This window comes from Lysinibacillus sp. NPDC097279, assembly GCF_044761745.1.
GTDB lineage: Bacteria > Bacillota > Bacilli > Bacillales_A > Planococcaceae > Lysinibacillus.
Map to the genome: position 1 here is coordinate 163,326 of NZ_JBIWDA010000001.1, position 57,671 is coordinate 220,996.

Here is a 57,671-nt window from a genome sequence, read left to right on the forward strand (position 1 = left end):
TGCGGGAACAGCACAAGTAGTAAGACGCAACAAAGCGCGCGACAGCGAGGGTTGCGGCTAACACTGTGCCCGCAGAAAGCGTCCGTACGCAACGGAATTCAATGGCTGTATGTTGATTTTGTCTACAGTTTTCGTCTACTTTATGAAATTATTTTGAATCTTTTTAAAAGCTATACCGTATACAATAGTACTAAGCAAAAGGGAGGAACAGACATGAGTGTGAAAAGGACACTAATGATGGTAGGACTTGGGATATTCGGCATTGTAGCACTTATCGCAGTATTTACTTCATGGTACACAGTCGATGAATCGGAGCAGGCAGTTGTGATAACATTTGGCCGTGCAGATGAAACGGTCACAAATCCAGGCTTACATTTTAAATTACCTTGGCCAGTACAATCAGTGGAGATTTTATCGAGAGAAACATTCAGCTTACAGTTTGGCTATAAGCAAAATAAAGAAGGCGAATTGGAAGCCTTTGATGCAGAAACAAAAATGATTACAGGTGATGAATATATTGTTTTAACAGATCTTGTTGTTCAATGGAAAATTACAGATCCTCGTAAGTACTTATTTAATGCACAAAATCCAGAAGAAATATTACATAGCGCTACATCAAGCGCGATTCGCTCTATAATTGGTAGTTCGACAATTGATGCTGCGCTAACAGATGGAAAAGCAGATATTGAAGCAAAAACAAGAGAATTACTTGTTTCCCTTATTGAAAAATATGATATTGGTATTGGTGTATTAGGTGTCAAATTGCAGGATGTAGAATTACCAAATGCAGAAGTACGAGCAGCATTTACAGCTGTAACAGACGCACGTGAGACAAAAAATACAAAAACGAATGAAGCTCAAAAATACAAAAACCAACGAATTAGTGAAGCGAATGGTGAAAAAGACGCTATTATTTCAAAAGCCAACGGTGCAAAAACAGCACGTATCGAACAAGCTTATGGTGATGTAGCTGTTTTTAATAAAATGTATGAGCAATACAAAGGGAATCAACAAATTACACGCGAACGCTTAATTTTAGAAACACTTGAAAATGTGTTACCGAAGGCACAAATTTATATTATGAATGATGATGGTAGTACAATGAAGTATTTACCACTACAAGCGCTACAACCAACTACACAACAAGCAACAACAGAGCAACAATCAACCGAGCAACAAGCACCAACAGAGAAAAAAGAAGGGAGCGGTAATTAATGGACCAGAAAAATAAAGATCTTGAAAAATTTCTAAGTTTTTTATCGGGGAAATCAAAAAATACTGCTTCTAGTGATGGAGACAAGGTAATTAAGATGTCAAAAAAGGGCCCATTAAATCCTAAAAAGTACATTTCTCTTGTTGTCACATTAACGATTGTTTTTGCTGTTGCGGTTATTCTCTTTGCTAATGTATATATTGTAAAAGAATCTGAGTATGCAGTCGTTCGACAGTTTGGAGAAGTTGTAAAGTTTGAACGTGATCCAGGCATAAAAATGAAGGTACCCTTTATTCAAAGTGTGACAACACTTCCAAAAAATCAATTGACGTATAATATTTCAGAGGAAGAAATTAATACAAAGGATAAAAAACGTATTATAATTGATAACTATGCAGTGTGGCGCATTACAGATCCAAAAGCGCTCATCTCCAATGCTGGAACGCTTACAAAGGCGGAATCGCGGATGGAGGAGTTTATTTATTCGGTAATTCGAACAGAGCTTGGTCAACTAAGATACGATGAAATCATTAATGATGAAAACTCTTCACGAGGTAGCTTAAATGACCGTGTCACAGAACGGGTCAATGAACTATTACTAAACGATAAGTACGGAATTGAAGTTGTAGATGTGCGCATTCGTCGTACGGACTTGCCAGCAGAAAATGAGCAGTCTGTATTTACGCGCATGGTTTCTGAACGTCAATCTACTGCACAGCTATATTTATCGGAAGGTGATGCGGATAAACGCCGTATTGAAGCACAAACAGATAGAGAAGTACAAGAGATGCTCGCAACAGCGAATAAAGAAGCGGCATTGATTCAAGCGGAAGGAGAAGCGGAAGCAGCGAAAATTTACAATAGTTCATTTTCAAAGGACCCTGAATTTTACTCACTTTACCGTACATTAGAATCCTATAAGAAAACAGTAGGTGAAGACACGGTCATTATTTTACCTTCCACTTCACCATATGCAAAAATATTATCAGGCTATATAGAATAATTTTGTCATCCTTGCAGGGATTAATATAACTGAATAAAAGAGAAAAAGTGTTAGGTTGAATACAGTCAATCTAACATTTTTTTCTGTAGACGTAGTGGTGGTTTACGGTAGTCGTTCGCCAAGGGCTCACTGTGAGCCACCACCATTGCGAATCCTACAGAAATTACCGCCCCCTCTACAACAACTAGTACCATCCTCTAATTTTTGTAAATTACATAAGAGAAAGAAGAACAAATTTTTTATTCTTGTACATGACGCAAAGGAGCAGTGGTTGTTACAAAACTGTGGCATAAAACAATGAAAATAATCCTAACAAATAATTGGTTGTGTCCTAGATTGCTATTTTCTGATAAAATAATGATGTTTAGGAATGATAAAAGGGGGTAATAGCTTTGAAATTAAATATTAGCACTTGGCTCCAAAATTTAGGAATTGCTTGTAGTATTGCATCGCTTTTTACACTTTTCTTCCGTATATCTGATTTTGCATGGGTGACGAAAAGTGTTTATTATATACCGTTATTTTTTGTAGTTTTGTTTTTATTAGGATTAGTCATTGCAGACGATGTGCGAAAAGCTTTTAAAAAAATATTTTGGTACGAGAAACGCCAAGAGAAACGCGCAATTTGGCAAGTTGGAATTGGCTTTATTTTCTTTTTAGCACAAATCGGTGTGGTTATGGTATTTAGTACAGAGCTAACACATATAAAACTAGGTGGAATGCCTATATTTTTCGTCTTTGCTTTTATGAATGCCTTCATTATGACGGTTATTTATGAGGAACTCTTCAATCGAAAAGAAAGAACTAAAAACGTAAGTCAATAAAGCAGGTGAGTCGATTGCAATATGCAATTGACTTTTTTTATGGATTTGGCAGAAAATACACATGAATTTTTTAACGGATAGACGTCCTATGATTGGTAAAAAGTTTACTTTCCCGATAAAGTAGAGGAAAGAGCATTTTCAAACATACGTTTTCGTTTTACAATTAAAAGAACGACGACTTCAGGAGGAAATTAAAATGACTAAGGAAAAATTACTATTACTGGACGGTAATAGTTTAGCTTACCGTGCGTTTTTTGCGTTGCCATTACTAACGAATGATAGCGGTATTCATACGAATGCAGTGTATGGCTTTACAACGATGTTGCAAAGGATTTTGGAGGAAGAGCAACCAACGAAGATGCTCGTTGCTTTTGATGCAGGTAAAACGACGTTCCGTCACGATACGTTTACAGAATATAAAGGGGGACGTCAAAAAACGCCACCAGAACTATCAGAGCAGTTTCCTTATATTCGTAAACTAATCGATGCTTATGGGATTAAACGTTATGAACTTGAAATGTACGAAGCCGACGATATTATAGGTACATTAGCGAAAGAAGCAGCCGAACAGGATATGGAAGTAATTATCGTGTCAGGAGATCGCGATCTTACACAGCTCGCAACAGAGAAGGTAACAGTGTACATTACGAAAAAAGGTATTACTGAAATAGAAAAAAATACGCCTGCCTTTATCGAAGAAAAGTACGGCTTAACGCCTCTTCAAATAATAGATATGAAGGGCCTCATGGGGGATGCTTCAGATAATATTCCTGGAGTACCTGGTGTTGGGGAAAAAACAGCAGTTAAATTGCTAAAAGAGCATGGTTCAGTTGAGGCATTATATGAAGCAATGGACACGTTAAAAGCTTCAAAGATGAAAGAAAAGCTTGTTGCAAATGAAGAACAGGCACTTATGAGTAAAAAGCTTGCTACAATTTTCACAGAGGCACCAATCGAAATTACTTTTAATGATCTTGCCTATAGTGGGCCAAATGAAGAAGAACTAATTAGTGTATGGCAGGAATTGGGCTTTAGATCACTACTTGAAAAAAGTGATTTTTCTGTGGAAGAAGAACAACGTGCGCCATTTGCCTATGACATTGTGCAAGATGTACAGCAAGAGCATTTAAAGGATGTTATGGCAATTCACTTAGAGTTAGAGGACGAGCATTATCATACATGTCAGCAGTTAGGTATTGCATTAACTGATGGTACAGATACATTTTATGTGCCGTTCGATGCTGCCTCTAAATCAGACGTGTTGCGTCGCTGGCTAGAGGATGAAACGAAAACTAAATATATTTCAGATACAAAGGCTGCTCAGGCGGCTTTAAAACGTGCGGGTATTCGTTTAGCAGGAGTCGAGTTTGATTTATTGCTAGCTTCTTATATCAATAACCCTGCACTTAGCGGTGATGATGTAGCTACATTAGCAAAAGACCTTGGTTATCGTGAAGTGCAAGCAAATGAGACAGTCTATGGCAAAGGAGCAAAGCGTGCCATACCAGCTATCGATGCATTAGCAGAACATGCTAGCCGAAAAGTATTTGCTGTGTGGACATTACAACCTAAACTAGAGGCACTGCTAAAGGAAAACGAACAGTTTGATTTGTATAAAAATCTAGAACTACCGTTAGCTTCGATTTTAAGTGTGATGGAAAGTGAAGGCATCACAGTGAACCGTGCTACACTTGAAACAATGGGGCAAGAGTTGAGTAATAAGCTAGTCGTGATTGAGCAGGAAATTTATGCGGAGGCAGGAGAAGCGTTTAACATTAATTCACCAAAGCAGTTAGGCGTTATTCTTTTCGATAAGCTTGGTTTACCTGTTATTAAAAAAACGAAAACAGGCTATTCCACAGCGGCAGATGTGTTGGAAAAATTAAAGCCTGAACATGCCATAATCGAGCATATTTTACTTTATCGTCAGCTTGGTAAGTTACAATCTACTTACATTGAAGGTTTGCTAAAAGAAATTCATGAAAAGGACAGCAAAGTGCATACACGCTTCCAGCAAGCACTAACATCAACAGGTCGTCTAAGTTCTACAGACCCTAATTTACAAAATATACCAATTCGTTTAGAGGAAGGGCGTAAAATTCGTCAAGCATTTGTGCCATCACAAGAAGATTGGATTTTATTCTCTGCCGACTACTCTCAAATCGAACTGCGTGTGTTAGCACATATGTCAGAGGATAAAAACTTAGTCGAAGCTTTCCGCGAAGGTATGGATGTTCATACACGTACAGCAATGGACGTTTTCCATGTGACTGCAGAAGAAGTGGATAGCAATATGCGTAGGGCTGCTAAAGCTGTTAACTTTGGAATTGTTTATGGTATTAGTGATTATGGTTTATCACAAAATTTAGATATTACACGGAAGGAAGCAGCTATTTTTATTGAGAAATATTTTGCCAGCTTCCCAGGTGTTAAAAAATATATGGATGAAATTGTGCAAGATGCGAAATTTAATGGTTTTGTTACAACGTTATTGAATCGACGTCGTTATTTACCAGATATTACGAGTTCCAATTTCAATCTACGTAGCTTTGCAGAACGTACAGCGATGAATACGCCGATTCAAGGAAGTGCTGCAGATATTATTAAAAAAGCAATGATCGATATGGATGCTCGTTTGAAAAAGGAAAACATGCAAGCGAAGCTTCTTCTACAGGTGCACGATGAATTAATTTTTGAAGCACCTAGGGAGGAAATTGCATTACTAGAAAAAATCGTACCAGAAGTTATGGAAAATGCCATTGAACTGAGCGTTCCATTAAAAGTGGACTTCGACTTTGGGGCAACATGGTACGATGCAAAGTAAGGAGGGGTTAAAATGCCTGAATTACCAGAGGTAGAAGGAGTCGTACAGGCATTAAAGCCGGAAATTGAAGGCCGCACTATAAAGCAGGTCCAACTTTCAGAAGTTATTCGCTTTTCCTATGATGAAGGAAAGCAATGTATAGTGAAGCAAGCAGAGCCAGATGCATTTGAGATGGCATTATCCCAAATGCAAATTACGAAGATTGAACGTCGTGCAAAATATATATTTTTTCATTTGATGAAAGAGCAGTTGTCTTATGTTTTGGTCAGTCATTTAGGTATGACAGGTGCATGGTTTATTGTGGACACGCCTGAAGATATCAATGAGGAGAAATTTAAAAAGCATATACATGCGACTTTTCAAATGGCAGACGGCGGTTATTTAATATACTCAGATATTCGTCGTTTTGGTGAGCTACGTTTTTTAACGAAAATAGAAGACCATGCACCATTAACAAAAATGGCGCCTGAACCTTTTGATGAAGCAGCATGCGATTATTTTATAGCGAAATCACTGCTGCCGAAATACGAGAAAAAAGCAGTTAAAGAAGTAATTATGGATGGGCAAGTAATCTCGGGCTGTGGCAATATTTATGCCACAGAGGCGCTGTTTGCACAAAAAATCCACCCTGCTCGCAAAATGAACCGAATAAGTGAAAAGAGGAAACGAGCTCTTTTTGCTGCGATTGTAGATGTTTTGCGTCAAAGCATTGAAGCGGGAGGTTCGACAATTTCAGATTATCGAAATATTAATGGTGAAGCAGGTAGCATGCAAAACCGTTTACAAATGTATGGGAAGAAGATATGCCCGGAGTGTGGGACAGGGACGAGTCAAATGACAATTGGTGGACGTACATCAGTATTTTGTCCAAATTGTCAACATTAAAGGGGAACTAATTATGATTATCGGATTAACAGGAAGTATTGCGAGTGGCAAAAGTACAGTCGCAAAAATGATGACAGCACTAGGTTTACCAATAGTCGATGCAGATGTTGTCGCACGTGATGTAGTTAAACCAGGTACAGAAACGTTAGCACTCATTGTACAAAACTTTGGAGAAGATATATTGCTTGATGATGGCAATCTAAATCGTCCGAAGCTTGGTGATATTATTTTCCATGAGCCTGCGAAACGAAAAATTTTAAATGATATTATGCATCCTGCTATTCGTCAGGAAATGCTAACTCAACGTGATGCATATTTGGAAGCTGGACAAAAACATGTTGTCATGGATATTCCATTACTTTTTGAAAGCAAATTGCAGCATTTTGTTGAGCGCATCCTTGTTGTTTCAGTTAGTGAAGAGGTACAGCTTAGACGTTTAATGGAGCGCAATCAATTATCAAAAGAAGATGCACTAGCACGCATGCATTCACAGTTACCAATGTCTGTGAAAGAGAAAAGTGCTCATGCTGTCATTTACAACAACGAAAATATACAGCAAACTGAAGAGCAGTTAATTAAGATTCTTACGCATTGGGACGTACTTTAGAAAAGTGCGGAGATAATAGTACTGTCAAAGACATCAAGAAGTTTTACTCTTGATGTCTCTTGTTATTTTTTAGTCTTTTTATTCAACTACCCAATTAAACATCCTATTTGATCAAATCCCCTTTATAAAGATGTTTTTCATATCTGAATAATCCTTTTTCTAAGTTAGTAAAACACGATTACGTTGTTTAGTTGATTGGAGCAGAGGGCAGGCGACTCCTGCGGGAACGCATAAAACGTAAGACGCAACAGATCCGCGCGTAGCGAGGGTTGCGGCTTACGGTGTGCCCGCGGAAAGCGTCTGCACAGAGCGGGAATCAACGGCAGTAGCCAAATGCATTCTTTGCGCAGTGATAATTGCTGCGCATTTTTTTGTTTTTATGCGAAATAATAATGATGAAATACTGTATTTTTTCATTTTTTAAAAGGTTCTATTTTTCAGAAAATAAGAACTTTTTTATTATGGATATATAATGTTCATCTTTTTTAAAATTGTGTTATACTAATTAGCATAAAGTATATAATGAATATGAGTATGCACTCACAGGAGGATTTTATAATGACAGTCTCAGTTGCTATTAACGGTTTCGGACGTATTGGACGTATGGTTTTCCGCCAAGCGATCGTACAGGAAAGTTTAAATATTGTTGCAATTAACGCAAGCTACCCAGCAGAAACGTTAGCACATTTGATAAAGTATGACACAAATCACGGAACATTCGAAGGTACGATTGAACCAGCGGGCGATGCATTAATTGTAAATGGTAAACGTGTCCAAATTATTAGCGAACGTGATCCACTAAAATTACCATGGGCTACAATGGGCGTAGATATTGTAATTGAAGCAACTGGTAAATTCAATGATCGTGAGAAAGCAGCTATGCATCTTGAAGCAGGCGCAAAAAAAGTTATTTTAACAGCACCTGGTAAAAACGAGGACGTTACAATTGTTTTAGGTGTAAACGATGAAAAGCTTGATGTTGAAAAACATGACGTAATTTCAAATGCATCTTGTACAACAAACTGCTTAGCACCAGTTGCTAAAGTATTGAATGATACATTTGGTATCGAAAGCGGTTTAATGACAACAGTTCACGCATATACAAATGACCAAAAAAACTTAGATAATCCACATAAAGATTTACGTCGTGCACGCGGTTGTGCACAATCTATTATTCCAACTTCAACAGGTGCTGCCAAAGCATTAAAATTAGTGTTGCCGGAATTGGAAGGTAAAATCCATGGTATGGCACTTCGTGTTCCAACACCAAATGTATCGTTAGTAGACCTTGTTGTAGATTTAAATACAGATGTTACAGTAGACTCTGTCAATGCTGCATTTGTGAAAGCTGCAACTGAAGGGCCTATGAAAGGCATTTTAAACTTCTCAATCGAGCCACTTGTATCTTCTGATTACAACACAACAACATACTCATCAACAGTTGATGGCCTTTCTACAATGGTGATGGGTGACCGTAAAGTAAAAGTACTTGCTTGGTACGACAACGAGTGGGGCTATTCTGCACGTGTAGTTGACTTAGTGAAAAAAGTTGCAAAAGCATTAGAAACAGTTAGCGCTTAATAAATGTTTAGCACATTGAAATCGTAATGGTTTCAATGTGCTTTTTTTATAATTGTGTGAGTGACAGGCACTGTGCTTTGAAAAGTCAGAATTGTGTGAGTGACAGGCACTGTTTGCTGAAAAGATAATTAGGGAAAATGTACACTGTTCTAGGTCTGTAATCATCTGCCATACTACAGTTGGATAATGCGCTTTTCTTACTTGTAGGAAATTTGTTATAATATAAATATCAAATTGTTGTGGAATCAGGAGAGTAAAAATATGAGATGTCCTTCTTGCCAATTTAACGGAACACGTGTAGTGGATTCGAGGCCAGTAGATGATAATAAAGAAATACGAAGACGTCGTGAATGTGAGTCGTGTGGCTTTCGTTTTACAACGTTTGAAAAAATTGAAGAGACACCGTTAGTCGTTGTGAAAAAAGAAGGCTCGCGGGAAGAGTTTAGCCGCGAGAAGGTTTTGCGCGGTCTTATTCGTGCTTGTGAGAAACGTCCTGTCGCTCTAGATGTATTAGAGGCACTTGTAATGTCAATTGAAAAAGACCTGCGACGTATTGGAAATGCTGAAGTACGATCAGAGGATGTAGGAGAAATGGTGATGGACCGTCTAGCAAAAATTGATGAAGTTGCCTATGTTCGTTTTGCGTCAGTTTATCGTCAGTTTAAAGATATCAATGTTTTTATCGAGGAAATAAAAGAAATTATTCAACGTCAAACAGAGCAAAAATCATAGGAAAAACAGAGAGGGTGAATGACGTTGATTCATTTGTATAAAGAATTGCAACCAGCAGATACTTTTGACATTCGTCTACCTCATGCGCTTTCCACAATGGAACGTCAATTAGTAACATTATTTTATCAACCATTGACTGGTGCTGAACCAATTAGTCTATATTTAACGTTATGGGCAGAAGCAGAGCAAATGCCAAGACAGCAAATGAATCATTATTATTTAATGAATGTACTCGGGCTGCCAATAGGCAAAGTGTTCGAAGCGCGTATTGCCCTTGAAGCAATCGGTTTATTGCGAACTTGGAAAAAAGAAGAGGTAGAACAGCGGTGTTTTGTGTATGAGCTAATGCGCCCTCTTGATGCGGATAGTTTTATGAAAGATCCACTATTGTCTATGTTTTTATTTAGTAAAATTGGGGAACAGGCGTATCGAAAGCTGCGTCAACGTTTTATTCAACCTATCAGAGGTACAGAATTTAAAGATGTATCACGTGCCTTTATGGATGTTTTTAAACCAGTCAACACTAATATACCTACTGAGCTGCAAGGTGGGATAGACAGCCAAGAAATTTCGCAAAAGGTTTATCCGTTTTATTTTGAGCAATTTGATTTTGAGCTGTTACAGGCAGGTTTATCGGACCAATTAGTGCCAGCCAATTTACTAACGCTTGAAGTGCGCGAAACAATTGCAAAACTAGCATTCTTATACCATTTAACTGCGTTGGATATGCAAAAAGTTGTGATTTTAGCACTTGATGATGATTTAGGTATTTCATTAGAGCGTTTGCGAAAAGCAGCAGCTGATTTTTATAAACTTACAGTCTCTAAAGAACCACCAAAGCTTGCAAAAGTATATGCTTCCCCAGCAGTAGAGGATGAGGCTGTTCAAAAAACAAAGGATCAGGAGTTACAACATTATTTGGAGTCAACACCGCCAGTCCAAGTATTACGGGATATTAATAATGGGAAAGAGCCATTACAAACATCTGTTCAGCTAGCTGAGAGCTTAATTGTTCAGCATGGAATGCCAGTAGGTGTAGTCAATGCGCTACTTGAGTATGTCATGCTCTCAACAGATATGAAGCTACCAAAGAAGTATGTAGAAACGATTGCCGATCATTGGGTACGGAAAAATATTAAGACGGCGAAGGAAGCAATGGAACTTGCACGCCAAGAACATGATAAATATACAACGTGGAAAAATAAGCCGCAGACACCGACTAAGAACAACCAATATGCGAAAGGTCGAGTAGACAAGCGTAAGGAAAAGGTGCCTGAGTGGTTTTATAAACGTAATGAGCAACCAGAGGAAAGTGCATCTTCTTCAAGCACTATGGATTTTGAAAAAGAGCGTCAAAAAATATTAGCAATGCTAGGGAAAAGCGATAAGTAAGGTAGGTGAATGGCAATCGAACCAATTAACAAGCCATTAAAAAGAGCAATTAATGTACCATCATTTCAAGAGCGATATGATGCGATGCGTAGAGAAATTTTAGAACACCCTAGAGTACAAGCTTTTTTAGCAGAGCATGCAGAAGAGCTTAGCTACGATGCAGTCGAACGCAATTTACCTAAGCTTCATGAATTTATTAGCCAATCTACTGTTTGCTGTGGCTGCGATAATACAGCTCACTGTACGAACTATTTAAAAGGGTTTATTCCAACATTACGTGTCGTACGCAATACAGTAGAAATTGATTACGTACGCTGTGAACAAAAGGTACGTGAGGAAGAACGTCGTGATGTTGCTAATATGATTGCTAGTATGCACATGCCAAAAGATGTGCTACAAGCTACAATCCAAGATTTAATGATTGATGATGAATCTCGTGTGCTCATTGCACAGAGAGCAGCACATTTTGTTAAGAAAACGGAGGAAACTGGGCAGCTTCCAACGAAAGGTTTTTATTTATATGGAAAGTTCGGTGTAGGAAAATCGTTTGTGCTTGGAGCACTTGCTAACGAATTAGCTTCCAAGAAGATTCGTTCAGTAGTCGTTTTCGTACCTGAATTTTTACGTGAAATGAAGAATGCTATCGGTGATAATACGTTAAATGACAAAATAGATTATGTGAAAAAGGCGCCAGTGTTGATGCTCGATGATTTAGGGGCGGAAACGATGTCGGCTTGGACGCGCGATGAAATTTTAGGAACTATTTTCCATTATCGAATGGCAGAGCAATTGCCGACGTTTATTACATCTAATTTTAATTATGATGAATTAGAACATCATTTAGCGCAATCCCAAAAAGGCGATATTGAGGTTGTAAAAGCTGGACGTATTATGGAACGAATTAAAGCTTTAACAGAGCCAATTGAAATGCGTGGCAAAAATCGACGTTTGTAACATTGGCAGTTGCATTTTACGACAATCGAGCGTATACTGTCACATATACTATATATGTCAATGCAATGATGAGGACATGAAATTTGTGTAACAGCTTTTAGAGAGGGAAGTCATCGGCTGTAAGCTTCCTAGTTTGGGCACATATTTTACTACCTACTGAGCAGCGAAAGGGAATATCTTTCGCCGGTCCCTAGCCCGTTAGCTAGCCTTGAGCTTCGTCTGACTATTTTGTCGGAAGGAAGAAGGGTGGAACCACGAGCATACGCTTCGTCCCTTTTGTGAGGGACGGGGCTTTTTTGTTTTTTCAGGTTTTATTGCTCAAGTTGAAACAAATATTACGTCCACTGATTCATCGTGCATCATACAAACAACCAAATTTAAGGAGTGTAAAAAAATGTCAGAAATGATTAAGTTAACGTTCCCTGATGGCGCTGTAAAGGAATTTGCAAAAGGTACATCTACGGATGATGTCGCATTATCTATTAGCCCAGGACTTCGTAAAAAAGCATATGCAGGTAAAGTGAATGGGGAATTAGTAGATTTAAAAACTCCAATTGAAGAAGATGCAACAATTTCGATTATTACGCAAGATGATGAGGAAGCATTAGAAATCCTTCGTCACTCAACTGCCCATTTGACAGCACAAGCGATTAAACGTTTATTCCCAGAAGTGAAGCTTGGCATTGGTCCAGTTATTGAAGGTGGCTTCTACTATGATATTGATGCGCCAACACCAATTACTGCTGAGGATTTACCTGCAATCGAGAAAGAAATGAAAAAAATTATCGCTGAAAACCTAGAGGTAGAGCGTAAAAATGTAAGCCGTGCAGAAGCACAAGCAATTTACGAAGAAATTGGCGATGAATATAAATTAGAATTACTTGAAGCGATTCCAGCCGATGAGCAAGTGTCTATTTACTACCAAGGTGAATTTTTCGACCTTTGCCGCGGTATTCACGTACCGTCAACAGGTAAACTACGTGAGTTCAAATTACTTTCATTAGCAGGTGCTTATTGGAGAGGAAACTCTGATAATAAAATGCTACAACGTATTTATGGTACTGCTTTCTTCAAAAAAGAAGAATTAAAGCATCACCTACAAATGTTAGAAGAAGCAAAAGAACGCGATCACCGCAAAATCGGTAAAGAACTAGAGTTATTCACAACTTCTCAAAAAGTAGGGCAAGGTTTACCGCTTTGGTTACCAAATGGGGCAACAATCCGTCGTGTGATTGAACGCTATATTGTTGATAAAGAATTATCTCTTGGTTATAAACATGTATACACACCAGTACTTGGTTCAAAAGAGCTTTATCAAACTTCTGGTCACTGGGATCATTACCAAGATTCAATTTTCCCACCGATGGAAATGGACAATGAAACATTAATTATGCGTCCGATGAACTGTCCACACCATATGATGGTTTACAAAAATAGCATGCATTCATACCGTAACTTACCTTTACGTATTGCCGAGCTTGGTACAATGCACCGTTATGAAATGTCAGGTGCGGTTTCAGGATTACAACGTGTACGTGGGATGACTTTAAATGATGCACATATTTTTGTACGTCCAGATCAAATTAAAGCAGAGTTCCAAAAAGTTGTACAATTAATTTTAGAAGTATACAAAGACTTTGATTTAAAAGATTACTCATTCCGTCTGTCTTACCGTGATCCAGCAGATACAGAAAAATACTTCGATGACGATGCAATGTGGGAAAAAGCACAAAGCATGTTAAAAGAAGCGATGGATGAGCTTGGCTTAGACTACTTCGAAGCGGAAGGTGAGGCTGCGTTCTATGGTCCGAAACTTGACGTACAAGTAAAAACAGCGATTGGTAAAGAAGAAACATTATCAACTGTACAGTTAGACTTCTTATTACCAGAACGCTTTGACTTAACATACGTAGGCGAAGATGGTAAACCACACCGTCCAGTCGTAATTCACCGTGGTGTTGTGTCAACAATGGAACGTTTCGTAGCATTCTTAATTGAGGAATATAAAGGTGCATTCCCTACATGGTTAGCGCCAGTACAAGTAGAGGTTATTCCTGTATCGAACGAAGCACACTTCGACTATGCAAAACAAATCGAAGAACAGCTGACAGCAGCAGGTTTACGAGTTGAAATGGATGACCGTGAAGAAAAACTTGGTTACAAAATCCGAGAAGCACAAATGAAAAAGATCCCATACATGCTTGTTATTGGGGATAAAGAAGTTGAGGCAAACGGTGTGAACGTGCGTCGTTATGGCTCAAAAGATTCTGAAACAATTTCTTTCGAGGACTTCCTAGCGAATATTAAAGCTGAGGTTGCACGTTTTTAATAGTACAAATGATTAGATAAACTTCGTTCGTTGTGCTATATTTGGAATAAAGTTTCGATGGATTGCACATATTAATGATGAGATTGTAAAAAACCTATTTGACAATCTAATTTGTACATGCTAATATGATTAAGGTTAATGAATACAAAGTTTGTGGTTGAAGTAGAGGCTGCCCGCTTCTCACCTGATACAACGCTTAGGCTGTGAACAGGTATGACACGTTGAATTGTTTTGCGTACACTTACGCATGCACATATAGCGGGCGGACATCTTCAAAAATGTCCGTCCTTTTTTTATGGACATGACAAGAGGATGTACCGTTCAACCGGGCAAGGCTTTGCCCAAACCATGTATTCGCGACAACTACTTGGAGGTGGATTACTATTAGCAAAGACATGTATGTAAACGAAGGCATTCGCGCACGTGAACTTCGATTAATCGATCACAATGGTGACCAGCTTGGTGTAAAGACACGTAACGAAGCGCTAGAAATCGCCACTCGTGTAAACTTGGATCTTGTCCTTGTGGCCCCTCAAGCCAAGCCGCCAGTCGCTCGTATCATGGACTATGGTAAATTTAAGTTTGAACAGCAAAAGAAAGACCGCGAAATTCGTAAAAATCAAAAAGTTATCGTGATGAAAGAGGTTCGTTTGAGCCCAACAATCGATGAACATGATTTCCAAACGAAGCTACGTAATGCGATTAAATTCCTTGAAAAAGGTGATAAAGTTAAATGTAGCCTACGTTTCAAAGGTCGTGCGATTACACACAAAGACATTGGTCAACGTGTATTAGATCGATTTGCTGAAGCTTGTGCTGAAGTATCTACGGTTGAACAAAAACCGAAGATGGAAGGCCGAAGCATGTTCTTAGTTCTTCAACCAAAGAACGAGAAATAATATTAGACGAACAGTTTAGGAGGAATTCGACATGCCAAAAATGAAAACTCACCGTGGAGCTGCGAAACGTTTCAAAAAAACGGGTTCAGGTAAATTAAAATATGACCGTGCTTATGGAAGCCACTTATTCGCAAACAAGTCTACGAAACAAAAACGTCACCTACGTAAAGGTAAAGTTGTATCATCTGGTGACTTCAAACGCATCAAATCATTACTTGTTTACATGAAATGATAGACAACACAAAATAAACTAATATTCATTTTTTAATGAAAAGCAGGAGGTAATTCATATGCCACGCGTAAAAGGCGGAACAGTGACGCGCAAACGTCGTAAAAAAGTATTGAAATTAGCTAAAGGTTACTATGGTTCTAAACATACATTATATAAAGTTGCTAACCAAGCAGTAATGAAATCAGGTCAATATGCATACCGTGACCGTCGTCAGAAAAAACGTGATTTCCGTAAACTATGGATCACTCGTATCAACGCAGCTGCTCGCATGAACGGTCTTTCATACAGCCGTTTAATGCACGGTTTAAAAGTTGCTGGTATCGAAGTTAACCGTAAAATGTTAGCTGACTTAGCTGTAACAGATGCTTCAGCATTCACACAATTAGCAGAAGCTGCTAAAAAAGCAGTAGCTAAATAAAAAAGAGCGACTATGTCGCTCTTTTTTATTTCTGCCCCGAAAGCAAAGCGACAGGGGCAAAAAAGGTTTCTGCCCCGAAAGCAAAGCGACAGGGGCAAAATAAGATTTCTGCCCCGAAAGCAAAGCGACAGGGGCAAAAAAAGGTTTCTACCCCGAAAGCGAAGCGACAGGGGCAAAAAAGGTTTCTGCCTTGAAAGCGAAGCGACAGGGGCAAAAAAGGTTTCTGCCTTGAAAGCGAAGCGACAGGGGAAAAAAAGGTTTCTGCCTCGAAAGCGTAAGCGACAGGGGCAAAAAAAGGTTTCTGCTCCAAAAGCGTAAGCGACAGGGGCAAATAAATTAGTGTATAGTTAAGACTGGTGAGGTTCTTTCATCAGTCTTTTTACATAGGAGGTTGTTTTAATGGCTCAAGCATTACTTGCCTATATGGCAATTGTTTCAATCGTATTGCTCGTCATGATGGGTATGGATAAATCACGCGCTAAAAAGCATGAATGGCGCATTGCGGAGCGTACATTATTTACACTTGCTATTGCAGGTGGTGCAGTCGGTGGTGTGTTAGGTATGTATTTATTCCGTCATAAAACACGCCATAACAGTTTTGCGTTTGGCTTCCCACTGATTGCGGCTATTCAAATTTTTATTATTGTGCAATTATGGGGCAGCTCTCTATAGAGAAGCTTTCCACATTAAAAACGATAGCACACTGGAAATCGCCGATAAACCCTTTGAAATCGCTGGTAGTATCAGAAAAGTCGCCGATAGATCTCAGAAAGCGTGCGTTCTCGTAAAAATCATAAATTGTGTGAGTGACTGGCACAGCTAAGGGGTATTTTTTTGCGCAAAAAACACATCCTTCATGTGGAGGATGTGTTACGCATAAGCTGTTCAATGGGTTGCTTCCAGTTGATTTTCGCGTTAGGGTAGTTAAATAAAATTTCTTGCTGGAGATATTCGAAGTCACTCCTTGTAAACCCTTGTAAAGTTGCGGCATCGCGAGCGCCAACAAAAATAGTAACAACCTCAAATGCATCTTCTGTTGTACCTAAGTATTTTTCACCTTCAAAAAGCGCACCTTTAAAAGAAATAAAGAAATTCTTTCGAACATTTTTTACGTCATCATAAAAGTAATATTGGCCTTTTTCATAGGCTTCATCGAGTTTTCGTTTAGGATCGGTTATATATCGAATCGCTTTATAGAATACATAGATTATAAGCGCTATCACAGCAAGTCGAATAAGTAACGGTAACATTTTTAAAATTCCCCCTTGAAGAAAGGTTATTCCTACCTATACGATTAGGAGAGACATTTAGTTTCACTTTTTAAAAAATATTTTTTAGAAATTTAGGAGAAAAAAATGAATTTACAACAATTATTTACGATGCAAAAAGAACTAGATGCATTTATTGAAACTACACAAAAAATTGAACGAGATGTTTTTAAAGAAAAAGGCCTCGCCTTAATGGTAGAACTAGCGGAACTTGCTAATGAGACGCGTTGTTTTAAATTTTGGAGTACGAAAGGGCCGTCAGAGCGTACTGTGATTTTAGAGGAGTATGTCGATTCGATTCATTTTATTTTATCTCTAGGATTATTAAAAGGGTACACGTCTATTGAAAAATGGCCTGTCGTTGAGGAAAAACGCGATTTAACAGAAACCTTTTTAATGACACAGGACTATATATTGACGTTTATTAGTCATCCAACAGAGGATAGATATTTAGCGATTTGGCAATGCTATGGGTTACTTGCGTACAACCTTGGTTTTACATTTGAGGACGTTGTGTCAGCATACATTGAAAAAAATGAAGAAAATTATAATCGCCAACGTAATGGCTATTAATTTACTAGACTAAAGAGTAAAAAAAACACCAATTTTCAGACAAATTCACTAGGAATATTTCGGTAAACGAAGTATAATAGATGAGATACAAAATGTAGGAGGCAAAAGGATGACACAACTAGATTCAACTTTGCAAATGTTTAAAGATTTAACAGACGCGAATGGGATTGCAGGTAATGAGCGTGCTCCACGTGAGGTCATGAAAAAATACATCGCACCATACGCAGATACTGTAGAAACAGATCATTTAGGTAGCGTTATTGCTAAAAAAGTGGGCGATGAAAACGGCCCTAAAATTATGGTTGCTGGCCATTTAGACGAAGTAGGCTTTATGGTAACACAAATCGATGAAAAAGGATTCATCAAATTCCAAACAGTTGGTGGCTGGTGGAGCCAAGTAATGCTTGCACAGCGTGTAACAATTACAACTCGTAAAGGTGAAGAAATTATTGGGGTAATTGGTTCTAAACCACCTCACATTTTACCAGCAGATGTGCGTAACAAAGTGGTAGACATTAAAGACATGTTTATCGATGTTGGTGCTGCTTCAAAAGAAGAAGTACTTGAGTGGGGAGTATGTCCTGGTGACATGGTAACACCTTATTTCGAGTTCAATGTAATGAAAAATGACAAATACTTATTAGCAAAAGCATGGGATAACCGAATTGGTTGTGCAATTGCAATTGATGTCATGAAGGCATTAAAAGATGAAAAACATCCGAATATCCTATATTCTGTTGGGAACGTACAAGAAGAAGTAGGTCTTCGTGGTGCGAAAACAGCAACACATAAAATTCAACCAGATATCGGTTTTGCAGTTGATGTAGGTGTGGCTGGAGATACTCCAGGGGTAACACCGAAAGAGTCAACTAGTAAAATGGGTGCAGGTCCACAAATCGTTGTATATGATGCTTCAATGGTATCACACCGTGGTTTACGTGAATTTGTTTTAGATGTGGCGGATGAAAACAATATCCCATATCAATTTGAAGCAATGGCTGGTGGCGGTACAGACGCTGGCTCAATCCATGTAACGGCAAATGGTGTGCCTGCTTTATCAATCGGTATTGCAACACGCTATATCCACTCACACGCTGGTATTTTACACCGTGATGACTACGATAACGCTGTGAAGCTAATGGTCGAGGTCATTAAAAAATTAGACCGTGATGCAGTAAACAAAATTACATTTGATTAAATGTAACAATAAATATAAAATACCTTCTAACAATTTGTTAGAAGGTATTTTTTTATAATGATTAGTATTACTAGCGGTGAAAAATGCAAAGGAATTTAAATTAACAATAATATTTTGGTGAAATTCAATGTTTTTTTATTGTAAAACGATAAAATATCGATTACAATCAAATTGAAAATAAACCAATGAGGTGTTTTTATGAAAATAGCTACAACTTTGTTTTTAAAAATTGCGGTGGTTCTTATGGCCATTCCCGTTTTAGCATTATGTATTTTTCTTGTGCCTGAATTAGGAAAGGTTGCAGTAGAGCTGGTTCCATCGTATCCGTCTTTAAAATATATCGTTTCGATTATTTTTTATGCTTCGTCAATTCCATTTTACTTTGCTTTATATCAGGCATTTCAACTTTTACGTTACATCGATCGAAACAAAGCATTTTCGGAGTTATCCGTTAAATCATTAAAGAAAATAAAATACTGTGCCATTATAATTAGTATTTTACATGTGTTAGCTTTGCCACTCTTCTACCTTTTTGCAGAGATGGATGATGCACCAGGAGTGATATTCGTTGGAATGCTTGTACCTTTTGCATCGATGGTCATTGCCGTATTTGCGGCAGTTCTTCAAAGACTTTTACAAGAAGCAGTTGAAATCAAATCAGAGAACGACCTTGTAGTTTAAGGAGATTGGCAGTGGAGAGATGTTTATGAAACGAGGTACAACGATATTTTTAAAAGGAGTTATTCTTCTTGTAGGCATCTTGAGATAGCCAAAAGTGATGCGAACATGAATCCAGCATCTGCTTATTTACAATTCCCTTTTTGACTAGCGGCCTATGGTTTATCTCTCCCTTTTTTTATTGCGTTGTTTCAAGCATTTAAGCTGTTAAATTACATGGATAAAAACAAGACTTTTTCGGAAGTATCAGTAGGGGCATTAAAGGTTATGAAGTTCTGTGCTACCATCATCAGTGCATTTATTATAGGCGGAATCCTTTTTGTTGCGGTATTTCTTGATGGGGATAGAGCTGGTATTATAGCATTAGGGTTATATAATACTTTTGCTTCAAGTGTCATTGCAACCTTTGCTGGTGTTCTCCAACATCTTGTTAAAGAAGTCGTAGATATAATAACTGAAAATGAGTTAATAGTGTGAGGTTGAGGATATGACAATAATTATTAACATCGATGTGATGTTAGCAAAACGGAAAATGAGCGTAACGGAACTTTCGGAAAGAGTTGGCATAACAATGGCTAATCTTTCTATTTTAAAAAATGGCAAAGCGAAAGCAATTCGCTTATCTACATTAGAGTCGATTTGTAAGGCATTAGAATGTCAGCCAGGCGATATTTTAGAATACCGAAATGAAGACACTCCGAAAGATTCATAAATGTAAATGAAATATGCTATGTAAAATAGCATATTTATAAAAAAGAGCTTGCCTGTGGGTAAGCTCTTTTTTTATAGATTTTTACATAAGTATGCAAGTTATCTTTAGTAGTCAATATGCTATTACTTAGTCATTGATGCATAAATATTCAAATAGACGAATTTTTGTCACAAACAACATATGAATTCTAACTTTTGAAAATAAACATAAAAATTCAGTTGATTTTATAATTATGCATGTGTATACTAAACTCAACAGTTACAAAAGCAAGGAGAGAAGGCTATGAAATTACTAGAAGAAGTACAGTTAAAGTTAGTATCAAGCTTAAAAGGAAAAGACTTACTAACTTTGCTAGACTATACAAGTGAAGAAGTACAGCAGTTAGTTGCACTTTCGACGCAACTGAAAATGATTACAAAAGAAGGTAAATGTCCGAAGCTACTTGAAGGAAAAACACTTGGCATGATTTTTGAAAAACATTCAACGCGTACTCGTATTTCATTTGAAGTGGGAATGGAACAATTGGGTGGTAAAGGTATGTTTATGCATGCACGCGATTTACAAATTGGTCGCGGTGAATCCATTTATGATACTGCACATGTGTTATCGGGCTATTTAGATGGCATTATGATTCGTGCAAACTCGCATGCGATGGTTAAAGAGCTTGCTGAGCATGCAACGATTCCTGTAATTAACGGCTTAACGGATATATATCATCCTTGTCAGGCGTTAGCTGATTTAGAAACAATCGCTGAAAATAAAGGTGAATTGCAAGGGCTTAACATTGCATATGTTGGTGATGGCAACAACGTGGCTCACTCCTTAGTAGTCGCTTCTGCACACGTCGGTATGAACGTCGCAGTCGCAACGCCTGTTGGCTATGAATGTGATGCAGAGGTTATCGCAAAAGCACAAGCTATCGCAATGGCAAATGGGAGTACAATCACAATTACACATGATCCTGTAGCAGCAGTTCAAAATGCAGATGTAGTGTATGCAGATGTTTGGACATCAATGGGTCAAGAAGAGGAAGCAGCAAAACGCTTACAAGATTTTGCCGATTATCAAATCAATGATGAGCTTGTGGCACATGCAAAGCCAAATTACATGTTCCTTCATTGTTTACCAGCTCATCGCGAAGAAGAAGTAGCAACATCTGTTATCGATGGTTCAAATTCGTATATTTTTGAGCAAGCAGAAAATAGACTTCATGCTCAAAAAGCGGTTTTAGCTTCCATTATGGCTTAAGTAACGGGATAGGATAGTTGACTCTCTAATTGAGAGTTCCTATATACAAAGTTTGCACTAGCAACAGAGGGTGTTAGTGTCAACAACATACTAGTAGCATACAGACAGAGGGATGTATGCTACGCGCGATGTACGTTGTCAAGATGGATGACTTCATCGCTACATAGTGAAAGTAACCTGGGAGACGCTAGGTTACTTTTTTTGTTAATAGCTATTGATTTGTAAAGAAAACCCGCTGATTTGCAAGCTATCAGCGGGTTTGTTGTTCAAGAATGATTTCAAATCGTTCCATATGCAAGGTAAGGGAAAAAACCTTCAAAAAATCGTTCAGTTGCAGGCATGAAATAGGAACCAAAATGGAAATCAGGGTCAAGCGTTGTAACAATCCATTTTCCAGCAGTGGAATGCGCATCTATATAGAGTACAGCACCACCATCTTCCGTAGAAATTAAAATATCAGCATGTGCAGGTGGCCAAAAAACGCCGTGTTGATGCCAAGTACAATCAACGAGTGTGAGATAGCCATTGAATAAAGGATGCGCTGGATTTTGCAGTACTAAACCACTAGAAGCATCTTTATCAAGCCACCACCAGAAGTTTGTTAGACGTTCTTCCCAATGTTGCGCAGGAATCCAATTCCAAGGCTGTGGACCGAATGCAACGACAATGCCACCATTTTCTGCAAATGCGTGAATTTTTTCAACGCTTGCTAGCAATAGCTTATAGTTTAATTGGGACGGGACGATGAGCACATCGAGCTCATTTATATCGGTTTCTAAAAAATCTGGATGGTAAATTAACTTCGTAATAAATTGATTAAATTTTGGCTCGTGGAACGTGCGATAATGGGATTCATGCCCACTATAGATAACCCCAATTTTTCTCATTGATGATTGTCCTCCTTTAAAGCTTGTACCTCAGATTCAAGCCAGGCAAGAAATTGTGGGCGAATGCGATCTGTTGATTTGTTTTCACCTGCATAGCCAAGCAGTTCACGTCCTGCGTGAACTAAAATCGTCCCATTTGTAGAACAGCGGTCAATGTATGTAACGGGCTTACCATTGGCAAACGTTAATAAAATTTCAGCATTTGCTGGTGCATGATGATAGCCGCGAGCAAAAAAGCCTGCAACCCCTTTTTTAAATGTCATATCTTCAGTTAAAACTCCATCGAAAATAACAGATTGCTCTGTTGGAAAAACTTCATAATCTTTGAAATTTTGAATGTGTTGGGGCATAAATGGGCCACAACCTGTCAACCATTCTCGGAATAAATGCCCGCAGTATACAACGATTTTTTTGTTTGCTAAAAATGCTGCAATTTTTTCACGTTGTAAATATAGCCATTCTTGGTCTATAAAATTGGGAATAAAAAGAACATCTACCTCGTCCAAATTAACTTGTGGAAAATCATATTGATCTATGATTTTTGCTTCGTTACCTGTATCTCTCTGCATGCGACCGTTAACACCAAAAGCATGTCCTGGGTCTAGTTTTAGCATTGTAAATGGAATGCTCATAAACATATCCTCCTAGTAAGATAATTAAATACCCAATCATTTTTTGGTAATAAATAATATTAAAAAAACATTTAGAATGCTATGTAAATATTGTTTGACCAAAAATATGTTGCGAATATTAGAATTCTATAAAAAGCAAATTGACATTGAGAATCATTATCAATATACTGTTATATATATTCTATTGCAAATGATAATCATTTTCAATATATTTTCAAAAGAAAGTAGGGAATGCCGTGAAACCAATTGCGTATATCGGTATCGATATTCAATTTGCTAGGTTGTCAGATGAGGATCGCAGGCGCGGACTTACATTTTTATATTTATACGATTTGCCGTATGCAGATTTACGTGCCTATGCGGGTCTCATTATTACGAATCTAGTAGAGGAGCAGTTTTTGCTAGAGCATAAAGCTATGCTGGAGCAGTATTTAAAACAGGGTGGTGTAATTTTTTCGCTAACTGAGACATCATTACCTTGGTTAGTAGGTGTGCCTAACTGGAAACGTTCGCCAATTCCATTGAAGGATCGTGAAATCGTTATAAAAGATACTGCCCATCCATTATTTGCGGGAATTGATGCATACGACATTAACTATCGCAAAGGTGTTAGGGGCTTTTTCTCACGCGGATATTTTGAAAAAGTTCCATTGCATGCGGAGATTCTTGTGACTGACCAAAGTGGAGCAGTCATTATTTATGTAGATCATGATTCAACAAATGGAACAATCTTTGCGGGTGCAGGAACAGATATATATCGTGTGTTCATTGACGAAGATAATACCTCTCGTCAATTAAGTGTGCAAATGCTTGCATGCATCCGTGCGGAATATGCACGCAATCAAGCGAAAGGAGCTCAAATACAATGATTGGGATTGTCACAAATGGACTACCATTTCAAAATCGCTTTTTTGCAGAGGAGGAATTTCATTATTTATTTGATGATATTTTACATATTCGAGAGCTGCATCGGTATGATTTAGCAAATTACGATACGTTAATTTTATCTTGTCGTTTAGATATTCCTCATTTAAAACGTTATCAATCACAGCTTTTAGCGTTCATTGAATCAGGTAAGCGGCTCATTATTTTTGGTGAGATTTTGGATAATTGGTTTCCTACGATTGATTGGCAAGATTCTGAGGTGAATTTTAGCTGGTGGGTGCGAGATGGTGGAGACTTGCCAATGACAGAGCAAAATATGACACACCCATTGTTTAAATACGTGACACTCCGTGATTTAAAATGGCATTATCATGGCTCATTTTTACCGCCAGAAGGTGCTCAATCTTTACTTGATATTCCCGATGGTCGTTCACTATTTTATGTCGACAATGTAAGCTTTAACGGAGAATTAGTCGTAACAACACTTGACCCTATGTTTCATATAGGACTAGGTTTTATTGATCAATCAAAACCGTTTTTACACGGTATAGCAAAATGGCTCAGAGAGGAAGAAGGACAATGAAAAAATACGGATTTCTAGCAACATTAGCATTAGCGGCAATGCTAGCAGCGTGTGGCAATAAAGATGAGGGGGCAGTAACAGAACAACCGTCTGATTCTTCTGATGTTCAAACAACAGCTGAAGAAAAAGTTGTGACAGACCAACTAGGCAGAGAAGTTACAATACCTGGAAAAATCGAACGTGTAGTGACAGGTGGCATATTGCCCTATTTCTCTACATGGTATGTAGCGACAAACTCTACAAAAGAGATAGTGGGTATGCACCCCAATTCATATAATGCAGCAAAAAACTCCATTCTATCAAAAATTTCACCAGATGTGTTAAATGCAGAAACGTCTTATATTCAAAATGGTGAGGTGAATGTTGAGGAATTACTAAAGATTGATCCCCAACTGTATGTAGAAATTTCAACAGATGAAGATTCAATTAACAAAGTAACAGAAGCGGGTATTCCTGTTGTTGCGGTAAAAGCAATTGATGCCGCAGCCGCTGAACCGTTAGCAACATTCAATAGTTGGTTAACACTAACGAGTAAAATAACTGGAACGACTGATCGTGCGGAGCGTTTTTTACAAGAGGGTAAAAAGGTGCAGTCTGAACTTGATGCCAAATTAAAAGATGTAGCAAAAGAGGACAAACCACGTGCATTAATATTATTTATGCATAATGATAAGTCCATTACGGTAGGTGGTAGCAACTTCTTCGGTAATCAATGGCTAAACGCAACGGGAGCGATAGATGTTGCTGAAAAGGATGTACAAGGAAGAAAAGAAGTAAATATGGAACAAATTTACTCTTGGAATCCTGATATTATTTACATTACAAACTTTACGGAAACACAGCCCGAAGATTTACTTGAAAATAAAGTGGATGGACAGGACTGGAGTCAGGTAAAGGCAGTGCAAGATGGAAAGGTTTATAAAATTCCATTAGGTATATATCGCTGGTTCCCACCAAGTGGCGATGCACCGCTAATGCTAAAATGGATGGCTCAAAAAAATCATCCAGCGTTATTTACGTATAAGATTGAAGATGAAATTAAAACGTATTACAAAGACTTCTATGAATTTGACGTAACAGATGAGGAAATCCATGATATATTAAACCCTTCTTCTGACGCGGCGAAATATTAAGGATTGATTGTTAAATGAAGAAGTGGATTATTGCATTGTTATGGTTACTACCAATTATGGTAGCAATCGTTTCACTCGGTGTTGGTCGTTTCGAAGTGGGGCTTGACCATATTATAAAAATTTTAACATCACAATTGTTCCCAATCGAACAAACTTGGACAAAGATGGAAGAAACAGTTGTGATGAATGTCCGTTTACCACGCATTTTGCTTGCTCTTCTAATAGGTGGAGGGTTAGCGATAGCTGGTGCAGGCTTTCAGGGCATGTTTGGCAACCCGCTAGTTTCGCCAGATATTTTAGGTGTTTCAGCAGGTGCGGGTTTTGGTGCATCATTAGGTATTTTATTATTTGGCCAAAATTTTTCTGCACAAATAATGGCATTGCTTTTCGGTTTAGGTGCGATTGGCTTTACATTTTTAGTAGCAGGTGCAAAGAAGAATGCGCCTATTTTTATGTTCGTATTGGCTGGTGTTGTCACATCTGCCCTTTTTAATGCTTTGATTTCCCTAATCAAATTTGTGGCAGACCCAGAGGAGAAGTTACCGGCCATTACCTATTGGCTAATGGGTAGTCTCGGTACTGCAACCTATAAAGATTTATATATTGGTGGCCCATTAATTTTAATAGGTATTCTACTACTCTATTTACTGCGTTGGCGAATAAATATTTTAACATTGCCAGAGGATGAAGCAAAATCAATGGGGATTCCAGTCGCACGTTTAAAATGGCTCGTTATTTTTGGTGCAACACTTATTACAGCGGCATCTGTAGCTGTAGCGGGCATCGTGGGCTGGGTTGGTTTAATTATTCCACATGTTGCACGTATGCTTGTCGGTAATAACAATCAATTTGTTCTACCTGTGTCAGTTGCAATCGGTAGTGTGTACTTATTAATTATCGATGATTTAGCACGCTCATTAACGGCAACAGAAATTCCATTGTCCATTTTAACAGCGATTATTGGTGCACCATTTTTTGCTTATTTATTACGTCGTTCAGGAGGTGGCTGGGGATGAAAATAGAAGTGGTCGATGGCAATTACTATTATGAGAAACGCCGCACAAAAATGCCTCATTTATATGCAAAAGATATTAATTTTACATTGGCATCTGGTGAAATAATGGCTATTCTTGGACCGAATGGTGCTGGGAAAACAACAATGTTAAAGTGTATTACAGGTCTTCTTGATTGGAAAAAAGGCAAGACGTTGATAGACGGGAAACCTCTTAGCGCAATGGATCGTAAAGAGTTGTGGAAGCGAGTTGGCTATGTACCTCAGGCGCATAAAATGGTATTTGGCTTTACTGTGGAAGAGCTAGTTGTCATGGGGCGTGCGCCATATATTAGTACTTTGGCGCAGCCTTCAGCCAAGGATATGGAAGCGGCTCATGCAGCACTGAACACAATTGGAATACCCCATCTTGCTAAAAAATCATGTAATGAAATTAGCGGAGGAGAGCTACAATTGGCTTTAATTGCCCGTACGCTCGTGTCTAATCCTGAGGTTTTAATATTAGATGAACCCGAATCACATTTGGATATTCAAAAGCAAATTGTTATATTACAAACGATAAAACGCTTATCGAAAGAGCGAGGTATTTCTTGCATCATTAATACCCACTATCCAAACCATGCCTTTTATCTTGCAGATCGTGTGTTAATGACAGCGAAAGAAAAGGATGTTGTATACGGCGATGTACAGGAGGTAATGACTGAGTCTCGGATGAAGGAATTTTTCGGTATAGAGCTAAAAAAAATAATTTACGAGGAAGAGGATTATTTCGTTGAAACGATGGTTCCTCGCGCACTAGGACAAAATGTGATATGAGTGCCTGTCACCTTAAATGTAAAAACACGGTCCCCTGCAGTGGAGGAGACCGTGTTTTCTTTGTTTATGGGAAGGGTTTCGATTGGGAAAAATTTTGAGCAACTATACGGTGAAAATTTTCCCTGGATTCATAATGTTATGTGGATCGAGCGCTGTCTTAATGCTTTTCATAACAAGTAGGGAGGCACCGTGCTCCATCGATTGGTATTTCATTTTACCAATACCTACACCGTGTTCGCCTGTACAAGTTCCTCCGCGAAGCAGCGCATATTGCACAATATGCTCATTGAAACGGTCCGCTTGCGCCCGTTCGTTTGAATCTGTCGGGTCCAACATTAACAATGCATGGAAATTCCCATCTCCAACATGTCCGACAATACCTCCTGCTAAACCGACGTTGTTTAACTGTTCGCGGGCATACAAAATGGTCTCTGCCAATTTTGAAATCGGAACACAAACATCTGTTGACATAAGCTTTTTACCAGGATACGCATGAATATATGCATAGGCTAATGTATGTCGTGCCTCCCATAGCTTATTACGAGCTGCGTTGTCTTGCTCAAACTCGACAGACGTACAGCCGAAATCGTCAAAAATTTCTGTAGCAAATGCAATATCAGCTTGCATACCTGCATCATTACCGTGGAACTCTAAAAACAGCGTCGGTTTTTCATCATAAGAAGTTTCATTATAAATATTAACTTGTGTAATAGACGCTTCATCGACTAGCTCGACACGACCAATGGAAATGCCAGCCTGCAATAATGCGGCTACTGCACTAACAGCATCGCCAACTGTTTCAAATACAGCACGACCTGCAGTGACAAATTCCGGAATACCATAAACTTGCAATGTCAGCTCTGTAAAACAGCCTAGTGTACCTTCAGAACCAACAAATAAGCCATTTAAGTGATAGCCTGACGATGATTTGGCTGCTAAATTCCCAGTATGTATAACAGTACCGTCTGCCAGTACGACTTCTAAATCACGCACTTGATCGCGCATAACACCATATCGAACAGCAGTAGTACCGCTGGCATTTGTTGCTGCCATTCCTCCAAGTGTCGCATCTGCTCCTGGATCTACCGTAAATTGAAGGCCGTGTTTTTTTAATTCTTTATTTAATTGTGCACGTGTTACACCTGGTTGCACTTTCACTAGTAAATCTTCTGGGCGAATATCTAAAATTGTATTCATTTCAGAAAAATCGATAGAAATACCGTTAGCAATCGGAATAGCATTTCCTTCTAAACTGGAGCCAACGCCAAATGGTACGACAGGTATAAGATTTGCATGTGCTATTTTCATAATGGCACTTACGTCTCCTGTGGAACGTGGGAACACGACTATATCTGGCAAGTTCATTGCATGATGGGATTCATCTTTGCCATGTAGCTCTCGTACCGTATCGTTTGTTGACACTTGCTCATCCGATAATACCTCTCTAAGTTGATTTACTATTAGCTCTACTGCAACAGTCATTCCAATCCCTCCAAACTTTCTGATAAATCTAATTTATCATGCGATTAGTGGAAATGGAATGTCCTGTTTACAAAAAATCAGTGTGCAAATACTTTTTCTAGCTTTTGTACGAATGCTTCTTGTTCTTCATTAGACGATTGTTGCCACCATTTTTCGAAAAATACACCTAGGCCAGGTAGTAAATGCTCCTCGCCACGTGAAATGGCATCTTGGACTATATCTTTAAATTCTGCTGCTGACTGACCATGGACATTTGCTGTAATGGCATCTCTTATTTGAAAATTCATCTATTTCGCCTCCTTAGTCATAATTTGTCCACTGACATTAGAAATATGTATAAAAATTAATGCAAAACATAGGATTTTTTAAAATTCTCTCGATATTTCGTTTAAATTTAGGCAGATATTTATGCAAATCTATAGAGAATTATTGTAAAAGGGTTATTCGACGTGCTTTTTACCGCAAGTTAAGCTAATTACACCTAGGAATAATGGACTGTGCACAAGTCGTTAGGAAAGTATCAGTGCCATTTGAAAAGCAAACACAAATTCTTTCACCACAACAGCCTTTTGAAGAAGTATTAGAATTGGTGCAACCGATGATTTCTTCGATATTATCGAAGTGCCATATTTACAAAGACTTTGAGTATTATCGTCAAATTGCAGCAATTGCTGTATGGAAAGCATATAGCAATGCAGATCCTTCGAAAGGGCAATTTTCTGCCTATATTTATACAACCGTGAAAGGTGAAATTTTGAAAGAACTTACGAAAGAAAGAAGATTTCAGGACAACGAATTATTAATGGCTGATGACACGTTGAATTTTATACGTTGTCGGGAGAAACAAATCAATCCACTTGGAGAGTGTCTTTTAGTAGAAAAAATAATGGACCAATTAACAGAGGATGAAAAAAAGATACTGCAACTATATTACCTAGATGGTTATAGGTACGAAGAAATAGCTAAAGTACTACAGGTATCAGTCGCTGCAATTAAAAAAAGACGTACTAGACTAATAAAGAAACTACGTCGTCACCTTAATGAGTAAACTAAATTACTACTAAAAGATAATAAAAGTATGCTAATATCAAAATAAATTGAATATTAGCATACTTCACTTGTTGCATACAAAGTCCAATAAAAATGCTATGATTTGTAAGAAGTCAAAGAAATATACAATTTTAATACGTTTAAATATAATATGTAGGTAGAGTTACCTATCTATTTTGATTGTGTATATATTGATATGGAGGGTTAGTATTGGAAAACGCGTGTAATCATTTAGATAAAAGGGAGATATGGTATAGTGCGATACCACTGCTTCTATTGATTCCTCTTTTAATATTCAATAATCAGCTGATGTCTATTTTTACAGAAGGAAGTATCCTCGATTATTTAAGATTAATTATGAAAATATTAATTGTTGTATTCACGATGACAATTGCCATTCACTCTTGGCTTGTATTTTCGCAGTTATTAATCAATCATACATTATACATAGGTAGTGTTTTCTTTCTTATCGCTTTGCTAGAGATTGCTAATATTGTCATATCAGTCCCACAAAGTGTAGACACAATATTAATAGGTGTCTGGATACAAATTTTTATGCGAATGGCTTTAGTAATAGGGATTCTACTTATTATTGCGAAGCCTAGAAAAAAGTTAACATTGGCTCACCGTAGGGTAGCTTATGGAATAGCGATTTTGACTGTTATGCTTATGCTTTTTAGTTTATATAAGGTACAGCCATTCCTTGAAGAGCATCAGCCAATAACACCTCATACAGTACAATTATTGACTGGCGCGATACAAGGGGTTTCCATCTATTTTTTAAGCAAGCATTATAAAAGTGCACGAAAACAGGTTTTGTGGTTAATTAGTGGGTCCGTATATTTAATTTTGAGCGATATTGTGTTTATTTTTAGCAAAGACGACAATGCTATTTGGATGTTTATTGCACTGTTTTACCAGTTTTTTGCTTATTACGTTTTTTTAAAGGCGATTTACTATACATCAGTTGAGAAACCATATTTACAGCTATTAAAAATTAAGCAAGACCTGGAACAATCACAACAGGAGCTAACTTTTCAAGCATATCATGATGATATTACCCAACTGCCAAACGAGCGTCTTTTATTAAAAACATTGAAAGAGGAGCTGCATAAGGATAGTAAACGGAAGGCGGTTATTTCTATTGAAATTGACCGACTTGCCACCATTAGTGATTCCTTAGGTATTAGCAATTCCAATAAAATGATGAAACTTGTAGCGGAAAGGATTCAAGCAATGCTACCGCCGCATTATTTTGCAACGAAATTACGGGAAAGCCAATTTGTTATTTATATTAACCATGTACAAACACAAGAAGAACTAATACAGTTTTGTTTGAACATTAAAAGTACGATGGAAAAACCTCTACAAGTTCAGCTTTTCTCATTAAAAGGGAATGTTAATATGGGTATTGCATTCAATGAAAAAAATTGTTCTGCTGAAGAATTATTGATGCATGCACAGCTGGCAATGCGTGAGGCAAGCCAAATACCACAACGTTTCCTTTTCTATAAAGAGCATATGTCAACGGGCGTGGCAGATCGTATATTGCTGGAGCAGGAATTACATAGAGCACTCGATCAACAGGAATTTTATTTGGATTACCAGCCTCAAATTAATTTGAAAACAGGAAAAATAGAATCAGTGGAGGCGCTTGTCCGTTGGCGACATCCAGTTCATGGCTTTGTGCCGCCTGATAAATTTATTGACATTGCCGAAGAGTCAGGGCTAATTATTCCTCTCGGTAAATGGATACTTGAAACAGCATGCTTGCAAGCAAAGGCGTGGGAAGCACAAGGTCTACCTAAAATGAAGGTTGCTGTTAATTTATCGCTCGGACAATTATTCCAGCAAGATTTGGTGCAAATGGTGAAGGAGATTTTACAGCGAAGTAAGCTGGAGCCAGCCTATCTACAGTTGGAAATAACCGAAAGTATGACAATGAATATTGATCAAATGACTCAATTACTACATGAGTTAAAGGCATTAGGAATTCAAATAGCAGTCGATGATTTTGGCACAGGGTACTCGTCCTTGTCATATTTAAAAGAATTTCCAATTGATTGTTTAAAAATTGATCGCGCTTTTGTACATAATATTCAGCATGATGCTAATGATGAAGCACTCGTTTCTATGATTCTTTCCATGGCAAAGCATTTACGTTTAAAGGTTGTGGCTGAGGGGATAGAAGAGGTTGCTCAACTGGCTTTCCTTGTTGCAGGTGACTGCGATTATATTCAAGGCTATTTATTTAGTAAACCTATTACTGCCGAGCAGCTGAGCGCGACATTTAACGATTTACATGTTCATGCTGATCAGATTTTAGAGCAGTATAAATGTGGTAAAGAAAATGGCATTTAATGCACCGAGCGAAAGGGAATAAAAGGTAAATCCGCATTAACTTAAGTTGGACAGCAAATTTAGAAGTGATAAGCTGATCGACCTAAGTACAATGCGGATTTTTTAAGTTGGGTTGTTTAATGAACGAGGTATTCTTCTTTTAGCTCGGAAATCGTGACTTCAGAGCGTTCTTCTAGTGATCGACGTAAATGAACGGTAGCTGTTTGACCATCATCATGTAACTTGTCAATCCATACTGAAACGCCATTATAGCTCACTTCGTATTCCTTTGGAGAGGCAACAATTTCTTGTGCGCGTAGATAATCCAATTGATGTCCCTCCTTATTTTTTTTGCTTATTTTTCGTTACGGAATTAATAAGCTCTGTAAATTCTTGAGAAAATTCTTCTTTTACTTTATTTGGCGCAATTTTTTGGTTTTTTGGCGTTTGCGGTAATGAACCTTTGTTATTGCTTTGCCCTTGCTTATTATCTCTTCCCATAGTTGAGTGCTCCTTTCGCTTTAATATTTCTTAATATGGCTTTGAATTCATATTTTTATCAAGGGAAAAACTAGGGAAACATAAGAATAACATGTAGCAATGCAAAAATATTTAGTGGTTCATTTGCTTATAAAATATCGTGCTGAGGATAAGGATAAAGTATGTTTATTTTTTAATCGAAAAATTATTATCTAACAGTGCCCAGTTTTGTGGGAAAGGAAAACCTAATGCCCAGTAACTAATACCACGTAGATGATATTCCTTAGTTAGGTCAAACTTAGCTTGTGCGCTTCTTGCATCTTCAAACCAAACTTCATGATTGCGTCCTTGCTTGTCAACATAGCGAAAATAAGGGGATTGTGCTGTTGGATCATATTGAATAGTTGCCCCATACTGTTGCGCTCTTGCAACCGCTTCTTGCGGGCTAAATGTTTCTGCTTCCTGACCTTTCACATGTGGAATGAGCCAATCGCGTGCATAAATTTGGAAGCCTAAAAATATTTTATTAGCAGGCATTACTGTTAGCGCATATTCTACAACTTTCCTCATTTCATTAATTGGAGAGATTGCCTGTGGAGGTCCAAGTCGATAGCCCCATTCATAAGTCATCAGTATAACAAAATCCGCAATTCTTCCATGTGCCTCATAATCATATGCTTCATAAGTTGATCCTGCTGGAGATGGCCCTGTTTTAGGAGCGAGTGCAGTTGAAACTAAAAAGCCTTTCGGATGAAGGCGATCAACGGCTAATTGAAGAAATTGGTTATAGTTTTCTCGATCTGCAGGTAGGACATTTTCGAAGTCTATATTTAGCACTTTATAGCCTTTATCTTCCATTACTTTTAATATATTATCGATGACTTTTTCTGATAATTGTTGATTTGACAATATCACATGGGTTAAGTTGGACCCGCTTTCTGTAGAAGTGAAGTTCGTTAAGGTTAACATCGGAATAATATTTTGAGAGTTGGCAGCAGTTATCATTGCTTTGTCGTTTAACGGTTCCAATGTTCCATCTTCGTTCATCAAATAAGCAAACGGGCTAAAATACGTTAGGAGAGAGCCTAATGCATTTAGTGACTGTACAGCTTCGTCAGGTGTTTCGTACGTATAGGCATTTACTTCAATAGTAGGTTTCATTCGTGGAATAATTAAATGCGAACCTACATAGATCATATTGGGGTTTGTAATATCGTTTTCCTCTATTATGGCCTGTACGGTTGTACTATAGTCCTTAGCGATTTGCGATAATGTCTCGCCACTTTCTACAACATGAATTATGGGAGGAATAATTAGCTTTGTTCCTGGTGTTAAAAGATCGGGGTTTGTAAGATGATTTACTTGAATAATGGATTGCAGTGACACGTGATATTGTTGGGCAATAGACGACAATGTTTCTCCTTTTTTAACGGTATGTGTTGTAAAAGAAGAAGGTATAACGAGTGATTGTCCAATCACTAATTGATTTGGGTCAGGTAAAGCGTTTAATTGAATAATAGCGCTCATTGGTGCAGCATAGCGGTTCGCAATTTGCCAAAGTGTTTCACCAGCGCTTACTACATGTATTAACATTCGGTCTCCTCCTAAATAGGTTTTATTAATGCATCATATGTAACTAAATATCTACCTAATGATGAAATACAGTGTTATTTTTAAATGTTTAATCATTTCAATACTCATATTTTTTTCTTATTAGTTATACATAGTATAGTAGATGCGAATTGTATCATTAGAGAAAGGAGCTGGACGTTGAAGAAAGTAAAGCTCACAGGAAGAATTGTTAGCCCAGGTGATCCAGATTATGATGAAGCGAGAACAAATAATAATTTAAGTGTGCCAAAATTTCCGAGTAAAATTGTTTTTTGTCAAAGAACTAAAGATGTAATCAATGCGTTAAAGTGGGTTAGGGAAAATAATGAAGATTTTCGAGTAAGGAGCGGACGACATCATTATGAAAACTACTCCTTAGTGAATCACGGTCTAATTATAGATGTCAGTGAAATGGATGACATCACCGTTAATTTAGAAAATGGAACTGCTCGAATTGAGGCTGGTGCAAATCTTGGAAAAGTATACCGTACATTATGGCAACATCGTATGACAATCCCTGCTGGTACCGAAAGTAGTGTTGGCATTGTGGGCTTGACATTAGGTGGTGGAATTGGGATGTTATCACGTCCTTTTGGGCTTACTTGCGATCAATTAATTGAAATTGAAATGGTTAGAGCAAGTGAACATCAAGGAGCAGAGTTAATTCAAGCAAACCGACATGTAAATAGTGATTTGTTTTGGGCTAGTTGTGGCGGCGGAGGAGGCAATTTCGGCGTTGTCACGGCACTTACATTTAAGCTTCAACCCATTTCAGACGTTACCCTTTTCGCTATCGTGTGGGAGTGGGATGATTTTGAGATTGCATTTGATGCTTGGCAAAAATGGGCGCCATTTACCGATGAACGCATAACTTCACAAATAGAGCTAAAATCACAGGAAGTGGGCGAAATTGTTGTGCAAGGTTTGTTTGTAGGTGAGGCATCGGAATTAAAAAAGCTTTTGCGGCCTTTAAGGAAAAGTGGTTCACCTACGGAAGTATGGATAAAAGAAGTACCGTACATAAAAGCGGTACGATTTTTTGATGTTGCAAGCGGCAATCAACCAGCATTCCGCAAACGATCAGGCTCTTTTATTGAAAAACCGTTTCCACATGTGGCAATTGCAAGAATGAAACAATTTTTAGCAAATGCCCCTAATCGAAATGCGAGCATCTGGCAGCAGTCTCTAAGAGGGGCTGTAAGTCAGATTGGATCAAGCAAAACGGCTTTTTATTATAGAACTGCATTGATTGCTCAGGAATATATTACTTCATGGGAAGATCATGAAGCAGAAAATGAAAATGTTCAGTGGGTTGAGGATATAAGAAGAACATTATCTCCTTTTACTATGGGGGATTATGTGAATTTTCCAGATCAATCGATTCAAAATTGGCCGACTGCTTATTATGGACGTAATTTTAGACGTTTACGAGAAGTCAAAACCAAATACGACCCTTACAATGTTTTTACATTCCCTCAAAGTATTCCAACGATTAAAAAGTGGATGTAATGCATCATACAAGTTTTTTAAAATGTCATGACATAAAGAGTAGAGTGCGATTGAAACTTAGCATTCTACTTTTTTTGTGAAGTTTACTATTATTATTTCCTTGATAATTATTGAAAGCACAGTCAAAATGGAGATATTACATATATTTCTAAAAGGGGTAAATGCAATGATGGATGTTGTTGTACGCAATAATGTGAAAATTATTGGAAAAGGGCAGAAACCGATTCTTTTTGCACATGGATTTGGCTGCGATCAAAATATGTGGCGCTATATTACGCCTGCTTTCGAGGAGCAATACCAAATTATTTTGTTTGATTATGTTGGTTCTGGTAATTCAGATTTAAACGCTTATCAATCTGATAAATATCAGTCTCTACAAGGGTACAAGCAAGATGTTTTAGACATTATTGAAGCGCTTGGGCTGCAACAGGTCATTTTTATTGGTCACTCTATTAGTTCAATGATTGGTTTACTTGCATCAATCGAACGCCCTGATTACTTTGAAAAACTAATTATGATTGGACCTTCGCCGCGGTATTTAAATGATGACAATGGCTATGTTGGTGGATTTGAGCTGAGTGATATTACGGAAATATTAGATATGATGGAAATGAATTTTTTAGGTTGGGCTAGCTTTCTAGCACCGATTGCCATGAATAATCCTGACTCTCCAAAACTAACAAAAGAGCTTGAACAAACTTTTAATTCTGCTAACCCACTGATTGCAAGGGAGTTTGCGGAAGTAACATTTTTATCAGATCATCGAGGCGACTTAACAAAGGCTAGTGTGAGTGTGCCTATTTTAATTATGCAATGTTCGGACGATAGTATCGTTCCAATTGAGGTTGGCGAATATTTGCACAACCATTTAAAAGCAAGTACGTTTCGATTAATGACTGCAAAAGGTCATTATCCTCATATTAGCCATCCTGAGGAAACGATTCAGTTAATTACACAATTTCTGTAATGGAATAAGAAAGGATTATGAATAATTCATGGATAAACGATTGAACTATGCACCTTGTGGATTTATTGCCATTACGCATGATGGAATGATGATAGAGGTGAATCAGACCTTTCTTGAGTGGATAGGTTATGAACGGGTGGATTTATTACACCAGCATATTGAATTGCTAATGTCCAAGCCTAATAAGATGATTTTTCATTCTTATTTTTACCCAACAATAAATCTGAACGATCATGTGGAAGAACTGTTTATCAGTTTAAAGCACCGCGATGGTACAGCGATTCCTTTTCTATTGAATGGTAGGAAGTATATAGTGGGAGAGGCTGAATGTATTGATTGTATTTTAGTGCCTATGAAAAAGCGCATTGATTATGAATTAGAATTACGCTCAGCTAAAAAGCAACTAGAGGCTGCTTATTTAGAAAAGGATCAGGCTTTAGCTAAATTAGAGCAACTGCATTTGGAAATTGAGCGAAAACAAAATGAGCTTTTAAGCATAAACGCCACATTAGTAGAACTATCCGTTACTGATAAGCTAACAGGATTGAAGAACAGAAGGTTTTTTCAAGAGAAGCTTGAGGAGCAGCTTGCTATATTCGATGAAACAGCACAACTATTCTCTCTTTTAATTTTGGATATCGATCATTTTAAAAAGGTAAATGATACATACGGACATCAAGTAGGTGATGAAGTTCTTGCCCAATTGGCACAAATTTTAAATGCGCATGCCCGACAAGATGATGTCGTCGCTCGTTATGGTGGAGAGGAATTTGTTATTATTTTACCTGAAACAGATGTAGATACGTCGAGGACGATTGCTGAGCAAATACGTCGAGTTGTTGAACAGGCCCAATGGCAAACTGGTAAAGTCACGATAAGTATCGGTATTGCGACCGTAACTGAAGGGGATACAGATGCAACGATTTTGAAAAAGGCAGATCAAGCATTATATGTATCGAAGGAGAACGGAAGAAATAGGGTAAGCACGTTTGAGTGCCTGACACCCAAACAATTCTGACAATTAGCTACATTTTGCTGGACTATGTAATTTGTTGTTTTCTACTGTATAATAATGAACAGTAAATAGGAAAAAGGCGGTACGAAAGACGATGAAGAGAATAGAATCTACGCAAAATGCGTTGGTAAAATATTGGAAAAAATTAGCGACTACACGAAAAGAACGTGAGCGTTCAGGTGAGTTTTTAGTTGAGGGATTCCATTTAGTAGAGGAAGCGCTGAAAAATAGTGGTCAAGTGTTACAGCTAATTGTGCGAGAGGGCGTTGACTTACCGATGCTATGGCCAATCGATGATGTGGCAATGGTAGAAGTAACGGCAGCTGTTGCAAAGGAATTTGCTGAGACCGAGACTTCACAAGGTGTGTTTGCTGTTTGTAAGCAAATGACGGTAGAGCAAGATGTCATGGGTTCATGGCGCAAAGTCCTTTTAATCGATGCTGTACAAGATCCAGGTAACATTGGCACAATGATTCGAACAGCAGATGCAGCTGGTTTAGATGCGGTTATACTTGGCAAAGGCTGTGCAGATCTTTATAACCCGAAAACGTTGCGCTCTGCTCAAGGGTCACATTTCCATATTCCAGTGATTCGTGGGGAATTAGAGGATTGGATCGATATGCTTCAGGATAATGGTGTTCCAGTATTTGGAACGGCGCTAGATGAAGATGCTGTCATTTATCATGATATTCAGCATACAGGTGCTTTCGCTATTATGATGGGGAATGAAGGCAGTGGCATTAATCCACAGTTATTAGCAATGACCGATCAAAATATGATTATTCCCATTTTCGGACAAGCAGAATCATTAAATGTCGCTGTTGCAACGGGTATTGTTTTATATGGATTTGTAAAATAGGTTTTGTTTTACGTGCGTAACACTAGTAAAAATGCCGATAAAACCAGGGCAATCGCCGATAAAACGTCAGGAATAGCCGATAAAACAATGGCAATCGCCGATAGAACGTCAGGAATCGCCGATAAATCAATGGCAATCGCCGATAGAACGTCAGGAATCGCCGATAAATCAGGTCATATTGCTATAAGGAACAGATGCCCCTTGCTTTGAAGTCACGTAATAATGTATAATCACATTTAAAATGTAATTAAGTATATTGAAATGCTTTGACTGGGAAGTAGTAAAGATTGTGAATGGACGACAGGGAGCGTAGGCCGAAGATTGAGAGCCAGCGCCGAGCCAATGCAATTTTGAATTCAGCCCGCGAGCAGCTACCGGGACCAGCAAGTGAAACGGCTGTAAAGGTATGCCGGCTTCAATCGAGTCGTTATGTCAATGAAGTGATTGTACGAAGTTGATCGTGCAATAACTAGGGTGGTACCGCGAATATGTCCTCGTCCCTTTTTTGGGGGCGAGGTTTTTTTGTGCCATTTGTGCAAGCGGGCACTTATATGAACAAGGAGGTTTTACACATGGAAGAGCAATTAAAGCAATTAGAGCAAGAAGCGCTAGCGAAAATTGAAGCAGCAGCAAATTTAAAAGAATTAAATGATGTACGTGTCGCTTATTTAGGTAAAAAGGGACCAATCACAGATTTATTAAAAGGCATGGGGAAATTATCGGCTGAAGAGCGTCCGAAAATGGGTGCTTTAGTTAATACGGTTCGTGAAAATGTCACTGCGGTGCTAGAAGCAAAAGTAACTGTTTTAGAAGAAGCAGCTATTGCCGAAAAATTAGCAAGTGAGTCGATTGATGTTACATTACCTGGTCGTGACATTAAAGTAGGGAACCGTCACCCATTAACACGCGTTATCGAAGAAATTGAAGATTTATTTATCGGGATGGGTTATGAAATTGCTGAAGGACCAGAAGTAGAAAAGGATTACTATAACTTTGAAGCTTTAAATTTACCAAAAGGGCACCCTGCTCGTGATATGCAGGATTCGTTCTATATTTCCGAGGAAATATTATTACGTACACATACATCGCCAGTACAGGCACGCACAATGGAAGAGAAAAAAGGCGAATCTATCCGTATCATTTGTCCAGGGAAAGTATTCCGTCGTGATAATGATGACGCAACACACTCTCACCAATTTATGCAAATTGAAGGTTTAGTCATTGGCGAAAATATTCGAATGAGCGACCTTAAAGGTACGTTAGATACGTTAGCGAAAAAAATGTTCGGTGCAGATCGTGAAATACGTTTACGCCCAAGCTTCTTCCCATTCACAGAGCCATCTGTTGAGATGGACATTTCTTGCTTTAAATGCGGTGGCTCAGGCTGTAACGTATGTAAAGGCACAGGTTGGATTGAAATTTTAGGTGCAGGTATGGTACACCCAAATGTGCTTGAAATGGCTGGCTACGATCCAAAGAAAGTTTCTGGTTTCGCATTTGGTATTGGTGCAGAACGTATTGCGATGTTGAAATATGGTGTCGACGATATTCGTCATTTCTATACAAGTGATACACGTTTCTTATCACAATTCGAGCGAACAGAGGCGTAAGGGGGACTATAAATGTTAGTATCATTAGAATGGTTAAAAGATTATGTAAGTACACAGGGCTTAGCGCCTGAAGATTTAGCAGAAAAAATTACACGCTCAGGTATTGAAGTAGACGCTGTCATTGACCGTGCTAGCGGCATGGATAAAGTCATTGTCGGCTATGTTGTGTCAAAAGAGAAGCACCCTGAAGCTGATAAATTAAACATTTGCCAAGTTGATGTTGGAGAAGCAGAGCCACAACAAATTATTTGTGGAGCGCCAAACGTAGATGCAGGGCAAAAAGTAATCGTTGCTCGTCCTGGTGCACATTTACCAGGAGGCATTAAAATTAAAAAAGCAAAACTTCGTGGGCACGAGTCAAACGGGATGATTTGTTCATTACAAGAGCTTGGTATTGAAGGTAAGTTAGTACCGAAAGCTTATGCAGAGGGCATTTATGTGTTGCCAGCAGATGCAGAGGTGGGCTCTGATGCACTAGCGGTTTTAGGTCTTCGTGATACTGTGCTTGAGCTTGGCTTAACACCAAACCGCTCAGATGCGCTTTCGATGTTAGGGGTAGCTTATGAGGTTGGTGCAATTCTGTCAGAAGAAGTAAAGTACCCAGAAATCGCTTATCATACATCTTCTGAAAAGGCAGAGGACTTATTAAAGCTTCGCGTGGAGGATTTGCAAGCAAACCCAATGTACGTAGCGAAAGTTGTGAAAAACGTTAAAATTGCAGAGTCACCAATGTGGTTACAGCACCGCTTAATGGCAGCTGGAGTACGTCCTCACAATAATGTAGTCGATGTGACAAACTATATTTTAATGGAATATGGTCAACCACTTCATGCATTTGACTACGATAGCTTAGCTACAGGTGAAATTGTTGTTCGTAAAGCAACAGAAGGTGAAAAAATTACGACTTTAGATGACCAAGAACGTACTTTAAAGGCAACTGATTTAGTTATTACAAATGGCAAGGAACCAGTAGCGATTGCAGGTGTAATGGGTGGAGCAAATTCTGAGGTAACAGAAACGACAACAACTGTAGTTATTGAATCTGCCTATTTCGATGGTTTAACAGTGCGCCAAACTTCACGTAATCTAGGTCTTCGCTCGGATGCATCAGCTCGCTTTGAAAAAGGCGTTGATCCAAACCGAGTAATTCCTGCAGCTGAACGTGCAGCAGCATTACTAGCTGAATTAGCTGGCGGTGAAGTGTTAGAAGGTACTTGTATCGTTGATGATTTAGATAAAACACCAGCACGAGTTGTTGTCTCTCCAGACTTTATTAACGAACGTCTTGGTATGAAAATCTCATTAGAAGATATGCTATCTATTTTAGAGCGTTTAAAATTTGGTGTAGAAGCAGCGAATGGCTTATTAATTATTGACGCACCAACACGTCGTCAAGATATTAAAATTGAAGAAGATATCGTTGAAGAAATTGCACGTTTATATGGATACGATGAAATTCCAATGACTTTACCAGAAGGTGCAAACCAAGTTGGGAAATTAACAGCTTACCAAGCAAATCGTCGTGTCGTGCGTGACTATTTAGAAGGTGCAGGACTTTATCAGGCTGTTACTTATTCTTTAACATCTGAAGCACTATCACAACGCTTTGCACTAAAAGCTGAGCCTGTAACACGTTTATTAATGCCAATGAGTGAAGACCGTTCAACACTGCGCCAAAGCTTGATTCCACATTTAATTGAAGCAGCTGCCTATAACGTTGCGCGTAAAGCAGATAGCGTAGCATTATATGAAGTTGGTTCTGTGTTCCTTGGTCAAACAGAAGAGGGGCTACCTTTTGAAGAAGAGCATGTTGCTGCTGTTTTAACAGGTAAATGGTTAGATCATGCTTGGCAAGGTGAGAAAAAGGAAGTAGACTTCTTTGTACTAAAAGGAATTATTGAAGGTGTCATTGGTAAGCTTGGATTAACAGATCGCATTGCATTTGTTAAAACAGAGGTAGCTGGCTTACATCCTGGACGAACAGCAAGTATTTTATTAGACGGAGAACAAGTTGGTATTATCGGTGGCTTACATCCTGCAGAACAAAAGTCATGGGGTGTCAAAGATACGTATGTAATGGAAATGAATTTAGTAGCATTACTTCATGCGAATGCAAGTGAAGCACCACTTGGTTATAAAGCGGTTCCTCGTTTCCCTGCGATGTCTCGTGATATCGCGCTTGTTATGGACCGTGCAACAGCAGCAGGTGAAGTAATTACTGCGATACGTTCAGCGGGTGTGAAGCTGTTGAAGGACATTCGCGTGTTTGATGTCTACGAAGGTGAAAAAATGGAAGCAGGTAAAAAATCTGTTGCCTTCTCATTAACATACTTCGATCCAGAACGAACATTAACAGATGATGAGGTAGTTGCAGCACATAACAAAGTGTTAAAAGCAATTGCTACAATTGAAGGAACAGAAGTACGTTAATTTATACTAATTTAACAAGCTGTTTCGAAATTAGAGACAGCTTAGAGTGTCGACAAAAGGCACCAAGAAATTACTCTTGGTGCCTTTTGTCTTTTTTAATACCTATTAAGTTAATTGGAGCGAAGGGCTGGCGACTCCTGCGGGAATGCACGCCACGCAAGACGCAACAATCCACGCGATAGCGAGGGTTGCGGCTTACAGTGTGCCCGCGGAAAGCGTCCAGCCCGTAGCGGAAATTAACGTAATAAGACCTCTATATATTTATTTTAACTTCCGAGCCTTTTCAGTATTTGCAAAATGCCATTTTGTGATGGAGCGCAAAAATTCCTCTCCTTGTCCACGCCAAATTCGTGCAGCTAGGGCATCAACTTTACTTGATGCCCCTTTTTGTAACTCTATGCCAGCAAGCTCACTTAGTCGATCCATTTCCTTTAAGAATGCAGCGCGAGCTAAAATTGAAGCAGTAGCAACCGAAACATGTAATTGTTCAGCTTTCGTTGAAAATAGTACATCCTCTTTCACAATGTCCCGCTCATTTTTCAAATAATTGTAATATACTCCGCGTTCAGCAAACTGATCAATTAAAATATGCGTAGGTTTTTCAGGAGCCATTTTTGACAGTGTATTGCCGAGCGCCTTATTATGCATCATCGCTTTCATTTTACCCTGAGAGTAGCCTCGTGCTTGTAATACATTATATTTTTCATTGCGCAATACGAGTACGCTATGGATACATGCTGCACGTAAATCAGGTGCTATTTTGCGCATATAGTCATCAGTAAGCATTTTAGAATCTTTAACGCCGAGCTCATTTATTAGTTCTATTTTTGTAGAAGGAACGTAAACTGCAGCGACTGTAATAGGACCAAAATAATCGCCTGTCCCCGTTTCATCGGAGCCTAACACAGACATTGAGGCAAAGCCTTCTGGAAGCGTATCGCCTTTTGCTCCAATTGTTGAGGACTTTTGAGTAGTCGTTACCCCAGTGGCACCCCAACGTGCGGCTTCTCGCTCAGCTCCCCCGCCTTGGAACATACATTTCCCTGATTTATACATCGTAATAGCTGTATCAGGAAGTTTTGCGGCAAACACCACACCTGGTGCTTTTCGCTCCACAAAATAACTTGCGTAATAAGACATCACCTCTTTTTGTGCATTTGTTGAAATTAATAGTACAATATTTGACATTTAACCGTTCCTTTCTATCCTCATTGTTCACAATTTTATACCTTTCATGTTATGATAATATATAGCTTTTTTGTGTGGACGTTGCTCATTACTGTCAAAATCGTGAGCAAAATGATTTTATTGGAGGGTGCGACTATGGAAAATCAAGAAAAGAATAAAATTTCTGTGGAAATATATGGTCATACATATAAAATGGTCGGCTCCGAATCCATTGGACACATGCGACTTGTCGCTTCTATTGTTGATGACCGTATGCGCGAAATGAATTTACATAATCCCTCACTTGATAGCACAAAGCTTGCCGTCCTTACAGCCGTAAATACGGTGCACGATTATTTACTCTTAAAAGAGCAAATAGAATTACTAGAAGAAGAATTGAAAAAATTAAAGGGTTGAAGTGAATGCTAGATTTAATCATATTAGTAGTTCTATTAGTTGGACTGCTAGTGGGGGCAAAACGTGGCTTCATTGTACAAATGATGCATATTGTCAGCTTTGTCGTTGCCCTAATTGTTGCGTATATTTATTATAAGCCATTAGCACAGAAATTTGTGTTTTGGGTGCCATATCCAGGTGTAACGGATTCAGGAAGCCTCGGGGTTGTCATTGATAGCTTAGATTTAGACCGCACGTTTTACCGTGTTATTGCATTTGCGGTTATTTTCTTTGCAGTGAAAATTTCATTGCAAATTGTGGCGTCTATTTTTGACTTTATTGCCTATCTACCTGTGCTTAATACGGTGAACCGTTGGCTTGGTGCACTGCTTGGCGTAATTGAAAATTATTTAATTTTGTTTATTGTGTTGTATGTTTTGGCATTAGTACCAATTGATTTAGTACAAAATTTAATGTCGAAGTCGTTCTTATCAGGCCTCATTTTGGAGCATACGCCGATTATTACAAAGATGTTCCAAAATTGGTGGTATATTTATCTCCATGCTTCATAACAATTTGGCGTCTACGCATGGAAAACTGAATGTAGTGTTCACTTGTTTGTCCGTAGAAATCTGCTGAAATGGCGAAGTTGCTGTTAAGGGCACAGCTGTTTTGTGCGCAGAGCCGCAATGAATAGGCAATAGTAATCGATGCACTTCTCTCGGACTAGAGGGAAGTGTTTTTACGATAGGAGGAATTCTAAATGAACAAAAAGACAATTATTCGTACACTAGAGAAAATTGCTTTATATATGGAGCTACAAGGTGAAAATCCCTTCAAGGTATCCGCCTTCCGAAAGGCAGCTGCCGCACTTGAAACAGACGAACGCTCCCTAAGTGAAATGGAAGATGTGACAAAGCTTAAAGGAATTGGGAAAGGCACAGCTGCTGTTATTGAAGATTTGATTGAGACTGGAGAATCTAGTCTTTTAAAAGAATTACAAGATATTGTGCCAAAAGGATTACTACCGCTATTAAAGTTGCCAGGGTTAGGTGGCAAAAAAATTGCCAAGCTTCATCAAGAGCTAGGCATTGACTCTGCTGAAAGCTTACAAGCTGCATGTGAGGCTGGCAAAGTGCGCGAGCTAGCGGGCTTTGCAGCGAAAACGGAAGAAAAAATTTTAAAGGAACTTGCGAACTTTGCCAATCGTTCGGAACGTTTGCCAATTTGGCTGCTAGAGCCTGTTGTTTTACAAATTGAAGCACTTCTCGGTAGTATGGAGGAAGTGACACGTTTCTCAGTAGCTGGAAGCTTCCGTCGTGCCTCAGAAACGAGTAAAGATATCGATTTTATCGTTGTAACGGAAGCGGTTGAAGTAGTACGTGAAAAGTTATTGAGTGAACTTGCAATTCAGGAAGTCGTCGCTGCAGGCGATACAAAAATTTCAGTTGTTTTAGATTTAGATGAACCGATAAGTGTTGATTTTCGATTAGTGAAAGATGTTGAATATGCAACAGCCTTGCACCATTTTACTGGTTCAAAGGATCATAATGTGCGGATGCGTCAGCTTGCAAAGACGCGTGGGGAGAAAATTAGTGAATATGGTGTAGAGCAAGCAGATGGCACAGTACTAACATTTACAGATGAAGCGGCATTTTTTGACCATTTTGATATGCCATTTATTCCACCTAGCTTACGAACAGGATCAACAGAATTTGATCGCCAAAGTGAAGTGAAGGATTTAGTGAAGCTGGAGGATATTGTAGCTGATTTGCATATGCATACGACATGGTCAGATGGTGGATATGCCGTTGCTGAAATGGGAGAGGCATTAATTTCTCATGGTTATCACTATGGCGTTATTACCGATCACTCCCAGTATTTAAAAGTGGCGAATGGTTTAACACCTGCACGTTTAGTGAAACAACGAGCGGAAATTGAAGCATTTAACGAAACACATCCAGACTTTTATTTATATGCAGGAACAGAGATGGATATTTTACCAGATGGTTCGTTAGATTTTGATGATGACGTACTAAAAAAATTAGATTTTGTAATAGCCTCTATTCACTCCAGTTTTACACAGTCACAAGATAAAATTATGGCGCGTTTACACACGGCAATGCAAAATCCGTATGTTCATATGATTGCCCATCCAACGGGTCGCATTATTGAGGATCGGGCTGGTTATAATCCAGATATGGCACAGTTAATTGAATGGGCGAAGGAATATGGTAAAATTCTAGAGTTAAACGCAAATCCATATCGTTTAGATTTATGTGTGGAGCACTTAGAAATGGCGGTTGCAGCAGGGGTACCTGTCGCGATTAATACCGATGCGCATGATATCGCTCATTTACGTTTTATGGATATAGGTGTGCGCTACGCAAATAAGGCATGGCTGAAAAAAGATATGATTGTCAACACATGGACGCGCGAACAGTTTGAGGCGTTTATTCGACGAAATAAATAGGTTGAGGAGGTGTTCTCAGTGATCGCAAACCGCGCATTGAAAACACTAGAATATGATAAAGTACGTCAACAAGTGGCTACATACTGTACTTCATCAATTGGCAAATCAGCTATTGATGAGCTTGTACCACAAACAGACTATGAAAAAGTAGTTCAGTTGCTAGAGGAGATGGATGAAGGGCTATCCATTTTGCGTGTAAAAGGTAATGTCCCAATGGGTGGTATTTTCGATGTTCGACCTGCTGCAAGACGTGCCCAAATCGGCGGGATGCTTTCAGCGATGGAATTAATGGAAGTATCAAGTACGATTCGAGCTAGCCGTATTTTGCGCAATTTCCTAGAGGACTTAGAGTCAGAAGAAATCATTGAAATTCCTCATTTCATTGCTAAAAAGGAAATGATGCCCGTATTAACAGGATTACAACATGAAATTAATAACTGTATTGACGATAATGGTGCTGTTTTAGATTCAGCAAGTCCAACATTGCGTTCTATTCGTCAATCTTTACGTGCTGAAGAAGCTAAAGTGCGTTCGAGACTAGAAAGTCTAACTCGTGGTAGCAATGCATCAAAAATGCTTTCAGATGCCATTGTTACGATTCGAAACGACCGTTATGTAATTCCAGTTAAGCAAGAATATCGACATCATTACGGTGGCATTGTGCACGATCAATCGTCATCAGGCCAAACGTTATTTATCGAACCAGATTCCGTTGTACAAGCAAATAATGAAATACATCGACTTAAGATGAAAGAACAAACGGAAATTGATCGTATTTTACTTGCTTTAAGTGCGATGGTTGAGGAAGTTGCACCAGATTTATTTAACTTAGTGAAACTATTAGGTGAGATTGATGTCATTTTAGCAAAAGGTAAATACGGCCAAGCCAATAAATGCACGATGCCAAAGATGAACAAGGACGGGTATATCCGACTTGTAAGAGCACGTCATCCACTTTTACCTATTGAAACGGCAGTTGCTAATGACATCGAATTCGGTAGAGACATTACAGCAATTGTTATTACAGGGCCAAATACGGGTGGTAAGACTGTGACGTTAAAAACAGTTGGTCTTTGTACGTTAATGGCGCAGGCAGGCTTACCAGTGCCCGCATTAGATGGTTCAGAGCTAGCGGTATTTGAGCAGCTTTTTGCTGATATCGGTGATGAACAATCAATTGAACAATCGCTTTCTACATTTTCATCTCATATGGTAAACATCGTCGACATTTTACAGCAATTCGATCACGAATCATTGGTGTTATTTGATGAATTAGGTGCAGGAACAGACCCTCAAGAAGGTGCTGCCTTAGCTATTTCCATTTTGGATGAAGTGCATGGACGTGGTGCGCGTGTAATGGCAACAACACACTATCCTGAATTAAAAGCATATGGCTACAATCGACCTGGCGTTGCTAATGCGAGTGTAGAATTTGATATCGAAACATTAAGTCCGACATATCGCCTACTTATTGGTGTACCAGGTCGTTCTAATGCATTTGAAATTTCTAGTCGTCTTGGCTTACCAGATTCCATTATCGATCGTGCTAAAAGCTTCACAGGTACGGACCGTCATGAGGTGGAGTCTATGATTGCTTCCTTAGAAGAAACGAGACGCCAATCAGAGGACGATGCGGAGCGCTCGCATGATTTACTTTTAGAGTCTGAGGCACTGCGTAAAGAGCTACAAGATAAGCTGCAAGCATATGATGAGCGCAAAGAAGCACTCGATAAAAAAGCGAAAGAAAAAGCACGTAAAATTGTGGAAGATGCAAAAAGAGAAGCAGAAACCATTATTACCGAGCTTCGTGAAATGCGCAAAAATGCCGATCAAGTAGTAAAAGAACATGAGTTAATTGAGGCGCGTAAACGTTTAGAAGAGGCGACACCCCTTGAGCATAACAAAGTATTGAAAAAAGCAGCGCAAGTGAAGGCGCGTGCGCAAAACTTGGTTGTCGGTGATGAGGTAAAGGTGTTAAGCTATGGACAACGAGGAACTTTACTTGAAAAAGTCTCTGATGCTGAATGGGTTGTCCAAATGGGCATTTTAAAAATGAAAATTGCCGATACAGATATAGAATACATTAAACCAGAGAAAGAGCCTGTTCAACGTGTTTCTGGTGTGAAAAATCGAGATAGCCATGTGAAATTAGAATTAGATTTACGTGGGGAGCGCTACGAGGATGCGATTATTCGCACTGAAAAATATATAGATGATGCGCTGCTTTCAAACTATGGTCGCGTGTCGATTATTCACGGTGTTGGGACAGGAGCATTGCGTCAGGGCATACAAAGTTACCTGAAAAAACACAAACGGGTGAAGTCCTTCCGTTTTGGAGAAGCAGGCGAAGGTGGATTTGGCGTTACGGTTGTGGAATTGAAATAAGCTGTAAAGGGGACGGAGAAAATGCTAAATTCTAGCTTTTGGCGATATCCAATTATCGAAACGGCAGGATATTTTAGTGTTGTTGTGTTATGTTTAGTCGTCTCGATGGCATTGTTCGAAGTCGTTACGAAATATAAAAACTGGGAAGAAATAAAAAATGGTAATGTAGCTGTGGCGCTTGCAACTGGCGGTAAAATATTAGGGATTTGCAATATTTTCCGTTATTCGATTGCACGTCATAGTACGCTGAGTGAAATGATTGGTTGGGGACTATTTGGCTTTACGTTACTCATCGTGGCGTATTTCTTATTTGAATTTATGACACCCCGTTTTAACGTGGATCAGGAAATTGCCAATGACAATCGCTCAGTAGGCTTTATTTCCTTTACGATTTCAGTCGGACTATCGTTCGTTATTGGGGCAAGTATTGCATAGGAGTGTACTGAGATGGAAAAATTAGCGAAAGTTCTAATCATAGTCTGCATCGCATTTTTGGCAGTCGGTATTTACTATATGTTGACCGTATAATTTTATAATGTAGCCTCCATAATGTGAGGAAGTGTCTAGCTTTAGAGAAACTTGAACTTTCAAGTTTTTCTAAAGCTTTTTTGTATAGAAAATCGTCAATCGCTAATAGAGGAAGTCTATTTTCTTTACAAGATGATAGAAAAATTTTTATAAAATTATTTTTTAAATATAGGAATAGCAAGCGCATGAATGGAATAAAAAATGAAACAATGAATGAGCATTCATAAGGAGAGGCGACTAAAAACCCTTTATGTGGTAGTTATATAAATGTTGTTAAATGCATAATAATTAATCGAAAATACATTTATTTTCTATTTTGTGTTTGAAAGTACATTTCTTTTTCATTATAATTAAATTAAGAATTTACAAAGTTTGGGACAAAGGGGAGAGGACGTATGACAGCAAAACCATGGCTAGCAAATTATCCTGAAGAAGTACCACCGTCTTTAACGTTTGAGGAAATTCCTGTGCAAGAGTTTTTGACACGTGCCTATCAAAAGAAACCATCTAAAGTGGCCATTCATTTTATGGGTAAGGATTTAACGTACACCGAGTTATATGAGTCTGCACTTAAGTTCGCGAACTATTTACAAGCACTTGGTGTAGAAAAGGGAGACCGTGTGGCAATTATGTTACCAAATACGCCACAAAGTGTAATCGCTTACTATGGGGCGATGTATGCTGGAGCGGTCGTAGTACAGACAAATCCACTTTACACTGAACGTGAATTGCAATATCAATTGATGGATTCAGGTGCGAAGGTCATTTTAGTCATGGATATTTTATATCCGCGTGTGATGAAAATCATGAAAGAAACGGCTCTTGAAAATGTCATTGTAACCGCAATCAAAGACTACTTACCATTCCCAAAAAACTTAGTATATCCATTTATCCAAAAAAAGCAGTATGGCTTTAGTGTGAAAGTTGAGCATAGTGGACAAAATCATTTATTTACAGAAATTATGAAGTCCTCACCTGTAAAAATGATTGAAATGCCATTTGATTTTGAAGAAGATCTTGCATTACTTCAGTATACAGGCGGGACGACAGGGTATCCGAAAGGTGTTATGCTAACGCATAAAAACTTAATTGCCAATACGACAATGTGTGACGCTTGGATGTATAAATGTGTCCATGGTGAGGAAACGATAATGGGTGTGCTTCCATTTTTCCATGTTTATGGAATGACAACTGTCATGTTGCTTTCTGTTTTCACTCAAAATAGAATGGTATTATTACCGAAGTTTGATGCTGAAACAGCTTTGAAAACGATTGATAAGCAAAAGCCAACATTGTTTCCTGGTGCACCGACATTGTATATTGGTTTATTAAATCATCCAGATATTGCGAAATATGATTTATCGTCTATTAAAGCATGTCTAAGTGGTTCGGCTTCGCTGCCTGTAGAAGTACAGGAGCAATTTGAGGCAGTAACAGGTGGGAAACTAGTAGAAGGTTACGGGTTAACCGAAACTTCTCCAGTAACGCACGCAACACCAATTTGGGGTAACCGTGTTATAGGTTCAGTAGGTTTACCGTGGCCAAATACTGATTCTGTCATATTACGTACAGGTGATACAGAACAGCTTGCCGTTGGTGAAGTGGGCGAAATTGCTGTAAAAGGCCCGCAAGTTATGAAGGGCTATTGGAATCGTCCTGAAGATACGGCAGCAACGTTTGCAGATGGTTGGTTCTTAACAGGTGATTTAGGCTATATGGATGAAAAAGGTTACTTCTATGTAGTTGACCGAAAGAAAGATTTAATTATAGCGGGTGGCTTTAATATTTACCCTCGTGAAGTCGAAGAAGTATTATATGAGCGTGAAGAAATTCAAGAATGTGTAGTTGCAGGTATCCCTGATCCGTATCGAGGGGAAACAGTAAAAGCTTATATTGTTGTAAAAGAAGGATATTCGATTACGGAAGACGAATTAAATAAATATTGCCGTCAACACTTAGCTGCTTTTAAAGTACCGCGCTATTATGAATTCCGTGACGAGTTACCAAAAACAGCAGTCGGAAAAATTTTACGCCGTACTTTAGTAGAGGAAGAAAAAACAAAAATGGCGAATAAAGAAGCAAAATAACTACGTGGTAAAGTATTGACAAGCGCGAATGTAAAATATAATATGAAAATATGAATGAATAACCATTCATATTTTCATATTTTTTGTTTCTTGAAAACCACGCCATGTAAATCATGAAGAATCGGCTCAAAATTTTGTTTCGAAATTTCAGTGTTAAAAGAATTACAAAGTGTCATATAAATAGGCAAATCATTTGCTTAACGATAAGTCTAATGTGTGACAAAAATAATAAGGTGTGCGTATGTTTTTGTAGGTGGTGATTTAAAAATGAAGCGAGATAAGCCGAAATATAAGCAAATTATTGATGCAGCTGTCTTCGTTATTGCAGAAAATGGTTATCACCAAGCGCAAGTATCGAAGATTGCTAAACAAGCTGGAGTAGCCGACGGAACAATCTATTTATATTTTAAAAATAAAGAAGATATATTAATTTCTGTCTTTAATGAAAAAATGGCTGTTTTTGTAGAGTCATTACAAGATATAATAGAAAATGGAAGTACGTCGAAAGACAAACTTTCACGAATGATTGAAAATCATTTTAGTGTTCTAGCTACAGATCGATCACTTGCGACCGTTACACAATTAGAGCTTCGCCAATCAAATAAAGATTTACGACAGAAGATCAATGGTGTATTAAGAGATTATTTACAACTACTTGATCAGATTCTAATTGAAGGTATGGTTTCAGGTGAGTTCAATCAAACGATGGATGTTCGCTTAGCGCGACAAATGGTATTTGGAACAATTGACGAAACCATTACGTCTTGGGTTATGAATGACTATCGATATGATTTGATAGAACAGGTTCCGAAAGTTCAGGCATTGATCCTGAACGGCATTAAAGCTTAAAAGGATGTGGAGAAATGGAATTTCTAAGTTGGAAAGTAGAAGATGGGGTTGCAATTATTACGATTGCACGTCCACCAGCAAACGCATTATCTCGCGGAATCATTGCTGAAGTCAATGCTGTACTAGATGCTGTAGAAAACGATGACGCAGTACGTGTCCTTGTACTTCATGGTGAAGGCCGTTTCTTCTCAGCAGGTGCAGACATTAAGGAATTTACAGAAGTTAATTCAGGGGAAGAGTTTACAAAACTTGCAGGCAATGGTCAACAAGTCTTTGAACGTGTTGAGTCGTTCCCTAAGCCTGTCATCGCCGCAATTCATGGTGCCGCACTTGGCGGTGGTCTAGAACTAGCTATGAGCTGTCATATGCGTTTTGTAACGGAATCTGCGAAATTAGGATTGCCTGAACTACAACTAGGACTTATTCCAGGATTCGGTGGCACACAACGTTTACCACGCTATGTAGGGGTAGCAAAAGCAGCAGAAATGATGTTTACAAGCGATCCTGTTACAGGTACAGAAGCAGTGCAATGGGGACTAGCAAACCGTGCTTTTACAGATGAAGTATTATTTGAGGAAACACTAAAGGTAGCGAAAAAAATTGCGAAGAAGAGCCCAATTGCATTAAAAGAAGCAATCCAAGCATTGCAATATGCGAAACATGCTTCATTTTATGAGGGTGTTCAAGCAGAGGCTAAATCATTTGGTACAGTATTTGTATCAGAAGATGCGAAAGAAGGAATTCAAGCATTTATTGAAAAACGCGAGCCTGTGTTTACTGGCAAATAGTTTTCCATCAGTATAGTTAACCACTTAAGGGGAGTTTATCTAGACTGAAAATATATAATATTTACAAGTTTACTTGGGAATTTAAAAAACGTTGCAGGGGGTATGAAATATGAACATTTTTGCATTAATTAAACGTACGTTTGATACAGAAGAAAAAATCGTAGTGTCGGGTGGTAAAATCCAAGAGGACGGCGCTGAATTCATTATTAATCCTTATGATGAGTATGCAATTGAAGAGGCAATCCAAGTTCGTGATGCAGCTGGTGGTAAAGTAACAGTTGTGACTATCGGTGGCGAGGATGCAGAAAAACAATTGCGTACTGCGTTAGCAATGGGTGCAGATGAAGCGGTTCTTATTAATACAGAAGATGATCTAGATGAATTAGATCAAAATGCAGCTGCTTACATTTTAGCTGAATACTTAAAAGATAAAGATGCTGATTTAATTTTAACAGGAAATGTGGCAATTGACGGTGGTTCTGGTCAAGTAGGCCCACGTGTTGCAGATTTATTAGGCATCAACTACGTTACAACAATTACAAACCTTGAAATCGATGGCACAACTGCAAAAATCGTGCGCGATATCGAGGGTGATTCTGAAGTGATTGAAACATCTTTACCACTTTTAGTAACTGCTCAACAAGGTCTAAATGAGCCACGTTACCCATCATTACCAGGCATTATGAAAGCGAAGAAGAAACCGCTTGCAGAGCTTGAATTAGATGATTTAGATATCGATGAAGATGATGTTGAAGTAAAAGTAGAGACAGTCGACATTTACTTACCAGCTCAAAAAGCAGCAGGCCGTATTTTAGAAGGCGAGCTGTCTGATCAAGCAAAAGAGCTAGTCAACCTACTTCATTCAGAAGCGAAAGTTGTTTAAGTGTTAGCGCAAATCGAATCTTAAAGGGTAACGGAGGGAATATACTATGTCAAAAAAAGTATTAGTATTAGGTGAAGTTCGTGAAGGAAGCTTACGTAATGTATCTTTCGAGGCAATTGCAGCAGCAAAACAAATCGCTGATGGTGGCGAGGTTGTTGGCGTACTTTTAGGGGATGCAGTTGCAGGATTAACAGGTCCATTATTTGAGTATGGTGCAGATCGTGTTATCACTGTGGAACATCCACATTTAAAACAATATACATCAGATGGCTATGGACAAGCTTTATTAGCTGTTATCGAGCAAGAACAGCCAACGGGCATTGTATTCGGTCATACAGCAAATGGTAAAGATTTATCTCCTAAAATTGCGAGTAAATTACAAGCAGGCCTTGTTTCTGACGTCACGTCGATTGAAGGTGTTGGTGACGATGTAGTATTCATTCGTCCAATCTACTCAGGTAAAGCTTTTGAGAAGGTAAAAGTAAAAGAGGGCATCGTGTTAGCTTCAATTCGTCCAAATAATATTGCACCTTTAGAAAAAGCTGCGGGTAAATCAGGTGATGTTTCTTCTGTCACTGTTGATATTACAAACTTACGCTCAATTATTAAAGAGGTTGTACGTAAATCTTCAGAAGGTGTAGATCTTTCAGAAGCGAAAGTCGTTGTAGCTGGTGGTCGTGGTGTTAAATCAGAAGAAGGCTTTGAGCCATTAAAGGAATTAGCAGATTTACTTGGCGGTGCAGTTGGTGCATCTCGTGGTGCATGTGATGCTGAGTACTGTGATTATTCTTTACAAATTGGTCAAACAGGGAAGGTTGTTACACCAGACCTTTATATCGCAGCAGGTATTTCAGGTGCAATTCAACATTTAGCAGGTATGTCAAACTCTAAAGTAATTGTAGCGATCAACAAAGATCCTGAAGCAAATATTTTCAAAGTAGCTGACTATGGTATTGTCGGCGATTTATTTGAAGTGATTCCGCTTCTAATCGAAGAATTTAAAGCATTAAAAGTAAACGCATAATTAGTTGATGCAGGAAGGATAAATCCTTCCTGTTTTTTTATGGTTGTATCTCGCGAGTTGTATTATGTGAAAATTATTGTAAAATAAAATATTGACATAACTAACAAGAGACATTATAGTGGTGAATAATCATTAATTTTTCAATCATATTGTTTTGAAACGCAAAGATTAGGAGTAGTAAAAGCTCATTATTCGGTAAAGAGAGCTGCGGGGTGGTGCAACGCAGTCCAATAAGACTTTGAACTTGCCTAGGAGTGGTAAAATAAATAGAGTTATCAGATTATTCTATTTGTTTGACGATTAACCTTCGTTATAAGGTTTTTAAGTTGGGTTCATAATGAACCAATTAGAGTGGTACCGCGGTAGCTTATGGCATATCGTCTCTTCTTTCATTTGATGATGAAGGAACAGACGATATGCCTTTTTTGATTTTAGGAGGTAAGAAAGTGGAAAACAACAATCAACAATTAAAACGAACTATGACCTCACGCCATATTACAATGATGGCGTTAGGTGGTGCCATCGGTGCTGGGTTATTTAAAGGAAGTAGTGCAGCCATTGATATGGCAGGGCCGTCTGTGCTTATTGCGTATTTAGTGGGAGGCATTATTTTATTATTTGTCATGCAAGGCTTAGCCGAGATGGCTGTTCGAAATAAAGAGGCAAGAACATTTAGGGATTTAGTTGAATCCGTATTAGGCAAATACCCTGCATATTTCCTTGATTGGATCTATTGGAAAATGTGGGTTTTAAATATTACAGCAGAATCAGTAGTTGCTGCTATTTTTATTCAATATTGGCTACCTCAATATCCGATTTGGATACTTGCTCTATCTGTTTCTATATTAGTGACAGCTATTAACCTGTTATCCGTAAAACTATTTGCGGAAACTGAATACTGGCTAGCGATGATTAAAATTACTGTAATTATTGTATTTATTATTGCAGGGCTTATTTTATTGTTTGGTACGTTTGGTAATCATACAGCAGTTGGCTTTGCAAACTTAACTGAACACGGAGGCTTTTTCCCTAACGGATCAACGGGGTTAATCGCTGCAATGCTTGTCGTCATTTATTCGTATGGTGGTACAGAAATCATTGGGATAACATTAGCTGAAACGAAAAATCCTGAAAAAGTAGTACCAAAAGCTGTTCGCAGTACATTAGTGCGTATTGTTACATTCTACCTTCTTCCTTTCTTTATTATCGTTAGTTTAATTCCTTGGAATGAAGTAAATGGGGTACCTGAAAGTCCATTTGTTATGGTATTTAAAATGATTGGAATTCCAGGGGCAGACCATATTATGAATGCTGTTGTTTTACTAGCTATTATTTCTTCCATGAATTCAGGGCTTTATGGTTCATCTCGCGTACTGTATACACAAGCGGTAGACGGTCGTGTTCCAAAAATCTTTGCGCATTTATCTAAACGAAAAGTTCCTGTATATGCCATTTTAATGTGTACCGCAGCTTTATACTTAGGTGTTATCTTTTCTTTATATGCTGGAAGCAAGACGTTTGATTTCTTAATGGGATCGCTTGGCTATACAGTATTATTTATTTGGTTAATTATTGCGATTGCCCATTTGAAATCACGAAAAAAACAATCACAAAACACAAGCGCCTATGAAGTGAAATGGTTTCCTTATACAACTTGGATAGCCATAATTGCGTTAAGTGCGATACTCATTGGGATTATTTTTACAACATCCATTATCGTGACAGGCATCACTTTAGCAATTTACATTTTTATTACATTAACGTATGTATTTAAAGGCCGACATCAAGGAAATTAAATGGTGTCATTTATGTATCCGACATGTTTTTCATAAAATATACATTGCAGGCAGATTGTTCGCTCAAGCTATTTTATCCATGCTATACTACAACCATAGTAAGATTTAAGGAGGATTTCAAATGGCAATTGTACATGCAACAGATGCAACGTTTCAAGATGATATTAAAGAAGGCTTAGTATTAGTCGACTTTTGGGCTGCTTGGTGTGGACCATGTAAAATGATCGGACCAGTTCTTGAAGAAATGGATGCTGCAGGTAGTGCAGCTAAAATCGTAAAAGTAGATGTGGATAACAACCAAGGTACTGCAGCACAATACCAAATCATGTCTATCCCTTCATTGCTTTTATTCAAAAACGGTGAATTAGTAGATAAAACTGTTGGTTTCCAACCTAAAGAAGCATTAGAAGCTTTCATCGCAAAA

At 38.4% G+C, this 57,671-nt stretch carries 55 protein-coding genes and 1 other annotated feature (1 of these 56 only partly in view); of the genes, 46 read left to right on the forward strand and 9 right to left on the reverse strand.

Features of this window, described 5'->3' with window-relative positions; genetic code table 11:
• Window positions 1–213: 213 nt before the first annotated feature.
• The 15 genes from hflK to ACIQ1H_RS00780 all read left to right on the forward strand — a co-directional run bounded on the left by hflK (window position 214) and on the right by ACIQ1H_RS00780 (window position 16,565).
• A complete protein-coding gene (hflK, locus tag ACIQ1H_RS00710) occupies window positions 214–1,215 on the forward strand; it encodes an FtsH protease activity modulator HflK (protein ID WP_402885707.1) in 1,002 nt (333 codons plus the stop codon).
• Window positions 1,215–2,216 (forward strand): protease modulator HflC, encoded by a 1,002-nt coding sequence (gene hflC, locus ACIQ1H_RS00715; RefSeq protein ID WP_402885709.1) that lies wholly within the window; start codon window positions 1,215–1,217, stop codon window positions 2,214–2,216. The genes hflK and hflC overlap by 1 nt, the downstream gene beginning before the upstream one ends.
• Before the next feature lie 392 nt (window positions 2,217–2,608).
• Window positions 2,609–3,040 (forward strand): DNA polymerase I, encoded by a 432-nt coding sequence (locus ACIQ1H_RS00720; protein WP_402885712.1) that lies wholly within the window; start codon window positions 2,609–2,611, stop codon window positions 3,038–3,040.
• A 196-nt stretch (window positions 3,041–3,236) separates the two neighbouring features.
• Window positions 3,237–5,864 carry a DNA polymerase I gene (polA, locus tag ACIQ1H_RS00725; RefSeq protein ID WP_402885715.1) on the forward strand — a complete coding sequence of 876 codons (2,628 nt, stop codon included), beginning with the start codon at window positions 3,237–3,239 and terminating at the stop codon, window positions 5,862–5,864.
• 12 nt (window positions 5,865–5,876) lie between these two features.
• Window positions 5,877–6,749: a bifunctional DNA-formamidopyrimidine glycosylase/DNA-(apurinic or apyrimidinic site) lyase gene (gene mutM / locus ACIQ1H_RS00730; protein WP_402885717.1), complete on the forward strand. Its 873-nt coding sequence runs from the start codon at window positions 5,877–5,879 to the stop codon at window positions 6,747–6,749.
• 13 nt (window positions 6,750–6,762) lie between these two features.
• Entirely contained in the window at window positions 6,763–7,356 is a 594-nt protein-coding gene (gene coaE, locus ACIQ1H_RS00735; RefSeq protein ID WP_402885720.1) for a dephospho-CoA kinase, read from the forward strand.
• Window positions 7,357–7,914: 558 nt separating this feature from the next.
• Complete coding sequence (locus ACIQ1H_RS00740; protein ID WP_172772393.1) at window positions 7,915–8,937, forward strand: glyceraldehyde-3-phosphate dehydrogenase; 1,023 nt, start codon at window positions 7,915–7,917, stop codon at window positions 8,935–8,937.
• Window positions 8,938–9,198: 261 nt separating this feature from the next.
• Complete coding sequence (nrdR, locus tag ACIQ1H_RS00745; protein WP_172772392.1) at window positions 9,199–9,669, forward strand: transcriptional regulator NrdR; 471 nt, start codon at window positions 9,199–9,201, stop codon at window positions 9,667–9,669.
• Between the two features lie 18 nt (window positions 9,670–9,687).
• On the forward strand, window positions 9,688–11,061 hold the full coding sequence (locus tag ACIQ1H_RS00750) for a replication initiation and membrane attachment family protein (protein WP_402885723.1): 1,374 nt from the start codon (window positions 9,688–9,690) through the stop codon (window positions 11,059–11,061).
• A 15-nt stretch (window positions 11,062–11,076) separates the two neighbouring features.
• The gene (gene dnaI, locus ACIQ1H_RS00755; RefSeq protein ID WP_228134521.1) at window positions 11,077–12,015 is read left to right on the forward strand and encodes a primosomal protein DnaI; all 939 of its coding nucleotides are present in this window, start codon (window positions 11,077–11,079) and stop codon (window positions 12,013–12,015) included.
• 394 nt (window positions 12,016–12,409) lie between these two features.
• Window positions 12,410–14,344, forward strand: a complete 1,935-nt coding sequence (thrS, locus tag ACIQ1H_RS00760) for a threonine--tRNA ligase (protein WP_172772390.1) — start codon at window positions 12,410–12,412, stop codon at window positions 14,342–14,344.
• Between the two features lie 395 nt (window positions 14,345–14,739).
• On the forward strand, window positions 14,740–15,243 hold the full coding sequence (infC, locus tag ACIQ1H_RS00765; RefSeq protein ID WP_024363824.1) for a translation initiation factor IF-3: 504 nt from the start codon (window positions 14,740–14,742) through the stop codon (window positions 15,241–15,243).
• 31 nt (window positions 15,244–15,274) lie between these two features.
• Window positions 15,275–15,475: a 50S ribosomal protein L35 gene (gene rpmI, locus ACIQ1H_RS00770; RefSeq protein WP_024363825.1), complete on the forward strand. Its 201-nt coding sequence runs from the start codon at window positions 15,275–15,277 to the stop codon at window positions 15,473–15,475.
• 58 nt (window positions 15,476–15,533) lie between these two features.
• On the forward strand, window positions 15,534–15,893 hold the full coding sequence (rplT, locus tag ACIQ1H_RS00775) for a 50S ribosomal protein L20 (protein ID WP_069513715.1): 360 nt from the start codon (window positions 15,534–15,536) through the stop codon (window positions 15,891–15,893).
• Between the two features lie 399 nt (window positions 15,894–16,292).
• A complete protein-coding gene (locus tag ACIQ1H_RS00780) occupies window positions 16,293–16,565 on the forward strand; it encodes a DUF1294 domain-containing protein (protein WP_172772389.1) in 273 nt (90 codons plus the stop codon).
• Window positions 16,566–16,747: 182 nt separating this feature from the next.
• Here the strand turns inward: ACIQ1H_RS00780 and ACIQ1H_RS00785 are convergent, their stop codons facing one another.
• On the reverse strand, window positions 16,748–17,143 hold the full coding sequence (locus tag ACIQ1H_RS00785; RefSeq protein ID WP_172772388.1) for a sigma-w pathway protein ysdB: 396 nt from the start codon (window positions 17,141–17,143) through the stop codon (window positions 16,748–16,750).
• 105 nt (window positions 17,144–17,248) lie between these two features.
• Between ACIQ1H_RS00785 and ACIQ1H_RS00790 the strand changes: the two genes are divergently transcribed.
• From ACIQ1H_RS00790 to argF, 6 genes are all read left to right on the forward strand, one after another.
• On the forward strand, window positions 17,249–17,734 hold the full coding sequence (locus tag ACIQ1H_RS00790) for a dUTP diphosphatase (protein WP_172772387.1): 486 nt from the start codon (window positions 17,249–17,251) through the stop codon (window positions 17,732–17,734).
• 109 nt (window positions 17,735–17,843) lie between these two features.
• Window positions 17,844–18,932, forward strand: a complete 1,089-nt coding sequence (locus ACIQ1H_RS00795; protein WP_172772386.1) for a M42 family metallopeptidase — start codon at window positions 17,844–17,846, stop codon at window positions 18,930–18,932.
• A gap of 198 nt (window positions 18,933–19,130) precedes the next feature.
• Window positions 19,131–19,613, forward strand: coding sequence for a DUF2975 domain-containing protein (locus ACIQ1H_RS00800; RefSeq protein WP_402885730.1), 483 nt, complete (start codon window positions 19,131–19,133; stop codon window positions 19,611–19,613).
• Between the two features lie 183 nt (window positions 19,614–19,796).
• Window positions 19,797–20,087, forward strand: a complete 291-nt coding sequence (locus ACIQ1H_RS00805) for a DUF2975 domain-containing protein (protein ID WP_402885733.1) — start codon at window positions 19,797–19,799, stop codon at window positions 20,085–20,087.
• A gap of 10 nt (window positions 20,088–20,097) precedes the next feature.
• The gene (locus ACIQ1H_RS00810) at window positions 20,098–20,322 is read left to right on the forward strand and encodes a helix-turn-helix domain-containing protein (RefSeq protein WP_402885736.1); all 225 of its coding nucleotides are present in this window, start codon (window positions 20,098–20,100) and stop codon (window positions 20,320–20,322) included.
• Window positions 20,323–20,604: 282 nt separating this feature from the next.
• Entirely contained in the window at window positions 20,605–21,570 is a 966-nt protein-coding gene (gene argF, locus ACIQ1H_RS00815; RefSeq protein WP_402885737.1) for an ornithine carbamoyltransferase, read from the forward strand.
• Between the two features lie 278 nt (window positions 21,571–21,848).
• On the opposite strand, the gene ACIQ1H_RS00820 is transcribed toward argF, so the two are convergent.
• Both ACIQ1H_RS00820 and ACIQ1H_RS00825 read right to left on the reverse strand, forming a co-directional pair.
• Window positions 21,849–22,457 (reverse strand): hypothetical protein, encoded by a 609-nt coding sequence (locus ACIQ1H_RS00820; protein ID WP_172772374.1) that lies wholly within the window; start codon window positions 22,455–22,457, stop codon window positions 21,849–21,851.
• The gene (locus tag ACIQ1H_RS00825) at window positions 22,454–23,089 is read right to left on the reverse strand and encodes a phosphate starvation-inducible protein PhoH (protein ID WP_402885741.1); all 636 of its coding nucleotides are present in this window, start codon (window positions 23,087–23,089) and stop codon (window positions 22,454–22,456) included. Before ACIQ1H_RS00825 ends, ACIQ1H_RS00820 begins: the two co-directional genes overlap by 4 nt.
• A 236-nt stretch (window positions 23,090–23,325) precedes the next feature.
• On the opposite strand from ACIQ1H_RS00825, the gene ACIQ1H_RS00830 reads away from it, so the two are divergent.
• The 5 genes from ACIQ1H_RS00830 to ACIQ1H_RS00850 are packed head-to-tail and all read left to right on the forward strand — an operon-like array spanning window position 23,326 to window position 27,518.
• Window positions 23,326–23,958, forward strand: coding sequence for a hypothetical protein (locus ACIQ1H_RS00830; RefSeq protein ID WP_402885743.1), 633 nt, complete (start codon window positions 23,326–23,328; stop codon window positions 23,956–23,958).
• Entirely contained in the window at window positions 23,955–24,557 is a 603-nt protein-coding gene (locus ACIQ1H_RS00835) for a hypothetical protein (RefSeq protein WP_402885745.1), read from the forward strand. Before ACIQ1H_RS00830 ends, ACIQ1H_RS00835 begins: the two co-directional genes overlap by 4 nt.
• On the forward strand, window positions 24,554–25,690 hold the full coding sequence (locus ACIQ1H_RS00840; protein ID WP_402885748.1) for an ABC transporter substrate-binding protein: 1,137 nt from the start codon (window positions 24,554–24,556) through the stop codon (window positions 25,688–25,690). Before ACIQ1H_RS00835 ends, ACIQ1H_RS00840 begins: the two co-directional genes overlap by 4 nt.
• 14 nt (window positions 25,691–25,704) lie before the next feature.
• A complete protein-coding gene (locus ACIQ1H_RS00845; RefSeq protein WP_402885750.1) occupies window positions 25,705–26,706 on the forward strand; it encodes a FecCD family ABC transporter permease in 1,002 nt (333 codons plus the stop codon).
• Complete coding sequence (locus ACIQ1H_RS00850; RefSeq protein ID WP_402885753.1) at window positions 26,703–27,518, forward strand: ABC transporter ATP-binding protein; 816 nt, start codon at window positions 26,703–26,705, stop codon at window positions 27,516–27,518. Before ACIQ1H_RS00845 ends, ACIQ1H_RS00850 begins: the two co-directional genes overlap by 4 nt.
• Window positions 27,519–27,620: 102 nt before the next feature.
• Here ACIQ1H_RS00850 and ACIQ1H_RS00855 read toward each other — a convergent pair whose 3' ends face one another.
• Both ACIQ1H_RS00855 and sspI read right to left on the reverse strand, forming a co-directional pair.
• Window positions 27,621–29,000, reverse strand: a complete 1,380-nt coding sequence (locus ACIQ1H_RS00855; RefSeq protein WP_402885756.1) for an FAD-binding oxidoreductase — start codon at window positions 28,998–29,000, stop codon at window positions 27,621–27,623.
• Window positions 29,001–29,077: 77 nt separating this feature from the next.
• Window positions 29,078–29,287, reverse strand: coding sequence for a small acid-soluble spore protein SspI (gene sspI, locus ACIQ1H_RS00860; protein WP_402885757.1), 210 nt, complete (start codon window positions 29,285–29,287; stop codon window positions 29,078–29,080).
• 236 nt (window positions 29,288–29,523) lie between these two features.
• Between sspI and ACIQ1H_RS00865 the strand changes: the two genes are divergently transcribed.
• Entirely contained in the window at window positions 29,524–30,048 is a 525-nt protein-coding gene (locus ACIQ1H_RS00865; protein ID WP_402885760.1) for a sigma-70 family RNA polymerase sigma factor, read from the forward strand.
• A 212-nt stretch (window positions 30,049–30,260) separates the two neighbouring features.
• Window positions 30,261–32,411: a bifunctional diguanylate cyclase/phosphodiesterase gene (locus tag ACIQ1H_RS00870; RefSeq protein ID WP_402885763.1), complete on the forward strand. Its 2,151-nt coding sequence runs from the start codon at window positions 30,261–30,263 to the stop codon at window positions 32,409–32,411.
• A gap of 116 nt (window positions 32,412–32,527) precedes the next feature.
• Here ACIQ1H_RS00870 and ACIQ1H_RS00875 read toward each other — a convergent pair whose 3' ends face one another.
• The 3 genes from ACIQ1H_RS00875 to ACIQ1H_RS00885 form a co-directional block, all read right to left on the reverse strand.
• On the reverse strand, window positions 32,528–32,719 hold the full coding sequence (locus tag ACIQ1H_RS00875) for a small, acid-soluble spore protein, H family (RefSeq protein WP_402885766.1): 192 nt from the start codon (window positions 32,717–32,719) through the stop codon (window positions 32,528–32,530).
• A 13-nt stretch (window positions 32,720–32,732) separates the two neighbouring features.
• Complete coding sequence (locus ACIQ1H_RS00880) at window positions 32,733–32,891, reverse strand: YfhD family protein (protein ID WP_172772364.1); 159 nt, start codon at window positions 32,889–32,891, stop codon at window positions 32,733–32,735.
• A gap of 165 nt (window positions 32,892–33,056) precedes the next feature.
• Window positions 33,057–34,463 (reverse strand): LysM peptidoglycan-binding domain-containing protein, encoded by a 1,407-nt coding sequence (locus tag ACIQ1H_RS00885; RefSeq protein WP_402885769.1) that lies wholly within the window; start codon window positions 34,461–34,463, stop codon window positions 33,057–33,059.
• A gap of 177 nt (window positions 34,464–34,640) precedes the next feature.
• Here ACIQ1H_RS00885 and ACIQ1H_RS00890 point away from each other — a divergent pair, with 177 nt between their 5' ends.
• The 6 genes from ACIQ1H_RS00890 to pheT all read left to right on the forward strand — a co-directional run bounded on the left by ACIQ1H_RS00890 (window position 34,641) and on the right by pheT (window position 42,871).
• Window positions 34,641–35,990 carry an FAD-binding oxidoreductase gene (locus ACIQ1H_RS00890; protein WP_402885771.1) on the forward strand — a complete coding sequence of 450 codons (1,350 nt, stop codon included), beginning with the start codon at window positions 34,641–34,643 and terminating at the stop codon, window positions 35,988–35,990.
• A gap of 166 nt (window positions 35,991–36,156) precedes the next feature.
• Window positions 36,157–36,957, forward strand: a complete 801-nt coding sequence (locus tag ACIQ1H_RS00895) for an alpha/beta fold hydrolase (RefSeq protein WP_402885773.1) — start codon at window positions 36,157–36,159, stop codon at window positions 36,955–36,957.
• A 28-nt stretch (window positions 36,958–36,985) separates the two neighbouring features.
• Entirely contained in the window at window positions 36,986–37,975 is a 990-nt protein-coding gene (locus ACIQ1H_RS00900; RefSeq protein WP_402885776.1) for a sensor domain-containing diguanylate cyclase, read from the forward strand.
• Window positions 37,976–38,066: 91 nt separating this feature from the next.
• Window positions 38,067–38,831 carry a TrmH family RNA methyltransferase gene (locus ACIQ1H_RS00905; RefSeq protein WP_172772360.1) on the forward strand — a complete coding sequence of 255 codons (765 nt, stop codon included), beginning with the start codon at window positions 38,067–38,069 and terminating at the stop codon, window positions 38,829–38,831.
• A gap of 572 nt (window positions 38,832–39,403) precedes the next feature.
• Window positions 39,404–40,441, forward strand: a complete 1,038-nt coding sequence (gene pheS / locus ACIQ1H_RS00910) for a phenylalanine--tRNA ligase subunit alpha (RefSeq protein ID WP_172772359.1) — start codon at window positions 39,404–39,406, stop codon at window positions 40,439–40,441.
• Window positions 40,442–40,453: 12 nt separating this feature from the next.
• Entirely contained in the window at window positions 40,454–42,871 is a 2,418-nt protein-coding gene (gene pheT / locus ACIQ1H_RS00915) for a phenylalanine--tRNA ligase subunit beta (RefSeq protein WP_402885781.1), read from the forward strand.
• 261 nt (window positions 42,872–43,132) lie between these two features.
• Here the strand turns inward: pheT and rnhC are convergent, their stop codons facing one another.
• Window positions 43,133–44,059, reverse strand: coding sequence for a ribonuclease HIII (gene rnhC / locus ACIQ1H_RS00920; protein ID WP_402885783.1), 927 nt, complete (start codon window positions 44,057–44,059; stop codon window positions 43,133–43,135).
• A gap of 135 nt (window positions 44,060–44,194) precedes the next feature.
• Between rnhC and zapA the strand changes: the two genes are divergently transcribed.
• The 12 genes from zapA to trxA all read left to right on the forward strand — a co-directional run.
• A complete protein-coding gene (gene zapA / locus ACIQ1H_RS00925; protein WP_024363855.1) occupies window positions 44,195–44,455 on the forward strand; it encodes a cell division protein ZapA in 261 nt (86 codons plus the stop codon).
• 5 nt (window positions 44,456–44,460) lie between these two features.
• Window positions 44,461–45,006, forward strand: coding sequence for a CvpA family protein (locus ACIQ1H_RS00930; RefSeq protein WP_139860395.1), 546 nt, complete (start codon window positions 44,461–44,463; stop codon window positions 45,004–45,006).
• Window positions 45,007–45,197: 191 nt separating this feature from the next.
• Entirely contained in the window at window positions 45,198–46,907 is a 1,710-nt protein-coding gene (polX, locus tag ACIQ1H_RS00935) for a DNA polymerase/3'-5' exonuclease PolX (protein WP_402885787.1), read from the forward strand.
• Between the two features lie 18 nt (window positions 46,908–46,925).
• A complete protein-coding gene (locus ACIQ1H_RS00940) occupies window positions 46,926–49,292 on the forward strand; it encodes an endonuclease MutS2 (RefSeq protein WP_402885790.1) in 2,367 nt (788 codons plus the stop codon).
• 21 nt (window positions 49,293–49,313) lie between these two features.
• A complete protein-coding gene (locus ACIQ1H_RS00945; RefSeq protein ID WP_010860124.1) occupies window positions 49,314–49,727 on the forward strand; it encodes a DUF350 domain-containing protein in 414 nt (137 codons plus the stop codon).
• Between the two features lie 488 nt (window positions 49,728–50,215).
• Complete coding sequence (locus tag ACIQ1H_RS00950; RefSeq protein WP_402885792.1) at window positions 50,216–51,907, forward strand: AMP-binding protein; 1,692 nt, start codon at window positions 50,216–50,218, stop codon at window positions 51,905–51,907.
• A gap of 267 nt (window positions 51,908–52,174) precedes the next feature.
• Window positions 52,175–52,756, forward strand: coding sequence for a fatty acid metabolism transcriptional regulator FadR (locus ACIQ1H_RS00955; RefSeq protein WP_172772354.1), 582 nt, complete (start codon window positions 52,175–52,177; stop codon window positions 52,754–52,756).
• Window positions 52,757–52,770: 14 nt separating this feature from the next.
• On the forward strand, window positions 52,771–53,544 hold the full coding sequence (locus ACIQ1H_RS00960) for an enoyl-CoA hydratase (RefSeq protein ID WP_402885794.1): 774 nt from the start codon (window positions 52,771–52,773) through the stop codon (window positions 53,542–53,544).
• Window positions 53,545–53,653: 109 nt separating this feature from the next.
• Window positions 53,654–54,427, forward strand: coding sequence for an electron transfer flavoprotein subunit beta/FixA family protein (locus ACIQ1H_RS00965; protein ID WP_172772352.1), 774 nt, complete (start codon window positions 53,654–53,656; stop codon window positions 54,425–54,427).
• 46 nt (window positions 54,428–54,473) lie between these two features.
• Window positions 54,474–55,451: an electron transfer flavoprotein subunit alpha/FixB family protein gene (locus ACIQ1H_RS00970; RefSeq protein WP_402885798.1), complete on the forward strand. Its 978-nt coding sequence runs from the start codon at window positions 54,474–54,476 to the stop codon at window positions 55,449–55,451.
• Window positions 55,452–55,606: 155 nt separating this feature from the next.
• Window positions 55,607–55,839 (forward strand) — a binding site (T-box leader).
• A gap of 58 nt (window positions 55,840–55,897) precedes the next feature.
• Complete coding sequence (locus ACIQ1H_RS00975) at window positions 55,898–57,247, forward strand: amino acid permease (protein WP_402885801.1); 1,350 nt, start codon at window positions 55,898–55,900, stop codon at window positions 57,245–57,247.
• Window positions 57,248–57,368: 121 nt separating this feature from the next.
• Window positions 57,369–57,671 carry the 5' portion of a thioredoxin gene (trxA, locus tag ACIQ1H_RS00980; RefSeq protein WP_024363864.1) on the forward strand. 9 nt of this gene lie beyond the right edge of the window, so 303 of the gene's 312 nt are visible here — the first part of the coding sequence; its start codon is at window positions 57,369–57,371; its stop codon lies off the right edge, out of view.

Coding starts and splice junctions, on each gene's coding strand:
- pheS (WP_172772359.1), top strand. CDS start 39,404: ATGGAAGAGCAATTAAAGCAATTAGAGCAAGAAGCGCTAGCGAAAATT.
- nrdR (WP_172772392.1), top strand. CDS start 9,199: ATGAGATGTCCTTCTTGCCAATTTAACGGAACACGTGTAGTGGATTCG.
- ACIQ1H_RS00850 (WP_402885753.1), top strand. CDS start 26,703: ATGAAAATAGAAGTGGTCGATGGCAATTACTATTATGAGAAACGCCGC.
- ACIQ1H_RS00855 (WP_402885756.1), bottom strand. CDS start 29,000: ATGACTGTTGCAGTAGAGCTAATAGTAAATCAACTTAGAGAGGTATTA.
- ACIQ1H_RS00790 (WP_172772387.1), top strand. CDS start 17,249: ATGAATTTACAACAATTATTTACGATGCAAAAAGAACTAGATGCATTT.
- ACIQ1H_RS00930 (WP_139860395.1), top strand. CDS start 44,461: ATGCTAGATTTAATCATATTAGTAGTTCTATTAGTTGGACTGCTAGTG.
- ACIQ1H_RS00785 (WP_172772388.1), bottom strand. CDS start 17,143: ATGTTACCGTTACTTATTCGACTTGCTGTGATAGCGCTTATAATCTAT.
- ACIQ1H_RS00795 (WP_172772386.1), top strand. CDS start 17,844: ATGACACAACTAGATTCAACTTTGCAAATGTTTAAAGATTTAACAGAC.
- rnhC (WP_402885783.1), bottom strand. CDS start 44,059: ATGTCAAATATTGTACTATTAATTTCAACAAATGCACAAAAAGAGGTG.
- ACIQ1H_RS00825 (WP_402885741.1), bottom strand. CDS start 23,089: ATGAGCATTCCATTTACAATGCTAAAACTAGACCCAGGACATGCTTTT.
- thrS (WP_172772390.1), top strand. CDS start 12,410: ATGTCAGAAATGATTAAGTTAACGTTCCCTGATGGCGCTGTAAAGGAA.
- ACIQ1H_RS00970 (WP_402885798.1), top strand. CDS start 54,474: ATGTCAAAAAAAGTATTAGTATTAGGTGAAGTTCGTGAAGGAAGCTTA.
- ACIQ1H_RS00885 (WP_402885769.1), bottom strand. CDS start 34,463: ATGTTAATACATGTAGTAAGCGCTGGTGAAACACTTTGGCAAATTGCG.
- rpmI (WP_024363825.1), top strand. CDS start 15,275: ATGCCAAAAATGAAAACTCACCGTGGAGCTGCGAAACGTTTCAAAAAA.
- argF (WP_402885737.1), top strand. CDS start 20,605: ATGAAATTACTAGAAGAAGTACAGTTAAAGTTAGTATCAAGCTTAAAA.
- ACIQ1H_RS00835 (WP_402885745.1), top strand. CDS start 23,955: ATGATTGGGATTGTCACAAATGGACTACCATTTCAAAATCGCTTTTTT.
- ACIQ1H_RS00800 (WP_402885730.1), top strand. CDS start 19,131: ATGAAAATAGCTACAACTTTGTTTTTAAAAATTGCGGTGGTTCTTATG.
- ACIQ1H_RS00955 (WP_172772354.1), top strand. CDS start 52,175: ATGAAGCGAGATAAGCCGAAATATAAGCAAATTATTGATGCAGCTGTC.
- ACIQ1H_RS00750 (WP_402885723.1), top strand. CDS start 9,688: ATGACGTTGATTCATTTGTATAAAGAATTGCAACCAGCAGATACTTTT.
- ACIQ1H_RS00950 (WP_402885792.1), top strand. CDS start 50,216: ATGACAGCAAAACCATGGCTAGCAAATTATCCTGAAGAAGTACCACCG.
- zapA (WP_024363855.1), top strand. CDS start 44,195: ATGGAAAATCAAGAAAAGAATAAAATTTCTGTGGAAATATATGGTCAT.
- ACIQ1H_RS00810 (WP_402885736.1), top strand. CDS start 20,098: ATGACAATAATTATTAACATCGATGTGATGTTAGCAAAACGGAAAATG.
- ACIQ1H_RS00960 (WP_402885794.1), top strand. CDS start 52,771: ATGGAATTTCTAAGTTGGAAAGTAGAAGATGGGGTTGCAATTATTACG.
- ACIQ1H_RS00900 (WP_402885776.1), top strand. CDS start 36,986: ATGGATAAACGATTGAACTATGCACCTTGTGGATTTATTGCCATTACG.
- ACIQ1H_RS00945 (WP_010860124.1), top strand. CDS start 49,314: ATGCTAAATTCTAGCTTTTGGCGATATCCAATTATCGAAACGGCAGGA.
- ACIQ1H_RS00965 (WP_172772352.1), top strand. CDS start 53,654: ATGAACATTTTTGCATTAATTAAACGTACGTTTGATACAGAAGAAAAA.
- polA (WP_402885715.1), top strand. CDS start 3,237: ATGACTAAGGAAAAATTACTATTACTGGACGGTAATAGTTTAGCTTAC.
- polX (WP_402885787.1), top strand. CDS start 45,198: ATGAACAAAAAGACAATTATTCGTACACTAGAGAAAATTGCTTTATAT.
- ACIQ1H_RS00905 (WP_172772360.1), top strand. CDS start 38,067: ATGAAGAGAATAGAATCTACGCAAAATGCGTTGGTAAAATATTGGAAA.
- hflK (WP_402885707.1), top strand. CDS start 214: ATGAGTGTGAAAAGGACACTAATGATGGTAGGACTTGGGATATTCGGC.
- infC (WP_024363824.1), top strand. CDS start 14,740: ATGTATGTAAACGAAGGCATTCGCGCACGTGAACTTCGATTAATCGAT.
- ACIQ1H_RS00820 (WP_172772374.1), bottom strand. CDS start 22,457: ATGAGAAAAATTGGGGTTATCTATAGTGGGCATGAATCCCATTATCGC.
- coaE (WP_402885720.1), top strand. CDS start 6,763: ATGATTATCGGATTAACAGGAAGTATTGCGAGTGGCAAAAGTACAGTC.
- mutM (WP_402885717.1), top strand. CDS start 5,877: ATGCCTGAATTACCAGAGGTAGAAGGAGTCGTACAGGCATTAAAGCCG.
- sspI (WP_402885757.1), bottom strand. CDS start 29,287: ATGAATTTTCAAATAAGAGATGCCATTACAGCAAATGTCCATGGTCAG.
- ACIQ1H_RS00880 (WP_172772364.1), bottom strand. CDS start 32,891: ATGGGAAGAGATAATAAGCAAGGGCAAAGCAATAACAAAGGTTCATTA.
- ACIQ1H_RS00780 (WP_172772389.1), top strand. CDS start 16,293: ATGGCTCAAGCATTACTTGCCTATATGGCAATTGTTTCAATCGTATTG.
- pheT (WP_402885781.1), top strand. CDS start 40,454: ATGTTAGTATCATTAGAATGGTTAAAAGATTATGTAAGTACACAGGGC.
- ACIQ1H_RS00740 (WP_172772393.1), top strand. CDS start 7,915: ATGACAGTCTCAGTTGCTATTAACGGTTTCGGACGTATTGGACGTATG.
- ACIQ1H_RS00895 (WP_402885773.1), top strand. CDS start 36,157: ATGATGGATGTTGTTGTACGCAATAATGTGAAAATTATTGGAAAAGGG.
- ACIQ1H_RS00845 (WP_402885750.1), top strand. CDS start 25,705: ATGAAGAAGTGGATTATTGCATTGTTATGGTTACTACCAATTATGGTA.
- ACIQ1H_RS00840 (WP_402885748.1), top strand. CDS start 24,554: ATGAAAAAATACGGATTTCTAGCAACATTAGCATTAGCGGCAATGCTA.
- rplT (WP_069513715.1), top strand. CDS start 15,534: ATGCCACGCGTAAAAGGCGGAACAGTGACGCGCAAACGTCGTAAAAAA.
- hflC (WP_402885709.1), top strand. CDS start 1,215: ATGGACCAGAAAAATAAAGATCTTGAAAAATTTCTAAGTTTTTTATCG.